Origin of the sequence: Flavobacterium sp. 140616W15 (genome assembly GCF_003668995.1) — a bacterium.
Classification (GTDB): Bacteria; Bacteroidota; Bacteroidia; order Flavobacteriales; family Flavobacteriaceae; genus Flavobacterium.
Genome location: NZ_CP033068.1, coordinates 4,671,377 through 4,729,047, shown reverse-complemented (window position 1 = coordinate 4,729,047; position 57,671 = coordinate 4,671,377). Strand labels below are relative to the sequence as shown.

General features: G+C 34.3%; 31 protein-coding genes and 1 pseudogene (2 of these 32 running past the window's edge). 1 reads left to right on the top strand and 31 read right to left on the bottom strand.

The features are described from left to right. The 3 genes in view from EAG11_RS20655 to EAG11_RS20645 are tightly spaced (at most 2 nt apart) and all read right to left on the bottom strand, a layout consistent with a single transcriptional unit that may run on beyond the window. On the bottom strand, window positions 1-742 hold the 5' portion of the coding sequence (locus tag EAG11_RS20655) for an ABC transporter permease (RefSeq protein ID WP_129540844.1). 530 nt of this gene lie to the left of the window's left edge; the window shows 742 of its 1,272 coding nt (coding positions 1-742); its start codon is at window positions 740-742; its stop codon lies beyond the left edge, outside the window. Between the two features lie 2 nt (window positions 743-744). Beyond that, a complete protein-coding gene (locus tag EAG11_RS20650) occupies window positions 745-1,989 on the bottom strand; it encodes an ABC transporter permease (protein WP_129540843.1) in 1,245 nt (414 codons plus the stop codon). Next, window positions 1,982-2,683 carry an ABC transporter ATP-binding protein gene (locus tag EAG11_RS20645; RefSeq protein WP_129540842.1) on the bottom strand — a complete coding sequence of 234 codons (702 nt, stop codon included), beginning with the start codon at window positions 2,681-2,683 and terminating at the stop codon, window positions 1,982-1,984. Before EAG11_RS20645 ends, EAG11_RS20650 begins: the two co-directional genes overlap by 8 nt. Window positions 2,684-2,851: 168 nt before the next feature. Between EAG11_RS20645 and EAG11_RS20640 the strand changes: the two are divergent. Beyond that, window positions 2,852-4,260, top strand: a pseudogene (locus EAG11_RS20640) (DUF4403 family protein). A gap of 7 nt (window positions 4,261-4,267) precedes the next feature. Here EAG11_RS20640 and EAG11_RS20635 read toward each other — a convergent pair. The 28 genes from EAG11_RS20635 to EAG11_RS20500 form a co-directional block, all read right to left on the bottom strand. Then, the gene (locus EAG11_RS20635) at window positions 4,268-4,528 is read right to left on the bottom strand and encodes a hypothetical protein (RefSeq protein ID WP_129540841.1); all 261 of its coding nucleotides are present in this window, start codon (window positions 4,526-4,528) and stop codon (window positions 4,268-4,270) included. Next, window positions 4,521-5,060, bottom strand: a complete 540-nt coding sequence (locus EAG11_RS20630) for a DUF420 domain-containing protein (RefSeq protein WP_129540840.1) — start codon at window positions 5,058-5,060, stop codon at window positions 4,521-4,523. The genes EAG11_RS20635 and EAG11_RS20630 overlap by 8 nt, the downstream gene beginning before the upstream one ends. A gap of 2 nt (window positions 5,061-5,062) precedes the next feature. After that, a complete protein-coding gene (locus EAG11_RS20625) occupies window positions 5,063-5,752 on the bottom strand; it encodes an SCO family protein (protein ID WP_129540839.1) in 690 nt (229 codons plus the stop codon). A 12-nt stretch (window positions 5,753-5,764) separates the two neighbouring features. Beyond that, entirely contained in the window at window positions 5,765-6,406 is a 642-nt protein-coding gene (locus EAG11_RS20620) for a hypothetical protein (protein ID WP_129540838.1), read from the bottom strand. Between the two features lie 77 nt (window positions 6,407-6,483). Further along, a complete protein-coding gene (locus EAG11_RS20615; protein ID WP_129540837.1) occupies window positions 6,484-6,834 on the bottom strand; it encodes a cytochrome C oxidase subunit IV family protein in 351 nt (116 codons plus the stop codon). An 18-nt stretch (window positions 6,835-6,852) separates the two neighbouring features. After that, a complete protein-coding gene (locus EAG11_RS20610; protein WP_129540836.1) occupies window positions 6,853-7,833 on the bottom strand; it encodes a cytochrome c oxidase subunit 3 in 981 nt (326 codons plus the stop codon). A 42-nt stretch (window positions 7,834-7,875) separates the two neighbouring features. Further along, window positions 7,876-8,463 (bottom strand): cytochrome c oxidase subunit 3, encoded by a 588-nt coding sequence (locus EAG11_RS20605; protein ID WP_129540835.1) that lies wholly within the window; start codon window positions 8,461-8,463, stop codon window positions 7,876-7,878. A 2-nt stretch (window positions 8,464-8,465) separates the two neighbouring features. Then, complete coding sequence (cyoE, locus tag EAG11_RS20600; RefSeq protein WP_129540834.1) at window positions 8,466-9,368, bottom strand: heme o synthase; 903 nt, start codon at window positions 9,366-9,368, stop codon at window positions 8,466-8,468. Between the two features lie 157 nt (window positions 9,369-9,525). Beyond that, entirely contained in the window at window positions 9,526-11,649 is a 2,124-nt protein-coding gene (locus EAG11_RS20595; protein ID WP_129540833.1) for an energy transducer TonB, read from the bottom strand. A gap of 19 nt (window positions 11,650-11,668) precedes the next feature. Continuing rightward, window positions 11,669-12,412: a deoxyribose-phosphate aldolase gene (deoC, locus tag EAG11_RS20590; protein WP_129540832.1), complete on the bottom strand. Its 744-nt coding sequence runs from the start codon at window positions 12,410-12,412 to the stop codon at window positions 11,669-11,671. A 170-nt stretch (window positions 12,413-12,582) separates the two neighbouring features. Further along, entirely contained in the window at window positions 12,583-12,942 is a 360-nt protein-coding gene (locus EAG11_RS20585) for a VanZ family protein (protein WP_230604257.1), read from the bottom strand. A gap of 19 nt (window positions 12,943-12,961) precedes the next feature. Continuing rightward, the gene (gene gcvH / locus EAG11_RS20580; RefSeq protein WP_129540831.1) at window positions 12,962-13,342 is read right to left on the bottom strand and encodes a glycine cleavage system protein GcvH; all 381 of its coding nucleotides are present in this window, start codon (window positions 13,340-13,342) and stop codon (window positions 12,962-12,964) included. An 87-nt stretch (window positions 13,343-13,429) separates the two neighbouring features. Then, complete coding sequence (sprA, locus tag EAG11_RS20575) at window positions 13,430-20,656, bottom strand: cell surface protein SprA (RefSeq protein ID WP_129540830.1); 7,227 nt, start codon at window positions 20,654-20,656, stop codon at window positions 13,430-13,432. A 27-nt stretch (window positions 20,657-20,683) separates the two neighbouring features. Then, entirely contained in the window at window positions 20,684-21,265 is a 582-nt protein-coding gene (ruvA, locus tag EAG11_RS20570; RefSeq protein WP_129540829.1) for a Holliday junction branch migration protein RuvA, read from the bottom strand. An 82-nt stretch (window positions 21,266-21,347) separates the two neighbouring features. After that, window positions 21,348-23,639, bottom strand: coding sequence for an NADP-dependent malic enzyme (locus EAG11_RS20565; protein WP_129540828.1), 2,292 nt, complete (start codon window positions 23,637-23,639; stop codon window positions 21,348-21,350). A gap of 159 nt (window positions 23,640-23,798) precedes the next feature. Continuing rightward, a complete protein-coding gene (locus tag EAG11_RS20560; protein ID WP_129540827.1) occupies window positions 23,799-24,224 on the bottom strand; it encodes a CBS domain-containing protein in 426 nt (141 codons plus the stop codon). Between the two features lie 251 nt (window positions 24,225-24,475). Next, window positions 24,476-26,416: an OmpA family protein gene (locus tag EAG11_RS20555; RefSeq protein WP_129540826.1), complete on the bottom strand. Its 1,941-nt coding sequence runs from the start codon at window positions 26,414-26,416 to the stop codon at window positions 24,476-24,478. An 11-nt stretch (window positions 26,417-26,427) separates the two neighbouring features. After that, on the bottom strand, window positions 26,428-27,339 hold the full coding sequence (locus tag EAG11_RS20550) for a type IX secretion system membrane protein PorP/SprF (RefSeq protein ID WP_129540825.1): 912 nt from the start codon (window positions 27,337-27,339) through the stop codon (window positions 26,428-26,430). A 64-nt stretch (window positions 27,340-27,403) separates the two neighbouring features. Further along, a complete protein-coding gene (locus EAG11_RS20545) occupies window positions 27,404-45,649 on the bottom strand; it encodes a gliding motility-associated C-terminal domain-containing protein (protein ID WP_129540824.1) in 18,246 nt (6,081 codons plus the stop codon). 578 nt (window positions 45,650-46,227) lie between these two features. Continuing rightward, window positions 46,228-47,151, bottom strand: a complete 924-nt coding sequence (gene queG / locus EAG11_RS20540; RefSeq protein ID WP_129540823.1) for a tRNA epoxyqueuosine(34) reductase QueG — start codon at window positions 47,149-47,151, stop codon at window positions 46,228-46,230. Between the two features lie 147 nt (window positions 47,152-47,298). Further along, entirely contained in the window at window positions 47,299-48,321 is a 1,023-nt protein-coding gene (ruvB, locus tag EAG11_RS20535; RefSeq protein WP_129540822.1) for a Holliday junction branch migration DNA helicase RuvB, read from the bottom strand. Window positions 48,322-48,392: 71 nt separating this feature from the next. Continuing rightward, window positions 48,393-50,189, bottom strand: coding sequence for a cbb3-type cytochrome c oxidase subunit I (locus tag EAG11_RS20530; RefSeq protein WP_129540821.1), 1,797 nt, complete (start codon window positions 50,187-50,189; stop codon window positions 48,393-48,395). A 31-nt stretch (window positions 50,190-50,220) separates the two neighbouring features. Further along, on the bottom strand, window positions 50,221-51,384 hold the full coding sequence (locus EAG11_RS20525) for a cytochrome c oxidase subunit II (protein ID WP_129540820.1): 1,164 nt from the start codon (window positions 51,382-51,384) through the stop codon (window positions 50,221-50,223). Between the two features lie 19 nt (window positions 51,385-51,403). Continuing rightward, entirely contained in the window at window positions 51,404-52,810 is a 1,407-nt protein-coding gene (locus EAG11_RS20520) for a quinol:cytochrome C oxidoreductase (protein ID WP_129540819.1), read from the bottom strand. A gap of 30 nt (window positions 52,811-52,840) precedes the next feature. After that, window positions 52,841-53,386: a cytochrome c gene (locus tag EAG11_RS20515; RefSeq protein ID WP_129540818.1), complete on the bottom strand. Its 546-nt coding sequence runs from the start codon at window positions 53,384-53,386 to the stop codon at window positions 52,841-52,843. A gap of 8 nt (window positions 53,387-53,394) precedes the next feature. Further along, window positions 53,395-53,919: a DUF3341 domain-containing protein gene (locus EAG11_RS20510; protein ID WP_129540817.1), complete on the bottom strand. Its 525-nt coding sequence runs from the start codon at window positions 53,917-53,919 to the stop codon at window positions 53,395-53,397. After that, a complete protein-coding gene (nrfD, locus tag EAG11_RS20505; protein ID WP_035623581.1) occupies window positions 53,912-55,312 on the bottom strand; it encodes an NrfD/PsrC family molybdoenzyme membrane anchor subunit in 1,401 nt (466 codons plus the stop codon). Before nrfD ends, EAG11_RS20510 begins: the two co-directional genes overlap by 8 nt. 38 nt (window positions 55,313-55,350) lie before the next feature. Next, a protein-coding gene (locus tag EAG11_RS20500; protein WP_129540816.1) for a TAT-variant-translocated molybdopterin oxidoreductase crosses the window boundary here: on the bottom strand, window positions 55,351-57,671 show its 3' portion. Its footprint extends 736 nt past the window's final position; only the last 2,321 of its 3,057 coding nucleotides appear in the window; its start codon lies off the right edge, out of view; its stop codon occupies window positions 55,351-55,353.

Sequence of the window (57,671 nt, the reverse complement as noted above, 5' to 3'; positions counted from 1 at the left end):
GTTTTAAATCTGTTATAGAAGTTTTATCATTTGCTGTAATTGCCATCCAACCCACCTTGTCTCCATAATTAAACACTTGCTGAAATGTTGTAAAAGGAACAAATATGTTCTTTTGCTCTGCTTCTGCCCCTCCATTATTTTGATTCTTGGAATAATACACCCCAACAACCATAAAATTTATCCCGTTTACTTTAATGTAAGTTCCAATAGGATCTTCATTTTTATCATAAAGTCCACTTATAACTCCTTTTCCGATAACAGCAACCTTTCTATTATGCTTAATATCTTGTTGGTTTACGAAACGCCCTTTTATGATATCCATTGGTTGTTGCTTAATAAGCTCTGGATAATCTCCATATACAGTAAAAGCAGATGTTTTGGTACCACGAACCACATTATTAGTCCCATTATTAGAATCTCCTAATTGATTTCGAGGTGAAACATATAGCAAATCAGGCAAAGCTTCTTTTAAAGCCATTACATCACTATTCTTAAAATCATAACGACGGGTTTTAGGCAATCCTTTATATGCTTTTGATGTGGTTTGACTCCACATAAACATTGTATTCGTTGCGATTCCATCAAATCCTTTTTTAACTCCATTCTCCAAACCATTTCCTGCTGCGAGCAATATTACTAAAATAAATATCCCCCAAAACACACCAAAGGCTGTAAGTACTGTTCTAAATACATTAGCAGTTAAAGCTTCTAAAATTTCTTCCCAATTATCTCTATCAAACATAATTATTCGTCTCTAAGTGCTACAATAGGTTTTATTTTTGCTGCTCTGTATGCTGGAAAAAAACCAGCCATTGCTCCCGCAAAAACAAGTAAAACAAGAGTGGTCAATGCCACACTAAAATCAACTTCAGGATTTAAAAAGAATTCACTTTTTATCATTGGACCTACTACCTCTAGCAATAACAAACTTGCTAGCAAGCCAATAAAACCTGCAATTGTAGTAATAAAAATAGATTCATGTAATATCATTCCAATAATAGAAATTGGAGAAGCTCCAAGTGCTTTTCTTATACCAATTTCTTTAGTTCTTTCTTTTACAATAATTAGCATAATATTACTAACTCCTACAACACCTGCTATAATCGTACAAATTCCTACCCACCAAAAAAACAATCTGATGTAAAGATTTAAATCATATACCTGTTTTGCATCTTTAACTGAATTGTACAAACCAATACCACTATCATCATCTGGAGCTACAATATTTTTACTCTTCAAAAGCGCTTTTAAGTCTGCACTAAATTTTTCAGATTCGGCCAAAGCTTCTTCATAAGTAGCTTTTTTATTTAAAGTAAAAAACAAATTACTCACTTTATCTCCAACTCCATATGCTCTTTGTGTTGTTGTCATTGGTAAATAAACTCTTGTCTCTTCTCTTTCGCCAGCTGGATCTGTAAAAACACCAACAACTTTAAAATTGATATTATTAATTGCTATTTGTTCACCAAGCGGATCTTTATCTTTAAACAAGTCCGTTTTTACTTTCATTCCGATAACGGCTACTTTTTCATAATTAGCTAAATCTTTGTTATTTATGAATCTCCCCATAACAACTGTACCATTTTCAATCCCTAAATAGTCAGGATCTACTCCTCTAAATTGATACGTTGAAGATTCTTTTCCATAACTCACTGAAGCTCCCCAAAAGTTATAAGTTGATGCACGTTTATCTAATTTATCCTCAAATTTTTGAATTGATTGTGAGTAATCACTATTTCTAAACTGAATTTGTCTCCCAGGATTTAGTCCTTTATATTGTTTTGTAGTAGTACCAGACCAAACCTCTATAATACCTTCGGCATCACGCTCGAATTGTTTTTCGATTCCGTTTTGAAGGCCTTTACCTGCTCCAAGAAGAATGACTAATATAAATATCCCCGATGCCACAGAGATACCTGTAAGAAAGGTTCTTAATTTATTTTTAGCAATTGCCTCAAATATTTCTTGCCAACGCTCAATATTAAACATAAGCTGATGCTCTAACTTGTTCTACGTATTTATCATCGATAATTAGTCCGTCTTTTAAGACTACATTTCTCTTACACATTGCTGCAATATCTGGTTCGTGGGTTACGATCAAGATTGTTTTTCCTTCGTCGTTAATTCCTTGAATCAATTCCATTACTTCATAAGAAGTCTTTGTATCTAAGGCCCCCGTAGGCTCATCTGCTAATAAAACTTTTGGATTAGATGCTAATGCTCTAGCAATCGCTACACGTTGTTTTTGCCCACCAGAAAGCTCACTTGGCAAATGGTGAGAATGCGAATCTAAACCTACTTTTTTTAAATAATTCAATGCAATCTCGTAACGTTCTTTCCTTTTTACTCCTTGATAATATAAAGGCATAGCGACGTTATCTAAAGCCGTTTTATAATTAATCAAATTAAAAGATTGAAATACAAAACCTAAAAACTTATTTCGATATCTAGACGCTATAGTTTCATTCAAATTTTTAATCGGTACATTATCTAATATATATTCTCCAGAATCTGCTTCATCCAATATTCCTAAAATATTAAGTAATGTTGATTTTCCAGAACCAGAAGACCCCATAATAGCAACCAATTCTCCCTCTTTTATATTGAAATTAATCCCTTTTAAAACATGCAATTCAGATTTTCCCATTTTATAGGATTTATGTAAGTCTTTAATTTCAATCATGGTTTGTTAATTTTAAAACAATAATACCTATTTCGCCTAGCAATTTACTACAATAAAATGTTAATAGCTTTAACCTATTATATCAATAAGACTAAATTCTCATCAAAATGTTACACTTTAATCTTAAAATATATTTGTTTTCTTAATTTTGTATCTTAAAAAAAAATAATGAAGAAATTATTCTCGTTTCTAGCACTTTCAATGGTTACGTTATTCATAACAAGCTGCTCTTCTTCTCAAAAATTAGCAACACTAAAACCTGAACCCGATGATGCCAGTCCATTACTATATGACAATGCTCCATCATTTATTAATTTACCTATTACTATAAAACTAAAGGATATTGAAAACCAAACTAATACTATTCTTAATGGCTTAATTTACGAAGACAATAACATTGAAGATGACGATATCGAAATCAAAATATGGAAGTTGGCTCCTATAAAAATCGAGACTGATCCTAGTAATCCTGGAAAAAAAATAAAAACCATTTTACCACTAAAAGCGCTCGTAAAGTACCGAATAGGAACTAAACGTCTAGGTGTTGAATTATACGACACAAGAGAATTTAATTTAAATGGAGTAATTACATTAAACAGTTCAGTAGGATTAACCAACTGGAAACTTAACACTAAAACGGAATTAAAATCATTAGATTGGAATGAGAGCCCAACAATGAGTGTTTTTGGAAAAAACATGCCTGTAACTTATCTTATAAATCCAGCTGTTTCAATTTTCAAATCAAAAATAGAAAAAAGTATCGATGCAGCAATCGAAAAATCAATGGATTTCAAACCTAATGTTTTAGCTGCTTTAGAAAAAATATGTACTCCTTTTCAAATGAATGAAGAATATGAAAGCTGGCTTAGAATTGTCCCTATAGAAATATACTCTACCGATGCGGTACTTAAAAACGATTCTTTTTATTAGAAATGGGCATGAAATGCAACATGGAAACAATAGTTGGTAAACAACCTGAGAGTAAATTCAATGCTTCCAAAATTGTTTTAAAACCAGTTACAAAAATCCCTAAACAAATCACAGCTAATATCGCTGCCATTTCGAGCTATAAAGATGCTTCTAAAATCATGACTAAAAATTTTGCTGGACAAGAATTTGGTTCTGGAAGTAAAAAAATCACCGTAAAAAACGTTGAAATCTGGCACAAAGAAGGGAAAATGATTATTGCTTTAGATGTTTTAGGAGCAGTAAACGGAACATTATATTTAAACGGTTTCCCGAAATATAATCAACAAACTAAAGAACTTTATTTTGACAAACTTGACTATGTTCTTGACACAAAAAGTAAACTAACCCGCACTGCGAACTGGCTTATGCAAGGTTACATCTTAAAGAAAATGGAAGAAAGTTGCCGTTACTCGATACAACCAAACTTAGAAGAAGGTAAGAAAAGCATGCTAACTTATCTTAAAAACTACTCTCCTATGCCTGGTGTTTTTGTAAATGGAAAAATGGAAGATATCGAATTTCAAAAGATAGAATTAACAAATCAGGCCATTATTGCTTTTATAAAAGTTAATGGAACTGTAAATGTCTCCGTAAACGGATTGAAATAAATCTAGCTTACGCGCTTTTCTTTTTAGATTGATACATTCTATAAATCAAGTAACCAATAACAGCAACTAGCAAATAAGGAACTACCATTAGATAAACAATTCCATCGTTTACTGCTTCGGCCTGCTTAGTATTTTCATCACCACCTAAGGCAGCTCGACACATAGCACATTGTGCACTAGCAGATAAATTAAAGAAAAAAATAACCAATAAGAAACTAATCTTTGTCAGCCTAGAAACAGAACGTTTCTTGTTGTTTGTATTAAGCATAATAAGGGGAAATCATTAAATAAACAATCACTCCAGTTATAGCAACGTATAACCAAAGCGGAAATGTAATTCTTGCAATTTTTTTATGATTTTCAAAATTTTTCGCAATTGCACGAACATAAGTTATCAAAACCAAAGGAACGATTGCAATTGACAATAAAATATGCGAGATTAAAATAAAAAAATAAACATATCGAATTGCTCCTTCTCCACCAAATTTAGTGGAATCTGACGTCATGTGATACGCAATATACATTACAAGAAAAGCCAACGAAAGAGCTATTGCTGTAGTCATCAAACGCTCGTGTAGCTTTCGATTCCCTTTTTTAATAGCCATTACTGCAATAATCAAAACCAAAGCAGTAATTCCATTTATTGTAGCATAAATAGGTGGCAAAAAATTAAGTGGTTCTACATTATACCCAAAATCTTTTAATTTAACCCCAAACAAAATAGCTACTACAACTGGAATTACAATTGAAACAAGCACAATATACTTGTTGTATTTTTTTTCTAATGAATTATCCTCCATTTTTATTCTTCTAATAATATATTTATATCTTGTTGTATGTCTCTAACTCCTTTTTTATCCAATCCATCATAGTAAAGTATTGGGTTTCCAAATTCATCTTTTCGACAACGAATGTCTCCATTTTTATCTATTAAAGCAAATAAACCAGAATGCTCAAAACCACCACTTACCTTACTATTTGCACCTGCGTACAAATTAAATCCTTTATTAGATAAATCTAAAATAACATTTTTATCACCAGTCAAAAAGTTCCAGTTAGATGACTTAACTCCTAACATTTTAGCATGATCTTTTAAAACCTGAGGCGTATCGTGAGCAGGATCAATTGTTATTGAGACAATCCCAAAATTTGGATTCCCAAAAAACTTCTTTTCTATTTCTAACATACTTAAATTCATCTTAGGACAAATAGAAGGACAGGTTGTAAAGAAAAATTCTAAAACATAAACTTTTCCTTTATAAGTTTCATTTGATATTGTAACATTATCCTGATTGGTTAATTCAAATTTAGGAGCTGGGCCAATTTTTACTAATTTCCCATCGTCCTTAACGTTTTTCCCATTAACACTATCTAAACGGCTTCCTTTTACGACTGAATCATTTTTAACCCTGTCTATAATTTTAGGTATCGCATAAATACCAAAAATCAATACTATAAATGAAATACCGATATATGATTTGTTCTTAAACATGATAATATAATTTTAAAGTTGTTTTGTTGCATTATGATTTTTCTTAAGAGCAGCACGATATTCGTATAGGATAATCTTAAAATCATCCAACATTTCATTGCTTAACTCAGAAGGATGAAAAGTATTATATCCTTCTTTATAATTGTCTTTGTCTTTTCGCCCTCTTAAATTACGTTCTTTATCAACGATAAATACATTAGGTGTTCCTAGATGCTGATCTAATTTTCCAACCAAATGCAATTGATCATAATAAGCAGTTATTTCTGATGGTGAAGCAAAAACAAAATGCCATTGTGACACATCAGTAAAATCTGCTAAAGCATCTATAACTTTACGCGTATCTTCTTCTGTTCCTAATGGACAAATTACAACAAATTGTAAATCTTTGAAACCATGATAACGTTGATAAACTTTTTCATTTAGATTAAAATAATTACCACGATTTTTTAAAATTTCTGATCCTGAAAAACCGAGTATTGTAATTTTATTATCCAAACCAACTTTTTCACCTCTTAAAGATTTCCAATCTCCTAAGTTGGCAATTTTAGGTGTTACAACAGGCAGTTTAGTAAAGCCATTCACGCCAGATGCAAAAAAAAGATAAGCAACTATAGGCAAAACGAAGAGAACAAAAAGAACTATATTTTTTTTCATTATACAAGGGAAAAAATTAAAGTACAAAAATAAAAAAAGGTACGCAATGCGTACCCTCTTTTTGAATTAATATCATGTTAAAAATTCCATTTAATGGTAGAATCTTTAAAAACCCCAAAAATATAATGTCCTTCTGTCAAAAGAATAAACAATAAATACAAAACTAGGAAAATAACCGTTGAAACAACTGACCATCTTAGGCCACTTGATTCACCTTCCATATGCATAAATGCCCAAACTATATAATAAGCTTTATATATTGTTAGAATATAAAATATCCAATTTAATAAGTTCAAACCAATAAAATGATTAAACTCTAATACTCCCGGCTTGTAAATACCAAGGATAACCTCCACTGTTGTTACAATTGATAAAAGTGCAAAAACAAACCAGATTCTTTTTGTATGTGATACATATTCGTGTGACATAATAATATAAATCTAAAATTAAACTAAGTAGAAAACCGTAAATACAAATACCCAAACTAAATCGACAAAGTGCCAGTATAAACCAACTTTCTCTACCATTTCATAGCTTTTTCTTTTTTCATAAGTACCTAACAATACATTAAAAAAGATAATGATATTGATAATAATTCCTGAGATCACGTGAAAACCGTGAAAACCTGTAATAAAGAAGAAGAAATCTGCAAATAATTTATTTCCGTATTCGTTTCTTGTCAAATTAGCACCTTCTACAACATAATGCGCTTGGCTTAATCTTGACTCTGACTCTTCTCTAGTTAGAATAGTTTTTTGCTTTTTCTCTGTAAGCTTTTCCGTTCTTATTAACAATTCAGGATGTGCTTTGAAACCTGCTTGTACTTCGGCTACTGAATATGAAGGCAATGTTTCAGCATCGCTCATAAACCATTTACCTTTGTCTCTAGTCAATGCTTCTCTTCCTTCTGGTAATTTTACTGCAAAATCTGCAAGGGCAACTCGTTTTCCGTCTTTATCTACAAACTGAAGTAAACTTCCTCCTTTTGTTTCAATAGCTCCGTATTCTCCTTTGATAAAGTTTTTCCACTCCCATGCTTGTGATCCAACGAAAATCAAACCTCCAATAATAGTTAAAAACATATATACTGCAACTTTGTTTTTCTTCATTTGATGTCCAGCATCAACAGCCAAAACCATTGTTACAGATGAAAAAATCAAAATAAATGTCATTAATGCGACATAGTACATAGGTGCAGATACACCATGCATAAAAGGGAAGTGATTAAACACTTCATCAGCCAGTGGCCAAGTTTCAATAAATTTAAATCTAGAAAAACCGTAAGCTGCTAGAAATCCAGAGAACGTTAAGGCATCCGATACGATAAAATACCACATCATCATTTTACCATAACTTGCCCCTAATGGCTCATTGCCGCCTCCCCAAGTTTTTTCTTCGTTATTTGCAGTAGTAACTGTCGCTTCCATAAAAGATATTCGTTAAAAAGTTCCCAAATTTACGTTTTTTTCTTATTTAAAGAAATATAAAAATAAAAATAAATAGACCCACAAGAAATCAAGAAAGTGCCAGTACATTGCACCTAGTTCTATTCCAAGAGTTTGAGTCGAATTGTATTTCTGTTTAAAATGATTATAAATAATAACTAAGAGAGAAATGATCCCTCCAGCTAAGTGAAATAAGTGTGTAACCGTTACAACATACAAGAAAGTTGTAGTTATTGTACTCTCAGCTCCTGTAAAATAATAGCCATTTGCTACTATTTGTCCAAAACCTACAAATTGTAAAACCACAAATAAGATTCCTAATGCTAAAGTAGTCAAAAGTAAATTAGTTGTTGCTTTTCTATTATCCTTTTGCATTGCATTTTTGGCTAAGTGAAAAGTAACACTACACCCAATAATTACCAAAGTACTATAAAAAAATGCTGGTGGCAATTGAAAATCCTTCAACCAATCGGTTCTTGACTTACTAACCACAAAAGCACTTGTAAGTCCTGCAAACATCATGGTCATACTAACCATTGCGAACAATAAAATTAATTTAGATGACTTAGCGCTCCTTGCTCTATATTCATCTGCTGTCATTGTCATTTCCATAATTATCTCAAAAATTTATCAAATATATAAATCAACTGTAACAAGGTGATATAAGAAACACTTACCAACATCAATGTCCTTGCTGCCTTGGCTGTTCTTAACTTATACAAACGAACTGCATAAATCAACATCCAAATCCCCAACAGAAACACTAAAACCGCCGCTATTGGTGTAATAAACAATTTACCTGTATATCCTAAAGCTGGTAAAAGTGAAGCCACTATAAGCCATACTGTGTATAAAATAACCTGTAATGCAGTTCCTTTATCTTTTTTCCCTGTAGGAAGCATAAAAAACCCTGCTTTTTCATAATCCTCATATAAAAACCAGCCAATAGCCCAAAAATGAGGAAACTGCCAGAAAAACTGAATTAAAAAAAGTGTCCCTGCTTCTATACCAAATTCTCCTGTAGCAGCAACCCATCCTAACATAAATGGTATTGCGCCAGGAAAAGCCCCAACAAAAACCGACAATGATGTTACCGTTTTTAAAGGTGTATAAACACTGGTATATAAAAATATAGAAATCGCACCAAACATTGCTGTTTTAGGATTGATTGTATAAAGTAAAGTTAACCCTATAATTGTTAGTAAACTTGCTACAATCAAAGCTACTCTTGAAGACATTCTCCCAGAAGGAACTGGTCGATTCTTTGTTCTATCCATTAAGGCATCCAAATCTTTCTCAATAACTTGATTAAAAGCGTTTGAAGCTCCTACCATACAATATCCTCCAATTGCTAAAACTAGAAGTACGGTCCATTGAAAAGGATGTTTATCATCAAAACCAAGTAAATAACCTGCTATTGAAGAAAACAAAACACTAACAGCGAGTCCTGCTTTTGTGATTTCTTTGAAATCATTAAATATAGATTTGAGTGAAAGTGAATTTTGTGTTGCGTCCAATGCGTTGTTATTTTTGTTTTTCCAAAACTGGTGCAAATGTACAAATTAGATTGCAGAATTTAGGATGATAAAATTACATTTTTTTAAATAGAGCAATCAAATACACCTCAAATTCACCATAAAAGCGAATCATTTGCAAAAAATCTTACTAAATATTTCAATAATCAAAATACCAATTAAAGACATCTGCTCTTAATCCGAAAGTAAACCAAGTTGTACTTTGCTTAAAAGTAACCTCAGTGTCTTTAGTAGGATCGAAACTTCTATAAATCAAACTTCCGAATAATTTCAAATTAGTTGCTGGATTTACCAAATACCCAGCCTGTATATCAGTAATAAAAACTGCTGTTTTATTTCCTTGTCCAACTTTCACACCAGTATTATAAGGCCTTTTACTATCATAGCTTTTATAGATATTCGCCCCATAGTTAAATGAATCCTCTGTTGTATCAAAATCCAAACCTCTCTTACCTGTAGTAATTTTTGCATCTGCAAAATACCTTCCTTTATGATATCGTGCTATTGCAATAAGCTCACTGAAATTACCACCCCACTGATGTCCAACACTTTGATTATTATGCCCATAATTTGTAATAACTGCACTATGCGAATATACATATGGACGCACATGATTATACTCTAACTGCACTAATAAATTTGGAATTTGAAAAGCATTATAATATTTAGCTCCTAACTGATATCCAAATTTATTCTTCCAGCTTTTTTCTCCACTTTTCATATCGCTAACTGAGAATTCATCTAAAAGAAATTGTCCATAGAAATTTATTTGATCATTCCATTTGTATTTTGCCGTTAAACCAAGTAAAGCATTACCACTTTTAGCCGAGGAAGCAAATTCTACTGATCTATAAAAAATAATTGGATTAGCGAAAGCCACATCAAATCCCCTATCGTTACTATTGGTCCAAACTACAGATTCGAAAAAGCCTAAGTTTAGTCTATTTGTAACATTCAAACTTAAATAATGATTCGCCATGAATTTACTGGCATATGTTTTATCAACTGTTGCTTCTTCTCGGATATCTTTAAGAAACATATACGTATTTGTATATTTTATCTTCCAAAAGGTTGTATTCATTTTAAAATACGGATATGGACTTGCCCCATCACTTTCTAATAAAGAACGATATCCGTCTCCTATAAAATTTCTTCCATAGCCCAATTGAAAATTAAAAAACTTACTTGGTGTATAAGTCAAATTTGCTTCGGCTGAAGGAAAATCAAAACCATTTGTTTTAAACTCCTTACCTATTCCAATTCCCGGAACAACCCCAGGATTTCCCCCTGAAGGCTTTATAGATTGCGCATAACTATTATAATAATCTGCAAATCTTCCTTGACTTTCAAAAACAGTTGTAGTAAAATTAAGTTGTTTACCCAATCCTCCTCTAAAATTTAATGCTCGGGTATTTACATAAGTGTGAGAAATATCACTTTTTGTATCTTTACCTAATTGCAAGTCCATTATAGCATTTAATGTAAACCAATACCCTTCTCCCTCGACTTCAACTAAACTTTCATTCCAAAGTTTACGTCCAAACCAAGTTGAAACATTCTTTTTAAGCGATTCATTTACTGCTTTGAGATTATAATACTTAGATACTTCAGCATAAGTATATGGTTTTGAACCTGTATGATTATTACTCCCTACTTTATTCAAGGCGCCATCAAATTGAGCATAATAACTATGAGAAAATGGAATATTTAACTGACTTTCAAACTCAGGATTCGTATACTTTTTATAAACAATGCTATCTAACTCTGTCAATGGTTTAGCTGCAGGTTTAATAATTTTAGCATTAGCGAGGGCCTCTTCCAAAATTTGACCAGTAGATTTTAATGGTATATTAATTACGATTGTATATTTTGAATACGTAGCTCTCCCATTATAAGTAGCAGGCTTGATTTTAGGGAGTGTAGCAAATAAACGCTTGGTTTCCTTAACTAATTCATCATTATTTGCATTAACATAAATTACTTTGAACTCACCATTTTTATCAACTTCAAAAAGCACCTTAACATCTCCAGAATAATTATTCTGTCTTAAAGTTGGTGGAACTTGAAAATTATTAAATACTAGATCCTGAACTTGATCATAAAAACATTTTTCTAAGGCTTTCGCCTTTGAACTTTCACAAGTTGGAAAAATCGGAAACTCCTCCGAAGGAAAATTAGAGTTTACCTTTATACTATTTGTTACCTGAGAAAAACCTAATAGAGAGAATAATGCTATAAAAAAAGTTAAGGATCCTTTATTCATATAGTTTTACGTTGTGAAATTAGTACTCATTTTTCGAAATTTCTCTGTCAGCTATTGCTTTAGCATTTGATGTTCCTATACGTTTTACACCAAGCTTAATCATTTCTACAGCTTCTTCATATGTTCTTACCCCGCCTGCGGCTTTTACAGGCAACGGTGAAGCATTTTCAAGCATCATAAGAATTGACGGAATAGTTGCGCCATTTGGCATGTTGTTTTCTGTTTTATAAAAACCTGTCGACGATTTTACAAAAACAGAAGAATATTCATTCTCTTCAAAATTCTGAATGACTATATTTTTAATGAGTGCTGATAATTGTATAATTTCTTTATCATTGAGTGCAGCAACTTCGATAATCCATTTTACAACTTTATTATTAGTTAGTCCTAATAATGTACACTGCAAAATTTCGTTTTTAACCAAATCAATTTCTCCATTTTTGAATGCCTCATAATTACACACAAAATCCAATTCATTTGCTCCGTCTTGTATTGCTTTACTTGCTTCTGCAAGCTTTTCTTCTAGACTTGATTTTCCTTCAGGAAAATCAATTACAGTACCTATTAAAAGATTCGATTTAGCCTCAGAAATTATTTGTTTAGCTAAACTTACTTTGTCAGGACGAATCATTATTAATTTAAATTGTTCTGCTATTGCTTCTATAATTATATTCTTAACTATTTGTGTGTTTTCGGCTTCGCTCAAATTTGCTTGAGTAGCAGTTTTTAAATATGTTGAGTCTAAGTATTGTCTAATATTCATAGTAATAATAAATTAATTGCATTAAATCTTGATTAACAAAAATACGCTTTATATTGAGACAAGTCTCCAATTAAAAACTACTTTTAATCGTGTTTATACACAACAAAATCTTTATAACGAACAATCAATAAAGCCTAAAAACAAAAAATCCCACTGAAGTGGGATTTTATTTAATTTACTATTTTAGTGACTATTTTATTAAACAGTAGCACTGCTATTATTGCGGATGTTGCTCCTAATGAATTTGCTAAAAAATCCATCATATCTGCACTTCTTGTTAAAGTATATTCACTTTGTAAAATCTCAATTGTAATTCCAAAAAAAGTTGAAAAAACAAAAGCGAGTAATAATGGTCTGAAATCATCTACATTCTTAAATTCTTTTTTAAAATACAAAAACCAAAGAAAATTAAAACCAAAATAAAAACAAAAATGAACTAATTTATCTATGTGAGGAATACTTACAACCGGTATATTACTTGATTCGGTTAAACAGAGAAAAATGATAACTCCTGTCCAGAATAAAGCCAAACATAAAAAAATTATTTTTTTAAGCACCTATTAATTCTTTATAAGCCTCATCAGATAATAAAGAATCTAATTCTGATGTATTTGAAATTTTAATTTTAATCATCCATCCATCTCCGTAAGGATCAGAATTTACTGTTTCTGGAGCACTTTCTAAGTTTTCATTAAAAGCAATAATCTCTCCAGACAAAGGCAAGAACAAATCTGAAACAGTTTTTACAGCTTCAACTGTTCCAAAAACTTCATCTTTATCAAGTGTTTGATCTAAAGTTTCTACTTCAACATAAACGATGTCTCCTAATTCTTTTTGTGCAAAGTGAGTAATTCCTACTGTTGCAACATCACCTTCAATGCTAACCCATTCGTGATCCTTTGTGTACTTTAAATTTGTTGGTATATTCATAATAAATACTTATTGATAATTGATAATTGAATTCTAATAGGGCAAATGTAATAATCTTCTAATCAAATTCTCTTCTGAATCTGAAATTTAATTTCCAAAATTATATCGAATGGTAAACCCTGATCGGATATTCGTTAAAGGATATAAAGTCGAAATAACTGCTTTAGAGAAAGAATGATCGTAATAAAAAATAGCTGTTAAGTTCTTACTAAATGAATAATCTGCCGTGATCTTTACTGACCAAATATTTTGTCCTGCAGCTAGTTGATTGTTATCATAATCTAAGTAACGAACCATTGTTTGGTTATTTCTATACGACAAATCTCCTTTTATATTGATATCACTTTTTATTATTCCTGTAGGACTATCTGCCAATGTCGACGAAAAAATCACATCTTTAATACGATATCCAAGACCTATTATATATTCCATCCCTTTAACTTCTGTCAATAAATTATTATCAAAACTCATTGACAATGCTCTATCTTTTTTAATTTCTGTAAGCACTTTCAAAGAACTTTTTAACTCAAAATCCATCCTGATTAATGGACTAAATTGTTCCACTAAGTTCACATTAGACATGATTGTTGCATTATAAAAATTATCGTTATCTGGGTCTTGTTTCCCTACATTTTGGTCATATTTAAAATTAGAACGATACTGATTAATTGTATAAGATGCTCTATAATTATGTTGTAATGAAAAACGTTTAAAGTTTTCTTTAAAGTATCGGTAACGCATCAACCCATTATACTTTATACTCCAGTTTGGAAGTGGGAAATTCCTAAAAATACCTGTTGGACTACTTGATGCACTACTTCCTGAATAGGCAGCTAAGAATGAAGGAAGTAAAACTGCCTGATTACTTTTTGTATACCCTATAGGATAACCCTCGTTTGACACATAAATATCTCTCTTAGCATAATTAGGATCAGTCGGGAGTACAGGAATCGGATTATTTACGTCTCCATATCTCGGAATCTCAGCTCCAGAACCATAATGACTTTCGGCCAAACGATTTGCAATTTCTAAACGGTTAGATCTAAAATCATCAAATGCAGATGAAGAAATTTCATTGCTAGTAGAAAATGCAGTCTTTATTAAAATTGTCGAAATAGAAAACATTCCATAATTGTATGGCGATCTTGCATGATACTGTCCTGTAGCATCAACATCATATTGCTCTGAAAAATTAGCTGAATAAGAACGATCAAAATTCAAATCAATTTTTAAATCTGGTAATAAATCAATATTGGCCGTAGCTTTTAGCATCTTATTTGTTACCTGTGAAAAGTTCTGATTAAAATCCTGATAATTGGTTAACCATCCGTTTTTAGCTGCCTCGTAACGCACATCATCCTGACTTCCAAAAATAAATCCTAATGATGGTCGAGACGAACCTAAGAATCCAACACTTGGTGTATATCCTGGTAAAACAGTTCCGCTATTAACCGTATAATTAACCTGAATGTTTTTTATACTTGTTACGATCCCCATTAAACCATCTTGAAACATACTATTTTTTGCTAATGCTTGATTTGTATTTACTACTTTTTCTCCTGGCTTTGGCACAGTTGGTTTTACTTTAGTCATTTTGGCCCCTCCTTTTGTAAGTCCCAAATACTTATAAAGCGTATTCATATTCATCGCTGCAGTAAATGTATTCGAATTTGCGTTTTGAACTGTATTTCCTAAATCATACACCCCTCCTTTATCATCTTCAAAAGTTGATAATGCCTCTGATGTGCGTTGCCAAGAATAATCTCCAGTATAAGAATAACTCGCTTTTAAAAATCCTAATACTGGTATTTTATATAACGGAATTTCATAGTTTAAAACCAATTGTTGCATATGCTGATTTGGCGTACCAATATCCCAGTAACTATCCCAAATACTAAAGCTATCGATAGGCTCATTATCAGCATTCAAATAATTTTTAACAATATTATTTGATGATGCTGTATAATTTATCTTTAATGATTTTGTAAGGTTAAAATTAAATCCATACTGGTAGTTAAAAGCAAAATTCCTTCTATACATAGGATCCAATCCAAGACCCTCAACATTCTCAACTTGTCTAAACTCCTGACGGTTGTATTGTCTTATAATATTAGTATTGAACGTGATGTTTGATGGTAAATAATTAAAATTGAAATCACTCAACATTTTCCAATAATCACTTTTCTTAAAATATTTAGTTTTCTTGAATGGCTCAACTGTTTTTGGCTGAAAACTGTATGCATAATTTACAGTTGTACTCGATTGTTTATCTTCATAACTTTTTATCTCATAATCGTGACGCTCTACCTCATTGTACGATTGTGAAAACGTAAAGTTTTCGGGATCGTAAATATGTTGTTTTTGCTCTGGCGCTCTGTCTTTTCTAACTCCTATAAAATTGATACTTCTACGCTTTGTATAATCTATAGCGCGATTTTTTATATTTTCTCTTTCGACTGAATTACTAGTTACATCCAACAATTGTTTTAGCTTAATATCTTCATTAAACGGATCGTACTCTGGCGTAATTGTTTCTTCACCTACTGCATAATTAAAAGGTAGGTTAATTCCCCACTTTGGTGGCAATAATTTCCCTAAATTTAAATTAGTTACAATATTATATTGTTGTATATCTTCTCTGCTTCTTTCATTTGGTCCTTGTTCTAGAGAGCCAAATCCTATAGTGCTTTTTCGACCTGTTGCAGAAACAGTTGCAAAATCAGCAAAATTAGTATCAATATTTAATATTGCTGCCATACCTCCTTTATTATCCATTCCGGCAAGGCGCAACTCATTAAACCACACTTCTCCTTTAACATTTTGGTGCAGCTCGGCATTTTTAACACCTACCATTAAATTCCTAACTAATCCAAAATTAGGATTTCCTTTTATACCCAATCGCATATTATTGTCTCCATCTCCACCTGAATTTAATATATCATCATCTGGATAATAAATTCCGTCTAACGGAAGCGTATTAGGATCAATTTTCATTGCCGCAATTTTCATCTTCGTTAATAGCGACAGGTCTAAATCAATATTATTTTCTGCTGGCCAAACAACTTCAGGGCTTAAAGGGGAACAATCTGAACCTGAACCTGACAAAGAAGTTGGAATTGTTACTTTTAAAGGAATCTCAATTTGGTAAAAATTTTGTGTAAAGTCATTTCCAAAACGGATAAAACCTACCATTTGTCCATCTCTTAATACTATTTCATCTGGCAATGACTCCGCATGCAAAAACATTTTTAATCTGTTGTATTGACGCATATCAACACTTACATTTTTAAATACAGCTCTAGCATCTTTTGGTTGCAATCCACCTCCTGAAACTCGCAATGCTAATGCCTGCTCATTTTGATTGATGATAGTATTATTATTATACAATTGTTCACGTGCTACTCCTGGAGGCGAAACATAGTTCACTGGACATCTAGCACCATTCTCTTCAATATTTACTGCCGCAACATCAAAAGTAGTATTGTCATCATCTACATTAACATCTGTTGGATCTAATGTATTTGTATATCTTCTCCACTCACCTCTTACTAAATCTAATGCTCCAAAACGAACTGTAACATCGCTTTCAAATCCAGTCATAAACATTCTCATGAAACGAATTGATCTAAAATCTGATATAGTACCTATTGTATTTTGAGGCTGTGATACTGGGATTTTAAACTGTATCCATCTGGCTTCAGTAACTGATCCGTTTGCCATTGTTACTTGCGTATTTCTTATATCTGTAACAAAATTTTGCCCTTCTTTCATATTTGGCTTAACATCTATGCTATACTCATAATAGGCATTAATCGTATTCATAGTGTTATCCCTATTGATATCTTCTACATCCGGAAGTGTCGTCGAAGCTCTATTGGCATCATTTATATCTACTGCTGAGTTTCCTTCTAATCCATTATAATTTTTATAACGATCTAGAACGCCTCCCGTGGTATTTAAATAATATCTATAATCATCTGCTGCGGGATCTGCTTCTGAAGCAAAATTATTATAAATAGTTCCTTCTTTAGCATTTGGTAAACCATCTAACCCCACATCTTGATTCGCTCTGTTAGAAGAGTTATTATCAAATGCATAAATTAAAGATTGCGATGCTGGAACATCTCCCCATATAGGTTGTGGCTTTGCTAATATCTGATTTGGCCCTAAACCGTTTTCATATTGTTTTCTACCATCTTTTAAGATGTCTTCAGAAATTTCACCTAAGTTAAAATAAACCTTACCTGTATTACTTTGATCTGTCTTACCTGCACCCACAAATGGGTCTAATACCCAGAATTGGATATACTCGACATTTCCTTGTTCAAAATCTGTTGAACTCAAAGCACGCATTATCCCCCCAAAATTATCTTTTGGATTTAATGCATAATTTAGATCATTATTATATGGCCCTCTTTCTGATGGATAATAGGTTAAATCTAACGTATTCACTACTTGAGATTGTCCTTGTGCTATATCTGTTAATGGATACAACTCTTCACTATAAATTCTACGAGTAGTATTTAATGATAAATCATCATTAGAAATTCCAGAAGGTTTTGATGCATAAAAAATTGGATCAATAGTATACCATGACAGTTTTGCTCTTTTAAAACCGTAACTTAAATCATTATTTTTTGCATTAAAATTATACGTACTTAAGCTATTCTCTTCTGGTGTTGATGCCAAGCTCCACGCATAAGCCGAACGCATGTCGATAGTAGATTGCGACCCTTCGAAGTCATCTACATAAATCGTTGATTCTCCTTCAAAATTATCTGCTTTTGGAGTTCCTGGTTTTAAGAAAGCTACCTCTCCTCTTATCGAAAGATTAGAAGGTACATCAGTATCCATAAATGGCAATTTATTTACCAATCGGGTAAAGAAAGGAACTTCTGTAGAGAAATTTGTATTGAAACCATAAATCATGTTATTTACAGATTCTTGTCCGTAACTTGATTTTTGTGTAAACGGTTTCTCTGTCATTTGCAAGAAAGTACCTCCAACAGTAAAATTTTCAGAAATTTTATGTTGTATATCTACTCCCATAAATCTTCGGGTTTGTTGTCCGAAAATAGAATTATTCTCTAATGAAATTTCAATTGGTGTATTTGATGCTTGGAGTGAAGGATCCAAAATTTGAACTCTTCCTAACTGATAATTTACACTATAATCAATTCCTTCAACCAAAACACGACCTGCGGCAGTAACAACAACTGATCCTTGAGGAACATTAAAAGCTCCAATAGGAATCCCGTCACCTCCAGTAGATTTATATTTACCTCTTAATAAGAATTTATTTTTATCGCTATCTTGTAAAGCCCCCGATTGTGTATTGGAATACATATTACGGAATACATATTTACTCTGATTTGGATTATATGTACTTGTATTACGATAATCTTCACCTGCGTTATTTGATAATTTAGTAAATAGTCGTTCTCCAAAAGGTTCCTTAGTCGTAAATATAATTCTACCATTTTGGGCGTCTATTGTTATTCCTGGTATGAAATCAAAAAAACCATCACCCCCTACTTGAGGATCATTATTATAATTTAATTTATCCAAATCAAATACCTTAAGCAAAGGCGTATCGGTTACTCTCATATCTGGAGTAGGATTTGGAGGAAATGGCGTTGAACTATTTACTGGTGTAATATAATTTATAGGAGATGGATCTGTATATAGTATATTAAATCTAAAATCTTCCTGTTTTATTTGGTATGCCCCAGGAATTTGATAGATGTTTTTCATCATCAAGTTCCAAACTGGATTTTTAACATTAGTCAAGTTACTCTTCAGCATCTTCAATATCAAACTTTGTGTTATGATTGCTTGATTTGAAGGATTATTTCCTGTTACTAATGTAGCGTCTACACCATCGTTTCCAAATTCTCCAACCTGATACACTTGATCTCCCATTGTGTACTCATAAGCTACCGCCAGAACTTCATCATTTGCCAATCGTTGTTGCAACGATACATATCCTAATTGTGCATTAAAAGTATATTCATTAGAATTTAACTTTCTTGCATTTTCTAATTTTGAATAATCCTGCCCTTCATTTACTGTAGTATTAAACCCTGAATTTGAAGTAACAATTTCTCGTATTTTATCATTCAATAAACCTGATCCTACAGAAATTAATTTAGGATCATATTTATTGTTCCCATTGTCTGATGGTGAACCTATTTGTTTAAGAAAAATTCCTGCTGAAGGGTTTAAAACTACAACTTCATTATCTGGAATTCCTGCTAATTGTGCTTCTCCCAAATCCTGCAGTGCAATAATATTTCTTAAATTATTATTGGTTGTACTAACTCGATTTTGTTTATTAGTTACCCAAACCTCTAATCGTGTTATTTGAACACGACTATCGATAAAAGGGTATTTTCTTAATGCTGAATCGTACTTATTTCTAAAATATTGAGATAAGAAAAAGTGTCTGTCATTATCATAGTTTAAGGCGTACAAATCAAAATTCTGAACAGTTCCTCCTCCTTCGGCTACAACACTTTTAGCTTGAGATTTTTGTTCTGAGAAAACACCTGTAATCGTGGTTTTTCCAAATTGTAATTGGGCTTTTACTCCAAATAAACTTTGTGCACCCCTAATTAAAGTACTATTAAGTGGCATACTTACATTACCAACTTCAATTTTCTGAATGATATCGTCTTCGGATGGAGTGTATTCTAACTTTATTAAATTTTGAAAAGCAAATGTAGACTGCGTATCGTAATTAGCATTTACATTTAATCGCGTACCTACTTTTCCTTGTAAACTCATACTAATACGCTGATCAAAATCGAAAGAAAGATTTGACCTATTTCTAGGAGAAAAAGATGGATTGTCTTGTTTGGTATAGCGAGCTCCTAAATCTATTTCAACAGAACCAGTTGGTTTTACATCAATAGTGTTACTTCCAAAAATAGATTCGAAAAGTCCAGACTTAATATAATATCTAGGAAGTAAATCTTTTTTAGCATCTTCGGCCCCATCTTTTTTACCATCAATAGCATCTACTTTTTTCTTAAAATATTCTCTACGAGATTCTTTTAAGATTAATCTTTCATACTCTTCTGGCGTTAAAATAATAGGGTAATTAATCGAAAATCCATCTACTGTATTAGTATAAATGTAACGATCTGTTATAGGGTCATAGGTATATGCCGAAAGAATGCTTTGCGGATCTTTTATTTGTATTTTACCAACAGAATACCCTGTTTTCGTTGTATCTTGAGTCTCTTCTTTTACCTGAGCATTCGATACAAACCCACAAAATAAAACCAGTAAAGAAATACAAATTTTATGCATATATCCTGAATGTTTTTATGTACGTTTTTATAAACTTTTTAAAGCCTTCTTAATTAATGACTCGACAGTTGCCTCAGGATCTTCTTTAATGATTTTCTCAATCACTTTTTCAGATGTTTTTCTAACAAATCCTAAAACTTCTAAAGCAGATAACGCTTCATCTCTGTTTGTATTGTTTTGAAGCATCGAAACTTCATCTAAATCGTACAATTTAACAATTTTTTCTTTCAAATCAAGGATTACTCGTTGGGCTGTTTTGTTCCCAATACCTTTTATTGATTGAATTACACCGACATCTCCGGATGCTATTGCATTAATTATTTGTTTCGGATCTAATGAAGACAGCATTGTTCTGGCAATATTTGCTCCAATTCCTGAAACGGATAGTAACATTCTGAAAATTTCTCTTTCAGATTTCTCTACAAAACCAAATAATGTATGCGCATCTTCTTTGATTTGAAGATGCGTATACAATTTTATAAGATCATTATTTGGAATTAAAGAATAGGTATGCAAGGATATATTTACGTGATACCCAACTCCCCCGCAATCAATAACAACTTCGGTAGGGGTTTTTTCTACCAATTTTCCTTGCAAATGTGTAATCATAATATAATGTTAATAATTGCCAAATATAACAAAATTTGAAGTAAAAATACGACAACTAAAAACAATACTTATTTACATCATGTTATTTTGTTAAATTATTCTTTTTAATCTGCTTTTCTTGAGCATCTATAACTGCAATAGCAGACATATTTACCATCTCTTCTACACTTGCTCCTAATTGGAAAATATGAACTGGCTTGCCCATTCCTAACATTATTGGCCCTATTGAATCTACTTTATTCAACTCTTTCAATAATTTATAAGTAATGTTTGCCGATTCTAAATTAGGAAAAATAAGTGTATTTACTTTTTTTCCAGCTAATTTAGAGAAAGGGAATTTTTCTTGAAGTAATTCTGGATTCAAAGCAAAATCTGCTTGAATTTCTCCATCGATAACTAATTCAGGGTGATTTTTATGCAAATAAGCTACTGCTTCTCTCACTTTTGATGCTCCTGGATTTGTTGAAGATCCGAAATTAGAATATGAAACCATTGCGATTACTGGTTCTACACCAAACATTTTTGCAGTTTTTGCAGTCATAACAGCAATTTTAGCCAAATCATCTGCTGATGGATTGATATTAATTGCAGTATCTGATAAGAACATTGGTCCTCTGCTTGTCATCATCATATTTGCAGTTGCAACAAGTGAAGCTCCTGGCGCTTTTTCTATAATTTGCAACATTGGTTTTACAACCGACGGATAACTTCTTGAGTGTCCTGTTACTAATGCATCCGCTTCTCCTTCATTAACCATCATTGCAGCAAAATAGTTTCTTTCGCGCATTAATTTCTGAGCATCTAGTAAAGATATCCCACGTCTCTCTCTTGTTGACCAATAAGATGCTGCAAATTGATTTCTTCTTTCTTCTTGATCTTTTGTTTTTGGATCAATAATTTCTACATCTGCATCAAAACCAAGTTCTTCTTTAAGCTCTAGAATGATTTCTTTATTTCCTAATAATATAGGAAAACCGATGCCTTCTTCGTGTACAATTTGAGCAGCTTTTAATACATTTAAATGGTCTGCTTCTGCAAAAACGATTCTTTTTGGATCCATTTTTGCTCTATTTGTAATCAAACGAACCATTTTATTATCATTCCCTAAACGCGCCAAAAGTTCTTCTTCATATTTTTCCCAATCTGTTATTGGGTTTAAAGCTACTCCTGACTCCATTGCTGCTTTGGCTACTGCTGGTGCAACTATAGTAATTAATCTTGGATCAAATGGTTTCGGGATTATATACTCTCTTCCAAATCCTAATTTGGTTGCTCCATAAGCAACATTTACTTGCTCTGGAACTGATTCTTTTGCCAATGAAGCTAGTGCTCTAACGGCTGCCATTTTCATTGCTTCGTTAATTTTAGTAGCTCTTACATCCAAAGCTCCTCTAAAAATATAAGGAAACCCTAATACATTATTTACTTGATTAGGATAATCTGAACGACCCGTAGCCATAATAACATCCTTACGAGTTGCAACAGCTAGGTTATAATCAATTTCTGGATTAGGATTTGCCATTGCAAAAACAATAGGATTTTCAGCCATTCCTAACAACATATCTGCTGTCATAATATCTCCTGACGATAATCCAAGGAAAATATCTGCTCCTTTTAAAGCTTCTTCTAAACCAATTGGCTCTATATCTTTAGCATACTTTAATTGTAAAGCAGACAATGAAGGGTTGTTTTTTGTTAAAAGCCCTTTACTGTTGTACATTAAAATATTCTCTATTTTTACTCCTAATAGAACATATAAATCAGCACAAGCCAAAGCTGCTGATCCCGCTCCTGAAACTACCATTTTTACATCTTCGGCTTTTTTATCAGCCAACTCTAACGCGTTTATTAAAGCTGCAGAAGATATAATTGCAGTTCCGTGCTGATCATCATGCATTACAGGAATATTAAGTTCTTCAACCAATCTTCTTTCTATTTCGAAAGATTCTGGTGCCTTAATATCTTCTAGATTAATTCCTCCAAATGTTGGAGCAATATTCTTTACTGTCTGAATGAATTCTTCAATATCTTTTGTTCCAATCTCAATGTCGAAAACATCGATATCTGAAAATATTTTAAATAACAATCCTTTCCCCTCCATTACTGGTTTTGATGCTTCAGGACCTATATCTCCTAAACCTAAAACCGCGGTTCCATTTGTTATTACAGCAACAAGATTTCCTTTTGCAGTGTATTTATATACTTCGTTTACATCTCTTGCAATTTCTAAACATGGTTCAGCAACACCTGGTGAATATGCCAAAGACAAATCTCTTTGAGTTGCATATTTTTTGGTTGGAACTACTTGAATTTTACCTGGAGTAGGCTTTGAATGATACAACAACGCCTCGCTTCTTTTACTATCTTTATTCATCGTTTTTAGATTTTATTCTAGCTTACAAAGATATAAGACTTGGTTTAAAAAGGAAGCTTTTTACTGTTCTTTTATTTAATAATGATATTTGATCATAACCAACAAAAAAATAACCCGAAATTAATCGGGTTATTTTTTTGTTACATTTAGTTTGTTTTTTTACTGTGATATATAAGAATTTAGATGATTAATGGTGTCTTTTTGTATTTCTATTATTGATTTCACAACGTCACTTATAGATATAATTCCGACCACAACACCATTATCTACTACTGGTAGATGTCTAATTCTTTTACTACTCATTAATTCCATACACGAATCTAAACTATCGGATAGGCTTATTGTAATGACATTACTTTCCATAATTTCATGAACAAAAGTCTCTTTCGAAGATTTGTCTTTCAACACAATTTTTCGTGCATAATCTCTCTCCGATAATATCCCTTTTAACTCTGTTCCATCTATAACTAAGATGGCACCAATGTTTTTCTCACCCATTACTTTCAATGCTTCGTAAACGGTGGTCGATGAAAGTACTGAATAAACTTCTTTTCCTTTCGTGCTTAGTATTTGATTTACAGTCATATCTGATAATTTTAAGAACTATAAATTTAAAGAAAAACAACTTACAAATAACATTAATTTTAAATTTGACTCAAAAATCCATTCAATTTATCATAAAAACCAGCAAAACAAAGCGTTTATCTTATTTTTATATCACATTTGTTAAATATTTCTTTATTGAAAATGGATTAATCTAAAACAAATAATACCTTTTCTTGATTAAGAAAAGGTATTATTTATAAATGTGGTATTCAATTAGATGTACTACAATATTATTCCATTGAAACGATAATAAATTCGCTTCGTCTGTTTAACTGATGTTCAGCTTCTGTACATGGAACTCCATCTGAACAGTGATTTACTAACTGACTCTCTCCATATCCTTTACCTGTTACACGATTCTGAGCAATACCGTTTTTGACTAGCCATTGTATAGTAGATTTTGCCCTTCTGTCTGATAAAGCAATATTATATTTTGCTGTTTGTCGGCTATCTGTATGTGAACGAACATCAATTTTCATCTTTGGATATTGCTTCATTACTGCTAAGATTTTCTCTAATTCAAAAGCTGCATCTTTACGAATAAATGATTTATCTAGATCAAAATAAATAATTGGAATATCAAGTGTTTTAGCTAGATCTGTTCCTACTCCTATCGGCTTAATTCGTTTCTCTAAAGGAAGCATTAAACTAGTTACTCCTGTTTCATTTTTGATTGTAACTGAAAGTTCTTTGGTTTCATAATCTTGTTTGCTCGCTCTTACATGATAGGTTTTACCACAATCAATATTAAATTTATAACTACCATCTGTTGCAGTTATAACTTCTCCAATAGTTTTAAATTGTTCGTCTAACAATAGTACTTTAGAATTTTCTATTATCTTATTAGTTTCTAAATCGACAACTGTACCTTTTAATAATTGTTCGCAAAGTATTTTTTTGATTTCAGTAAATCGGTAGATATCATCGTTTCCAATTCCTCCTTCTCTATTAGACGAGAAAAATCCATTTCTTTTTTCGCTGTTAATTATGAATGCAAAGTCGTCTTGTTGGCTATTTATTGGTGCTCCTAGATTTTGAACAGCTGAGAAGGTTCCGTCACTATTTATTTTAGACACAAACACATCAAGTCCTCCCAAGCCTGGACGTCCATCGCTAGCAAAATACAATTCGTTGTCTGAGGATACAAACGGAAAAGTTTCTCTTCCTTCTGTATTAATTGCTGCTCCTAAATTTTGTGGTTTACCAAAACTTCCGTCAGGATTAATAACTACACTATATAAATCAGATTGACCAAGGGTTCCTGGCATATCTGATGCAAAATATAATGTTTTTTCATCTTTACTTAATGCTGGATGTGCTGTACTATATTGATTACTATTGAATGGTAATTCTGTTACATTTGTCCATTTACCATTAGTAAAATCAGCTTTATAGAGTTTTAAAAGCGTAATCTTTTGTTCATCTCTCCCTCTTTTACCATCTAGAAAATTGTTTCTTGTAAAGTACATTGTTTTTCCATCTTTTGTAAAAACTGGTGTAGATTCATTGAATTTAGAATTTATTTTCTTTTCAAATCGTTCTGGTTTTCCAACTGTTCCATCTGCTTTTAATTCTGCCGAATAAAGGTTTGTAAAGGTTTTATTAGTCCATTTAAATGTATTTCTAACTACACCTCCAGTATCTCTTGCCGATGCAAATACGATTTTATTATCATAATAAGCACTTCCGTAATCTGTTTGTGTTGAATTAATTCCAGCATCAGCTATTTCAAAGCGTCCTGAATTAGCTTTTATTTGTTCGAGATAGTTCTTGTTTTTTTCAAACAATATCCCTCTTTTATCTGTATCCGTTTTTTTATTGAAAGCTTCTAAAATTTTATCTGCTTTAGCATAATCTCCCGTAGCTTTTAAAGTTTGCGCATAACGATAGTAATATTCTGGTTCCTGCTCTTCATTCATGGCAAAGAGCGCATCATACCATTTCGCTGCTTTTATTAGCTCGCCATTAAAATAGTAGGCGTTCCCTAATTTTTGGAACATTTTCTCGTCTTTATATCCTTTTTCTGCTACTCTTTCATAAGTTGCAATTGCATCGACATATGCATATTGAGCATAGTCTTTATCTGCTTTCTTCTCTACTCCAGCTTGTGCATTTGCTCTTAATGCAATCAGAACTAAAAAAATAGTATAAATTGTATATTTAATTTTCATCTTTAGGAGATTTAGAAGAATCTTGGTGAAGTTATTCGGCTGTAATTATTAAAGAATTCAAATCGTAAGAATATCTCGTGAGATCCTGAATTATAATTATTCAATCTAGTCGTTTCACGGTCATATGCGTATCCTATATATAATCCATCGCTAACCTGAAATCCTACCATAGCACTCAATGCAGCACTCCATCTATAGGCTGCTCCTACAACAAATTTATCATTAAACATAAAGTTTGCAGAAAGGTCTACTTGTAATGGAGATCCTTCGACCATTTTCGTAAGTATCGCCGGTTTAAACTTGATGTAAGGATCTAAATCGAATACGTACCCAGCTATTAAATAGTAATTTATTTTATCTTTAAAAATTGCTACTTCTTTATCCTTTTCACTATATCGGTTCGTTTCGATAAAGTTTGGCACTGATAATCCTATATATGCTTTATCAGAATGCCAATATACACCAGCTCCCACATTGGGTGTGAATTTACTATTTAAGTTTTGAAATTGTGGGTCGCCTTGAATTTCTGGATTTAATTTATTGATATCTAAATTGAATAAATTAGCGGTTGCTTTTATCCCAAAAGACAGCTTAAAAGTTTCAGAAGTTGGTACTGTATAAGATAAATCAGCCGATAGAGTATTCTCGTTTGTTGGGCCTATTTTATCATTTACAAGCGAAACTCCTAATCCTAAATTACTGTTATTTAGTGGCGTATTTAATGAAAAACTACTCGTTTCAGGTGCTCCATCTAGTCCAACCCATTGTGTACGATAAAGTCCGAAGATACTCATTGCGCCTCTTGAACCTGCATAAGCTGGATTTATATTGATGGTATTGTACATATATTGCGTGAACTGTGCATCTTGTTGCGCATATCCCACAGCTGAAAAAAACATAAAAACTAAAACTAATTTTCTCATTTACTTTTTTTTAAAAGAATGGCTTAGCTCTGTAGAGCTAAGCCATTTCTATTTGTTTTTACTATTATTTATTGATGTATAAATATCCTGCTTTTTGATGCGCATTAGATTCATTATCCTTATATTTTAGAATATAATAATATGTTCCTACTGGCAATCCAACTGATTTTTGAACTGTTGTACGTCCTTCTGAGAATCCTCTAAAAGCTCTATCCTCATTATTATATCCATCGCGCTCAAAAACTAATACTCCCCAACGGTTGTATATCTCTACAGTATTATCTGGGTAACACTCTAGACCTTGGATATAGAAACGATCGTTTTCAGAATCTCCATTTGGTGATAGTGCATTAAATACTTTAATTACACATCCTTCTACTGGAGAAACTGTTGGATTATCATCTACTTCACTTAGATTATCTGATTTATCCTCAACTGTAATTCCATTTGCACTTGTTCCAAATACTGTTGCTTGGTTAATTATTTTACCAGCATTGATATCTGATTGTTTAACAACATAAGTACCGATAAAAGAATGTTCGTCTATTTCATTTACCGCTAATGATATCGGCATTCCTAACATAATAAGTCCTGGAAGTTGATCATCAATAATAACATTGAAAAGAGGTGTATTTCCTGTATTTGTAATTTTGAATTTATACGTTATTGTTTCTCCTGCATTAGCATAACCACTTTTGTTTTCATCGTTAAACACTGCTGTTTTAACAACTGCAATTGATGGTACTTCTACAAAGATTGTAACTTTAGCCGTAACACAACTTAATCTATTTATAGCGTCACAAATTTGATATGTAAGTACATAAACTCCTCCTGCTGTGTTTGGTGCTACATCTATAGTTCCGTCTTCATTTAATGTAATTCCTGGTATATTTGTTAAATCTTTCAAAGTAACAATCGCTGGGTTAGTAATTTTAATACCATTCAACATATCATTATCTAATACATTGATTACCTCTAATGATCCATTAATACCATCCGCAAAAATTACATTATCATCTGTTGCGTCAATTACTGCTGCACCTACTACAACTACTGAAGTTACAGTGCTACAGTTTGATGGATTCGTTACTTCACATATTCTGTACTCAACATTATAATTCCCTGCTGGTGTGTTTGGAGCAACTGTTACTGTCCCGTCAGGATTCAATGTCAATCCTGTTGGTACTTTCACTACTGTTAAAATTACGTCTCCTGAGTTTGTTCCGATTACAACAAAAGCTCCATTTAATGTATCGTTAAATGTCAATGATCGTGTAATTCCTCCAGTATTTCCATTAATTGATGGAGTAGTTTCTGTTACTGCATCTATTACTGGTTTACCAACTACTACTATTGAAATAACTTTATCACAGTTTGTCGGATTAGTTACTTCACATATTTCATATTCTACATCGTAATCATCCGCTGGGGTGTTTGGAGCAACTGTTACTGTTCCATCAGGATTCAATGTAAGTCCTGCTGGTACGCTTACCCCAGTTAAAGTTACTTCTCCTGGGTTGCTTCCAATTACAACGTTATTACCATTTAACGTATCATTCGATACTAATGTCACTGTAGTTCCTCCGGTATTTCCATTGATCAATGCTGTAGTTTCTGTTACTGCATCTATTACTGGTTTACCAACTACTACTATTGAAATAACTTTATCACAGTTTGTCGGATTAGTTACTTCACATATTTCATATTCTACATCGTAATCATCCGCTGGGGTGTTTGGAGCAACTGTTACTGTTCCATCAGGATTCAATGTAAGTCCTGCTGGTACGCTTACACCAGTTAAAGTTACTTCTCCTGGGTTGCTTCCAATTACAACGTTATTCCCATTTAACGTATCATTCGATACTAATGTCGCTGTAGTTCCTCCGGTATTTCCATTGATCAATGCTGTAGTTTCTGTTACTGCATCTATTACTGGTTTACCAACTACTACTATTGAAATAACTTTATCACAGTTTGTCGGATTAGTTACTTCACATATTTCATATTCTACATCGTAATCATCCGCTGGGGTGTTTGGAGCAACTGTTACTGTTCCATCAGGATTCAATGTAAGTCCTGCTGGTACGCTTACCCCAGTTAAAGTTACTTCTCCTGGGTTGCTTCCAATTACAACGTTATTCCCATTTAACGTATCATTCGATACTAATGTCGCTGTAGTTCCTCCGGTATTTCCATTGATCAATGCTGTAGTTTCTGTTACTGCATCTATTACTGGTTTACCAACTACTACTATTGAAATAACTTTATCACAGTTTGTCGGATTAGTTACTTCACATATTTCATATTCTACATCGTAATCATCCGCTGGGGTGTTTGGAGCAACTGTTACTGTTCCATCAGGATTCAATGTAAGTCCTGTTGGTACGCTTACCCCAGTTAAAGTTACTTCTCCTGGATTGCTTCCAATTACAACTTGATTCCCATTTAACGTATCATTCGATACTAATGTCACTGTAGTTCCTCCGGTATTTCCATTGATCAATGCTGTAGTTTCTGTTACTGCATCTATTACTGGTTTACCAACTACTACTATTGAAATAACTTTATCACAGTTTGTCGGATTAGTTACTTCACATATTTCATATTCTACATCGTAATCATCCGCTGGGGTGTTTAGAGCAACTGTTACTGTTCCATCAGGATTCAATGTAAGTCCTGTTGGTACGCTTACCCCAGTTAAAGTTACTTCTCCTGGATTGCTTCCAATTACAACTTGATTCCCATTTAACGTATCATTCGATACTAATGTCATTGTAGTTCCTCCGGTATTTCCATTGATCAATGCTGTAGTTTCTGTTACTGCATCTATTACTGGTTTACCAACTACTACTATTGAAATAACTTTATCACAGTTTGTCGGATTAGTTACTTCACATATTTCATATTCTACATCGTAATCATCCGCTGGGGTGTTTGGAGCAACTGTTACTGTTCCATCAGGATTCAATGTAAGTCCTGTTGGTACGCTTACCCCAGTTAAAGTTACTTCTCCTGGATTGCTTCCAATTACAACGTTATTCCCATTTAACGTATCATTCGATACTAATGTCGCTGTAGTTCCTCCGGTATTTCCATTGATCAATGCTGTAGTTTCTGTTACTGCATCTATTACTGGTTTACCAACTACTACTATTGAAATAACTTTATCACAGTTTGTTGGATTAGTTACTTCACATATTTCATATTCTACATCGTAATCATCCGCTGGGGTGTTTGGAGCAACTGTTACTGTTCCATCAGGATTCAATGTAAGTCCTGTTGGTACGCTTACCCCAGTTAAAGTTACTTCTCCTGGATTGCTTCCAATTACAACTTGATTCCCATTTAACGTATCATTCGATACTAATGTCACTGTAGTTCCTCCGGTATTTCCATTGATCAATGCTGTAGTTTCTGTTACTGCATCTATTACTGGTTTACCAACTACTACTATTGAAATAACTTTATCACAGTTTGTCGGATTAGTTACTTCACATATTTCATATTCTACATCGTAATCATCCGCTGGGGTGTTTGGAGCAACTGTTACTGTTCCATCAGGATTCAATGTAAGTCCTGCTGGTACGCTTACCCCAGTTAAAGTTACTTCTCCTGGATTGCTTCCAATTACAACTTGATTCCCATTTAACGTATCATTCGATACTAATGTCACTGTAGTTCCTCCGGTATTTCCATTGATCAATGCTGTAGTTTCTGTTACTGCATCTATTACTGGTTTACCAACTACTACTATTGAAATAACTTTATCACAGTTTGTTGGATTAGTTACTTCACATATTTCATATTCTACATCGTAATCATCCGCTGGGGTGTTTGGAGCAACTGTTACTGTTCCATCAGGATTCAATGTAAGTCCTGTTGGTACGCTTACACCAGTTAAAGTTACTTCTCCTGGGTTGCTTCCAATTACAACGTTATTCCCATTTAACGTATCATTCGATACTAATGTCGCTGTAGTTCCTCCGGTATTTCCATTGATCAATGCTGTAGTTTCTGTTACTGCATCTATTACTGGTTTACCAACTACTACTATTGAAATAACTTTATCACAGTTTGTTGGATTAGTTACTTCACATATTTCATATTCTACATCGTAATCATCCGCTGGGGTGTTTGGAGCAACTGTTACTGTTCCATCAGGATTCAATGTAAGTCCTGTTGGTACGCTTACCCCAGTTAAAGTTACTTCTCCTGGATTGCTTCCAATTACAACGTTATTACCATTTAACGTATCATTCGATACTAATGTCACTGTAGTTCCTCCGGTATTTCCATTGATCAATGCTGTAGTTTCTGTTACTGCATCTATTACTGGTTTACCAACTACTACTATTGAAATAACTTTATCACAGTTTGTCGGATTAGTTACTTCACATATTTCATATTCTACATCGTAATCATCCGCTGGGGTGTTTGGAGCAACTGTTACTGTTCCATCAGGATTCAATGTAAGTCCTGCTGGTACGCTTACACCAGTTAAAGTTACTTCTCCTGGGTTGCTTCCAATTACAACGTTATTCCCATTTAACGTATCATTCGATACTAATGTCGCTGTAGTTCCTCCGGTATTTCCATTGATCAATGCTGTAGTTTCTGTTACTGCATCTATTACTGGTTTACCAACTACTACTATTGAAATAACTTTATCACAGTTTGTCGGATTAGTTACTTCACATATTTCATATTCTACATCGTAATCATCCGCTGGGGTGTTTGGAGCAACTGTTACTGTTCCATCAGGATTCAATGTAAGTCCTGTTGGTACGCTTACCCCAGTTAAAGTTACTTCTCCTGGATTGCTTCCAATTACAACTTGATTCCCATTTAACGTATCATTCGATACTAATGTCACTGTAGTTCCTCCGGTATTTCCATTGATCAATGCTGTAGTTTCTGTTACTGCATCTATTACTGGTTTACCAACTACTACTATTGAAATAACTTTATCACAGTTTGTCGGATTAGTTACTTCACATATTTCATATTCTACATCGTAATCATCCGCTGGGGTGTTTAGAGCAACTGTTACTGTTCCATCAGGATTCAATGTAAGTCCTGTTGGTACGCTTACCCCAGTTAAAGTTACTTCTCCTGGATTGCTTCCAATTACAACTTGATTCCCATTTAACGTATCATTCGATACTAATGTCATTGTAGTTCCTCCGGTATTTCCATTGATCAATGCTGTAGTTTCTGTTACTGCATCTATTACTGGTTTACCAACTACTACTATTGAAATAACTTTATCACAGTTTGTCGGATTAGTTACTTCACATATTTCATATTCTACATCGTAATCATCCGCTGGGGTGTTTGGAGCAACTGTTACTGTTCCATCAGGATTCAATGTAAGTCCTGTTGGTACGCTTACACCAGTTAAAGTTACTTCTCCTGGGTTGCTTCCAATTACAACGTTATTCCCATTTAACGTATCATTCGATACTAATGTCGCTGTAGTTCCTCCGGTATTTCCATTGATCAATGCTGTAGTTTCTGTTACTGCATCTATTACTGGTTTACCAACTACTACTATTGAAATAACTTTATCACAGTTTGTCGGATTAGTTACTTCACATATTTCATATTCTACATCGTAATCATCCGCTGGGGTGTTTGGAGCAACTGTTACTGTTCCATCAGGATTCAATGTAAGTCCTGTTGGTACGCTTACCCCAGTTAAAGTTACTTCTCCTGGATTGCTTCCAATTACAACGTTATTCCCATTTAACGTATCATTCGATACTAATGTCGCTGTAGTTCCTCCGGTATTTCCATTGATCAATGCTGTAGTTTCTGTTACTGCATCTATTACTGGTTTACCAACTACTACTATTGAAATAACTTTATCACAGTTTGTTGGATTAGTTACTTCACATATTTCATATTCTACATCGTAATCATCCGCTGGGGTGTTTGGAGCAACTGTTACTGTTCCATCAGGATTCAATGTAAGTCCTGTTGGTACGCTTACCCCAGTTAAAGTTACTTCTCCTGGATTGCTTCCAATTACAACTTGATTCCCATTTAACGTATCATTCGATACTAATGTCACTGTAGTTCCTCCGGTATTTCCATTGATCAATGCTGTAGTTTCTGTTACTGCATCTATTACTGGTTTACCAACTACTACTATTGAAATAACTTTATCACAGTTTGTTGGATTAGTTACTTCACATATTTCATATTCTACATCGTAATCATCCGCTGGGGTGTTTGGAGCAACTGTTACTGTTCCATCAGGATTCAATGTAAGTCCTGTTGGTACGCTTACACCAGTTAAAGTTACTTCTCCTGGGTTGCTTCCAATTACAACGTTATTCCCATTTAACGTATCATTCGATACTAATGTCGCTGTAGTTCCTCCGGTATTTCCATTGATCAATGCTGTAGTTTCTGTTACTGCATCTATTACTGGTTTACCAACTACTACTATTGAAATAACTTTATCACAGTTTGTTGGATTAGTTACTTCACATATTTCATATTCTACATCGTAATCATCCGCTGGGGTGTTTGGAGCAACTGTTACTGTTCCATCAGGATTCAATGTAAGTCCTGTTGGTACGCTTACCCCAGTTAAAGTTACTTCTCCTGGATTGCTTCCAATTACAACGTTATTACCATTTAACGTATCATTCGATACTAATGTCACTGTAGTTCCTCCGGTATTTCCATTGATCAATGCTGTAGTTTCTGTTACTGCATCTATTACTGGTTTACCAACTACTACTATTGAAATAACTTTATCACAGTTTGTCGGATTAGTTACTTCACATATTTCATATTCTACATCGTAATCATCCGCTGGGGTGTTTGGAGCAACTGTTACTGTTCCATCAGGATTCAATGTAAGTCCTGCTGGTACGCTTACCCCAGTTAAAGTTACTTCTCCTGGGTTGCTTCCAATTACAACGTTATTCCCATTTAACGTATCATTCGATACTAATGTCGCTGTAGTTCCTCCGGTATTTCCATTGATCAATGCTGTAGTTTCTGTTACTGCATCTATTACTGGTTTACCAACTACTACTATTGAAATAACTTTATCACAGTTTGTCGAATTAGTTACTTCACATATTTCATATTCTACATCGTAATCATCCGCTGGGGTGTTTGGAGCAACTGTTACTGTTCCATCAGGATTCAATGTAAGTCCTGTTGGTACGCTTACCCCAGTTAAAGTTACTTCTCCTGGATTGCTTCCAATTACAACTTGATTCCCATTTAACGTATCATTCGATACTAATGTCACTGTAGTTCCTCCGGTATTTCCATTGATCAATGCTGTAGTTTCTGTTACTGCATCTATTACTGGTTTACCAACTACTACTATTGAAATAACTTTATCACAGTTTGTCGGATTAGTTACTTCACATATTTCATATTCTACATCGTAATCATCCGCTGGGGTGTTTGGAGCAACTGTTACTGTTCCATCAGGATTCAATGTAAGTCCTGTTGGTACGCTTACACCAGTTAAAGTTACTTCTCCTGGGTTGCTTCCAATTACAACGTTATTCCCATTTAACGTATCATTCGATACTAATGTCGCTGTAGTTCCTCCGGTATTTCCATTGATCAATGCTGTAGTTTCTGTTACTGCATCTATTACTGGTTTACCAACTACTACTATTGAAATAACTTTATCACAGTTTGTTGGATTAGTTACTTCACATATTTCATATTCTACATCGTAATCATCCGCTGGGGTGTTTGGAGCAACTGTTACTGTTCCATCAGGATTCAATGTAAGTCCTGTTGGTACGCTTACCCCAGTTAAAGTTACTTCTCCTGGATTGCTTCCAATTACAACGTTATTCCCATTTAACGTATCATTCGATACTAATGTCGCTGTAGTTCCTCCGGTATTTCCATTGATCAATGCTGTAGTTTCTGTTACTGCATCTATTACTGGTTTACCAACTACTACTATTGAAATAACTTTATCACAGTTTGTTGGATTAGTTACTTCACATATTTCATATTCTACATCGTAATCATCCGCTGGGGTGTTTGGAGCAACTGTTACTGTTCCATCAGGATTCAATGTAAGTCCTGTTGGTACGCTTACCCCAGTTAAAGTTACTTCTCCTGGATTGCTTCCAATTACAACTTGATTCCCATTTAACGTATCATTCGATACTAATGTCACTGTAGTTCCTCCGGTATTTCCATTGATCAATGCTGTAGTTTCTGTTACTGCATCTATTACTGGTTTACCAACTACTACTATTGAAATAACTTTATCACAGTTTGTCGGATTAGTTACTTCACATATTTCATATTCTACATCGTAATCATCCGCTGGGGTGTTTGGAGCAACTGTTACTGTTCCATCAGGATTCAATGTAAGTCCTGCTGGTACGCTTACCCCAGTTAAAGTTACTTCTCCTGGATTGCTTCCAATTACAACTTGATTCCCATTTAACGTATCATTCGATACTAATGTCACTGTAGTTCCTCCGGTATTTCCATTGATCAATGCTGTAGTTTCTGTTACTGCATCTATTACTGGTTTACCAACTACTACTATTGAAATAACTTTATCACAGTTTGTTGGATTAGTTACTTCACATATTTCATATTCTACATCGTAATCATCCGCTGGGGTGTTTGGAGCAACTGTTACTGTTCCATCAGGATTCAATGTAAGTCCTGTTGGTACGCTTACACCAGTTAAAGTTACTTCTCCTGGGTTGCTTCCAATTACAACGTTATTCCCATTTAACGTATCATTCGATACTAATGTCGCTGTAGTTCCTCCGGTATTTCCATTGATCAATGCTGTAGTTTCTGTTACTGCATCTATTACTGGTTTACCAACTACTACTATTGAAATAACTTTATCACAGTTTGTTGGATTAGTTACTTCACATATTTCATATTCTACATCGTAATCATCCGCTGGGGTGTTTGGAGCAACTGTTACTGTTCCATCAGGATTCAATGTAAGTCCTGTTGGTACGCTTACCCCAGTTAAAGTTACTTCTCCTGGATTGCTTCCAATTACAACTTGATTCCCATTTAACGTATCATTCGATACTAATGTCACTGTAGTTCCTCCGGTATTTCCATTGATCAATGCTGTAGTTTCTGTTACTGCATCTATTACTGGTTTACCAACTACTACTATTGAAATAACTTTATCACAGTTTGTCGGATTAGTTACTTCACATATTTCATATTCTACATCGTAATCATCCGCTGGGGTGTTTGGAGCAACTGTTACTGTTCCATCAGGATTCAATGTAAGTCCTGCTGGTACGCTTACCCCAGTTAAAGTTACTTCTCCTGGGTTGCTTCCAATTACAACGTTATTACCATTTAACGTATCATTCGATACTAATGTCATTGTAGTTCCTCCGGTATTTCCATTGATCAATGCTGTAGTTTCTGTTACTGCATCTATTACTGGTTTACCAACTACTACTATTGAAATAACTTTATCACAGTTTGTCGGATTAGTTACTTCACATATTTCATATTCTACATCGTAATCATCCGCTGGGGTGTTTGGAGCAACTGTTACTGTTCCATCAGGATTCAATGTAAGTCCTGTTGGTACGCTTACCCCAGTTAAAGTTACTTCTCCTGGATTGCTTCCAATTACAACTTGATTCCCATTTAACGTATCATTCGATACTAATGTCACTGTAGTTCCTCCGGTATTTCCATTGATCAATGCTGTAGTTTCTGTTACTGCATCTATTACTGGTTTACCAACTACTACTATTGAAATAACTTTATCACAGTTTGTCGGATTAGTTACTTCACATATTTCATATTCTACATCGTAATCATCCGCTGGGGTGTTTAGAGCAACTGTTACTGTTCCATCAGGATTCAATGTAAGTCCTGTTGGTACGCTTACCCCAGTTAAAGTTACTTCTCCTGGATTGCTTCCAATTACAACTTGATTCCCATTTAACGTATCATTCGATACTAATGTCATTGTAGTTCCTCCGGTATTTCCATTGATCAATGCTGTAGTTTCTGTTACTGCATCTATTACTGGTTTACCAACTACTACTATTGAAATAACTTTATCACAGTTTGTCGGATTAGTTACTTCACATATTTCATATTCTACATCGTAATCATCCGCTGGGGTGTTTAGAGCAACTGTTACTGTTCCATCAGGATTCAATGTAAGTCCTGTTGGTACGCTTACCCCAGTTAAAGTTACTTCTCCTGGATTGCTTCCAATTACAACTTGATTCCCATTTAACGTATCATTCGATACTAATGTCATTGTAGTTCCTCCGGTATTTCCATTGATCAATGCTGTAGTTTCTGTTACTGCATCTATTACTGGTTTACCAACTACTACTATTGAAATAACTTTATCACAGTTTGTCGGATTAGTTACTTCACATATTTCATATTCTACATCGTAATCATCCGCTGGGGTGTTTGGAGCAACTGTTACTGTTCCATCAGGATTCAATGTAAGTCCTGCTGGTACGCTTACCCCAGTTAAAGTTACTTCTCCTGGGTTGCTTCCAATTACAACGTTATTACCATTTAACGTATCATTCGATACTAATGTCGCTGTAGTTCCTCCGGTATTTCCATTGATTGATGGGGCTGTTTCTGTATTTGCACAAATAACATTAGTCATAACAATATCACTCGAACTTCCCGATGAACAACTTCCCAAGGTAGCTATAACCGTATAACTCCCTGACGGTGCGGTTACTATACCTCCGTTTTGAGTTACACCTATTAATGGAGTTACTGTATAGGTATAATTAGCATCATAATTATCAATACTAAAACTTCCTAAAACATTTGCACAAGTAGGAGCTGTCATTACTCTTAATAAAGGTGCTATTGGTGTAGCTAATTGAGCGGCATTACTAAATGATGCTGATGCTAATGATGTACAATTTAAATCTCCTGAGGTAACCGTATAACCTGTTCCAATTATCATTCCACTAATAAGACCTAAGGTATCAACTGTTGGTCCTACTGGATCAAAAGTGTATGTATTACCTCCAACATAATTATCAATCTTACTACTTGATGCTGCTGAACACGTAGCTGCCGTAGTTGTAATTATTGGTTTTACTGGTGTAGCTAATTGAGCGGCATTACTAAATGATGCTGATGCTACTGATGTACAATTTAAATCTCCTGAGGTAACCGTATAACCTGTTCCAATTATCATTCCACTAATAAGACCTAAGGTATCAACTGTTGGTCCTACTGGATCAAAAGTGTATGTATTACCTCCAACATAATTATCTATCTTACTACTTGATGCTGCTGAACACGTAGCTGCCGTAGTTGTAATTAATGGTTTTACTGGTGTAGCTAATTGAGCGGCATTACTAAATGATGCTGATGCTACTGATGTACAATTTAAATCTCCTGAGGTAACTGTATAACCTGTTCCAATTATCATTCCATTGATAAGACCTAAGGTATCAACTGTTGGTCCTACTGGATCAAAAGTGTATGTATTACCTCCAACATAATTATCTATCTTACTACTTGATGCTGCTGAACACGTAGCTGCCGTAGTTGTAATTATTGGTTTTACTGGTGTAGCTAATTGAGCGGCATTACTAAATGATGCTGATGCTACTGATGTACAATTTAAATCTCCTGAGGTAACTGTATAACCTGTTCCAATTATCATTCCATTGATAAGACCTAAGGTATCAACTGTTGGTCCTACTGGATCAAAAGTGTATGTATTACCTCCAACATAATTATCAATCTTACTACTTGATGCTGCTGAACACGTAGCTGCCGTAGTTGTAATTATTGGTTTTACTGGTGTAGCTAATTGAGCGGCATTACTAAATGATGCTGATGCTACTGATGTACAATTTAAATCTCCTGAGGTAACCGTATAACCTGTTCCAATTATCATTCCACTAATAAGACCTAAGGTATCAACTGTTGGTCCTACTGGATCAAAAGTGTATGTATTACCTCCAACATAATTATCTATCTTACTACTTGATGCTGCTGAACACGTAGCTGCCGTAGTTGTAATTATTGGTTTTACTGGTGTAGCTAATTGAGCGGCATTACTAAATGATGCTGATGCTACTGATGTACAATTTAAATCTCCTGAGGTAACTGTATAACCTGTTCCAATTATCATTCCATTGATAAGACCTAAGGTATCAACTGTTGGTCCTACTGGATCAAAAGTGTATGTATTACCTCCAACATAATTATCTATCTTACTACTTGATGCTGCTGAACACGTAGCTGCCGTAGTTGTAATTATTGGTTTTACTGGTGTAGCTAATTGAGCGGCATTACTAAATGATGCTGATGCTACTGATGTACAATTTAAATCTCCTGAGGTAACCGTATAACCTGTTCCAATTATCATTCCACTAATAAGACCTAAGGTATCAACTGTTGGTCCTACTGGATCAAAAGTGTATGTATTACCTCCAACATAATTATCTATCTTACTACTTGATGCTGCTGAACACGTAGCTGCCGTAGTTGTAATTATTGGTTTTACTGGTGTAGCTAATTGAGCGGCATTACTAAATGATGCTGATGCTAATGATGTACAATTTAAATCTCCTGAGGTAACCGTATAACCTGTTCCAATTATCATTCCACTAATAAGACCTAAGGTATCAACTGTTGGTCCTACTGGATCAAAAGTGTATGTATTACCTCCAACATAATTATCTATCTTACTACTTGATGCTGCTGAACACGTAGCTGCCGTAGTTGTAATTATTGGTTTTACTGGTGTAGCTAATTGAGCGGCATTACTAAATGATGCTGATGCTACTGATGTACAATTTAAATCTCCTGAGGTAACTGTATAACCTGTTCCAATTATCATTCCATTGATAAGACCTAAGGTATCAACTGTTGGTCCTACTGGATCAAAAGTGTATGTATTACCTCCAACATAATTATCAATCTTACTACTTGATGCTGCTGAACACGTAGCTGCCGTAGTTGTAATTATTGGTTTTACTGGTGTAGCTAATTGAGCGGCATTACTAAATGATGCTGATGCTACTGATGTACAATTTAAATCTCCTGAGGTAACCGTATAACCTGTTCCAATTATCATTCCACTAATAAGACCTAAGGTATCAACTGTTGGTCCTACTGGATCAAAAGTGTATGTATTACCTCCAACATAATTATCTATCTTACTACTTGATGCTGCTGAACACGTAGCTGCCGTAGTTGTAATTAATGGTTTTACTGGTGTAGCTAATTGAGCGGCATTACTAAATGATGCTGATGCTACTGATGTACAATTTAAATCTCCTGAGGTAACTGTATAACCTGTTCCAATTATCATTCCATTGATAAGACCTAAGGTATCAACTGTTGGTCCTACTGGATCAAAAGTGTATGTATTACCTCCAACATAATTATCAATCTTACTACTTGATGCTGCTGAACACGTAGCTGCCGTAGTTGTAATTATTGGTTTTACTGGTGTAGCTAATTGAGCGGCATTACTAAATGATGCTGATGCTAATGATGTACAATTTAAATCTCCTGAGGTAACCGTATAACCTGTTCCAATTATCATTCCACTAATAAGACCTAAGGTATCAACTGTTGGTCCTACTGGATCAAAAGTGTATGTATTACCTCCAACATAATTATCTATCTTACTACTTGATGCTGCTGAACACGTAGCTGCCGTAGTTGTAATTATTGGTTTTACTGGTGTAGCTAATTGAGCGGCATTACTAAATGATGCTGATGCTACTGATGTACAATTTAAATCTCCTGAGGTAACCGTATAACCTGTTCCAATTATCATTCCACTAATAAGACCTAAGGTATCAACTGTTGGTCCTACTGGATCAAAAGTGTATGTATTACCTCCAACATAATTATCTATCTTACTACTTGATGCTGCTGAACACGTAGCTGCCGTAGTTGTAATTATTGGTTTTACTGGTGTAGCTAATTGAGCGGCATTACTAAATGATGCTGATGCTAATGATGTACAATTTAAATCTCCTGAGGTAACCGTATAACCTGTTCCAATTATCATTCCACTAATAAGACCTAAGGTATCAACTGTTGGTCCTACTGGATCAAAAGTGTATGTATTACCTCCAACATAATTATCTATCTTACTACTTGATGCTGCTGAACACGTAGCTGCCGTAGTTGTAATTATTGGTTTTACTGGTGTAGCTAATTGAGCGGCATTACTAAATGATGCTGATGCTAATGAAGTACATTTTCCATTTCCTGAGCTAACCGTGTAGTTTTTTCCAATTGTCATATTACTTATTAATCCACTATTAGAAACCGCTGGTCCTGTTGGATTAAAAATATAGGTATTACCTGTAACATAATTATCTATTTTACTACTCGATGCTATTGAACACGTAGCTGCCGTAGTTGTAATTATTGGTTGATCTGGTATTGCTGGTTGCGCATTTACAACAATATTTGCTGATGCCAACGACGTACAACCTACGGCATTTGTTTCTTTAAATGTATATGTTGTTCCTGCCACAGCTGTTACTAATCCAGTGCTCGAAATGTTAGAAGCAGCTATTGCTGGTGTAAAAGTATAAGTGCTTGTACTAACGAATCCTGTAATCTGGAAACTTCCTGTTGCTTCAGCACATGTTGGATGTGTTACCACACCTGCAACTGGTCGATCTGGTGTAGCTGGTTGTGCATTAATAACAACATCTGCTGATGCTACTGATGTACAACTTCCAGATTTTGCTGTTACTTTATATCTCCCTGCTGGTGCTGTTATTGTGCTACCCCCTTGAGATATTCCTGTTGATGGGGCTATTGTATAAGTATAAGATGAGTTATAATTGTTGATTGTAAAACTTCCTGTAGCTGTTGCGCAAGTTGGTTGTGTTACTATGTTTGCTGTTGGTTGTGGAATCGACGCACTCACCGTTACCTTTCCTTCTATAGTAACTTCTGTACAAGGTGCTGTATGTCCAACAGTAGTTATTGTATAAGTACCTCCTGTTGTTGGGGTTCCTGAAATAGTTACTGTTTTTGCATTTGGATCTACATCCCATCTTAGTCCTGCTGGTATGTTTGTGACTATAGCATTTGTAGCACTGCCACCAAAAGTATAAACAGTTGTTGGAATCGCTGTTACTGTACAAACTGCAGGATTTTGTGCCCCACTAGTAAATACAATTGTAGAAGCTGTATTTACAACTGCAGCAACTGCAATTCTTGATGCCGTAGTACAACCAGCGGCTGTAGTAGCTCCAACATAATAAGTTGTACTTGTTGATAAATTTGGTATAGTAAAACTCGTTCCTGTTCCTAATGGTGTAACATCTGTCAGATTCGCATACCAATTGATTGTTGCGCCTGATGATGCCGTAGCTTCTAGTGTTACGCTTCCAGCTCCACATATAGAACCTTGTTTAGTAGAATTAATTGTTGGGGAAGCATTTACAGTTGCTACAACAGCAGTTCTATTTGAAGTACAGCCATTATCAGTTACACCAACATAATACGTAGTTGTTGTGGATAAATTTGGTGTGCTAAAACTCGTTCCCGTAGCCAATACTGTAGTGCTTGTTTGATCAGCATACCAATTAATTGTTCCTGCTGATGCCGTAGCCTCCAAAATTACTGTTCCTGCATCGCATCGTGAAGCTGGGGTTATTCTAGTAATAATAGGTACTGCATTAATAACAAAATTAGCTGCAGTTCTACAACTTGTATCATCACAAGCTGCATAATACGTTTTCGTTTGTGGAGCACTAGCCGATGTTAAACCAGAATCTGAAATTTCAAAAGGATTAAATGAAGTCCCGTTAGCACCAACTATTGGTGTCCCACCTGTAGCATTAAGATACCACTTTATATTACCACTTGAACATGATGTAGACGTAGCTGTTAATGAAGCTCCAACGGTATTCCCTTTACAAACGGAAGCACCAGTAGTTCTTGGTGCGTTTGCAACTGCGTTGATAATTATACCATTAGTCGGGAGAGAAATACACCCATCTGCATTTGTTGTAGTAACCACATAAGTATTTGGTGCCAATCCAGAAAAAATACCTGAAGTATTACTTATTGGTGTCGTTACTGGATTTGTCCCTTTAATTGTATAAATGATTCCAGAGCCATTAACAGGAGTATCTACCTTTATTGTTCCTGTTGGTACAGTACAACTTGTTGGTGTAACCGTAGTTGTTGGTGTTGCCGGTAAGGCTAAAATTGTTATATCATCTAGATTAGTACTTGTACCATTAAAATTTGAACCTGGAACATCCCCCTGACCACCTTGATACGTTGTATTTGTTCCGCCAGAATTATTTCTAAATGCTGTTATTTTTCTAGTATCACTACCCGATAAACGTGTTGGATCCAAATACAAGGCCTGTGCATTAGAACTATATACTCCTGCAGCAATAGTCCCTGTTACTTTCCCCACTAAGGTTATTGTAACCACTCCATTTTGTGCAATATTAAATCCTCCAAATAAAGGTCTATTACTTGTAGCTGTATTTACCAAAGCTCCAGAAGGTCCTGATGCTGTACCAACTGAATATGTAGCTGTAGCAGAATCGAATCCTATATTTGCAGGAAAACTAAAATCTAAAAAGACTCCAGCTGCATTTCCAACACCAGTATTTTTTATTTGAATTTCGTAAGAAACCTTTTCATCAATCGAGTTACAAGCTGATGCTGTTGGCAAAGCTTTTACTGTAGTAGTAAGAATAGGAAAACAATCGGAATTGACTTGCAAATATGGAGGTAGCGCATTATTAGCAAAAGCGGCTACAATACCTTTTTCCCCTGCCACAGCACCATGATTAGTACCCCCTGTCCCATTTGTTAAACCTGATGCTCCTCCTAGTACAGAAGTTGTAACATTTGCTACCGCAATGTTATGTCTAATAATTCCACCACCACCACCACCACCAGGTCCGTGTTCATTTTTAGTATCATTTGCTGTATGTCCTCCTCTTCCTCCGTTCGCATTAATTGTAATTATATCTGTAGTAGCTCCAGAGATATTCAAAAGCACTGTCCCTCCTGCACCTGCTCCACCTGCTCCATCGGATGAACTTTGGAAAACACCAGCAGCACCATTACTTCCATTTACTTCAATCGTACCAGGTCCTTTTACAGTCCCTGCATTAATAAGCACAATAGCTCCTCCTACACCACCTTTAACTCCATCTGTGGCATTATTAGCATCTCCGGCACCACCACCTCCACCCATGATAAGTCTAGTTAGCTCCGGATTGGTTGTTGTAAAAGATTTAAAACCAGGCCTTCCTCCTCCAGTATTCTGAATATTCGTTTGCGACCATTGTACTCCACCACCACCTTGCCATCCATAGCCACCTAAACCACCATAACCTCCGTTACCACCACCACCACCACCGGCATTGTGATCATTTCCACCTCCACCTGCATTGGCAGGGGCTCCTCTACCAGCTGATCCTCCTGGCATACCTTCTACTAAATTATCTACTGCATTATATCCATCCCACATATACCTTGGTGTACCTGCAATTCCTTCTCCTTTTCCAGAAATAGTAGTCAGTGAAGCATCACCTACATAAGTAGTTGAATTATTTATACCTGAGTTAGCTATAGGACTATACCCACCTCTAAAACCTCTTGCTGTTCCATCTATAGTGAATCTATTAAAATCGAAAGCCCCAGAAACATTAAAAGCAATAATACCTCCTGCAACACCATTAAAAGGTGGGGTTGTTATAGCTTTTGTTAAAGTTAAATTAGAATATTGAGGCACTCTAACTATTTGAAAAGTTCGCTTTCCTCTATCCGTGGTTGCTGTAGCATTAAAATAACTATTAGAAGTACCTCCATTAGCTGCAGTACCTTTAAACGTTAAATTCCCACCAGTAAGTGGGACATTATTTGTAGCAATAACATATTCAAAAATACCAGTATTCCCAATAGCTGTAAATCCGGTGGCTCCTAAGCCACCAGGCCCAATATTGGAAATTCCAGAACCATACAAATTACTATTAGCATAATTTATTGAAGCATCCTGCATTTGGATAATCAAGACTAAATCTCCTACAGAAATTGGAATTGTACCAAAATTATTTCCATGCCTATCTGTATCAGGTACTTTAGCCAACATTACAGATTGGCCACTTGCATTCAATGTAATATCGCCCGCAATAGGATAATATGTATTTACAGAGCTATTTACTGTAACAGGTCCATCCCCTCCAGGAGTTCCGCAAATTTGTGAGAATAAGTTGGTTGAGAATAAAAAAAATACAATAAAAAATAAGTACTTAAAGAAATTAAGCATTTTAAGAGTACAATTTTGCATAGACAGTTTTCTTAGGGGTAATACTATAGGAATTCGAAAACCAAATAAAGGAATTCGAAAAATTTAAATTAAAAAAAAGGAACCATTGACCTGAAAATCTAAGAACAAGATTTTCTGAAACTTTAAAAAAGTAATATAAAATAAGCGCCATAAATAAATTAGGTTCGACTCAAATTCGTCTTAAAGTTTATATATTAGGTAGTTTGGTGGGGCGAAAGTATATAAACAACAAAAAAATTACTAGATTAGTCGTCAAACTACCTATTTTGTCGATGAAATACCCTTTTTGCGGAAGATTTTCTGTTTTAATAGATAAAAAAATAACTTTTGGATAACAATACGTTTTAATTATAACAACATAAGACATATTTATCAAAAAAATCGAACAATAAAACTCGTAACTAACTTAAATTCAAACACTAAAACAAACAAAAAAGACATAGTTAAAAATTGCATCTTTGGCATATTTCAATACTATTTTGCATCATTATTGGAGTACATTTTAATAAAAAAACAAATTTTATTAACATTAATAACACAGAATACATAATATTTATCAAAAAAAATTAATAAAAAGTTTATTTCAAAAAATCTACATTTCTTTTAAGTCCATCGAATTTCGTTCTTTTAATTGGTGAATTTTTAAACACTACACGAAATGTTTCTTCGGTAATCTCGATCCACTCTTTTCTTGACATTGCCATAACATCTGGATTGGGATTAAATAATGGTTCAGAGTGTGCTTTCGAAAATCTATTCCATGGACAAACGTCTTGACAAGTATCACACCCAAAAGCCCAATCATCAAACTTTCCTTTCATTTCTTGCGGGATGCTCTCTTTTAATTCAATTGTAAAATAGGAAATACATTTGCTTCCATCAACAACATAAGGAGCGACAATTGCTTCTGTTGGGCATGCATCAATACACGCAGTACAGGAACCACAGTGATCTGTTGCAGCATAGTCATATTCTAAGTCCAAATCTAAAATTAGTTCTGCTATAAAGTAAAAAGAACCTACTTTTTGAGTAATTAAATTACTGTTTTTACCAATCCAGCCTAGGCCACTTTTTGCTGCCCAAGCTTTATCTAAAACTGGTGCAGAATCTACAAATACGCGTCCAGTAACGTCTCCTATTTGCTCCTGAATTGAATGAAGTAATTCTTTAAGCTTTTCTTTAATTACAAAATGGTAATCTTGTCCATAGGCATATTTTGATATCTTAAAACTATCTTTTTCTTGAGTTTCTGATGGATAATAATTAAGTAAAAGCGACACAACACTTTTGGAATCATCGACTAATAAAGTAGGATCTAATCGCTTATCGAAGTGGTTTTCCATATAAGCCATTTGACCATTATGGTTTTTATTCAACCAATTTTCTAAACGTGGTGCTTCTTTCTCTAAAAAACCAGCCTTAGATATACCACAAGACAAAAATCCGAGTCTTTTGGCTTCGGATTTAATAAATTGTGAATATGTACTTTTAGAATTTATCAACGTGAAATTATCTAGAAACGGTTTTAGCACTGATGAGAACGACATCCTTTTTCTTGAAATCCTTCCTTTGCAAGGATTTTAAGAAAAAAATATAGTAAACAGCAGGGCAAGAGCGGAGCGAACTGCCAAAGTAAATAGCTTAAAAAATTAAAATAATCCGCCTTGAATGTTCGTGTTTATCTTGCCTAAATGTTTATATGCTTTATCAGTAACTTCTCGCCCTCTTGGAGTTCTCATAATAAATCCTTCTTGAATTAAGAATGGTTCATATACCTCTTCGATGGTTTCGCTACTTTCAGAAACTGCCGTTGCAAGTGTAGACAATCCAACTGGCCCTCCTTTGAACTTGCTAATTATAGTAAGAAGAATTTTATTATCCATCTCATCTAAACCATGTGCATCGACATTTAATGCTTTTAAAGCATATTGAGCAATACTCAAATCGATTGTTCCGTTTCCTTTAATTTGTGCAAAATCTCGAACACGTCGCAACAAAGCATTTGCAATACGAGGAGTTCCACGACTACGTCCTGCAATCTCGATTGCAGCATCTAATGAAATTGGCATTTTTAATATAGAAGCACTTCTTTCTACAATTGTAGTTAAAAGTTCTGTAGTATAATATTGTAATCGTGATGAAATACCAAAACGAGCTCGCATTGGGGCTGTAAGTAAACCTGAACGCGTTGTCGCTCCAATTAAAGTAAAAGGATTTAAGTTAATTTGTACTGTTCTTGCATTTGGCCCGGATTCTATCATGATGTCTATTTTAAAATCTTCCATTGCTGAGTACAAATACTCTTCAACGATTGGGCTCAATCGGTGGATTTCATCTATGAACAAAACATCTCTTTCATCAAGATTAGTTAGCAAACCAGCTAAATCTCCTGGTTTATCTAAAACTGGCCCTGATGTAATCTTAATTCCAACCTCTAACTCATTGGCAAGTATATTGGCCAAAGTTGTTTTCCCTAGTCCCGGAGGCCCATGAAAAAGTGTATGATCTAATGCTTCATTACGTTGGTTGGCTGCTGCTACAAAGACTTTCAGATTTTCTAAAACCTGGTCCTGACCTGCAAAATCATCAAATGATAGTGGCCTTAATCTTTTCTCAAGATCAAATTCTTCTGGATTATAGCTATTCGTAGTTGGATCTAAATTCTCATTCATTGAGCAAAGATAGATAAAGAAAAAATAAGACAAAAAAAAACCTCTACTAAGAGTAGAGGTTTTAAATATTTTTAGTGATGAAGAACTTCTTCTCCTTCTTTCATTGGTACGTTTTGAGGTACAAAATCAACGTCATAGTTTGGATTACTGTAGTCATATGGCCAACGGTAAACGTGAGGAATTTCTCCTGGCCAGTTTCCGTGAATATGCTCCACTGGTGTAGTCCACTCTAAAGTTGTAGATTTCCATGGGTTTTGTACTGCTTTCTTACCGTAGAAAATACTACTAAAGAAGTTATACAAGAATACCAATTGGAAAACTCCTCCTACTAAAGCAAATACAGTTATTAAAACATTTACATTTTGTAAATCGTCAAATAAAGGAAAGCTTGTATTTGTATAATAACGTCTTGGTAAACCTGCTAATCCGATAAAGTGCATTGGGAAAAATACTCCGTAAGCACAAACTGCAGTTACCCAAAAGTGAATATAACCTAAGTTTTTATTTAACATTCTTCCATACATTTTAGGGAACCAGTGGTAAATACCAGCAAACATTCCATAAAGTGCAGAGATACCCATTACTAAGTGAAAGTGAGCAATTACAAAGTAAGTATCGTGAACGTTAATATCTAAAGTACTATCTCCTAAAATGATCCCTGTTAAACCTCCAGTGATGAAAGTAGAAACCATTCCGATAGAGAATAACATTGCAGGATTAAATTGTAAGTTACCTTTCCATAAAGTTGTAATCCAGTTGAACGCTTTTACAGCAGAAGGAATTGCAATCAATAAAGTTGTAAATGTAAATACAGATCCTAAAAATGGATTCATCCCTGAAACGAACATGTGGTGACCCCAAACGATTGTTGAAAGGAAAGCAATTGCCAAAACTGACATAATCATCGCTCTGTATCCAAAAATTGGTTTACGAGAATTCGTAGCCATAATTTCAGAAACAAGTCCCATTGCAGGTAAGATAACAATATATACCTCAGGGTGTCCTAAGAACCAAAATAAGTGTTCGAACAAAACTGGTGAACCACCTTGGTAATGTAAAACTTCTCCAGCGATATAAATATCAGATAAGAAGAATGAAGTACCAAAACTTCTATCAAAAATCAACAATAATGCTGCTGATAATAATACTGGGAATGAAATAACTCCAATAATTGCAGTTACAAAAAATGTCCATATGGTTAAAGGTAATCTAGTCATAGACATCCCTTTTGTTCTTAAATTTATAACAGTAACGATATAATTTAGAGATCCCATTAATGATGAAGCAATAAATATTGCCATAGAAATCAACCATAAAGTCATACCAGTTCCTGAACCAGGAATCGCTTGTGGTAAAGCACTTAGTGGAGGATAAATCGTCCATCCAGAAGAAGCAGGTCCAGCTTCAACAAATAAAGAAGACAACATTATTACTGCTGATAAGAAGAACAACCAGTAAGATACCATGTTCATAAATCCAGAAGCCATATCTCGTGCTCCAATTTGAAGTGGAATCAATAAGTTACTAAACGTACCACTCAAACCGGCAGTTAAAACGAAGAATACCATGATGGTACCATGAATGGTTACCAACGCAAGATAAACGTCATTAGTCATAACCCCGTCTGGTGCAAACTTATCTCCTAATAAAACATTGAAAATTTTGAAAGACTCTTCAGGCCATGCTAATTGCATTCTAAAAAGCAAGGACATTGCAATACCAATTACCCCCATAATAATACCCGTAATAAGGTATTGCTTGGCAATCATTTTGTGATCAATACTAAAGATATATTTAGTAATGAATGTGTCTTTATGGTGGTGTTCGTGTTCGTGATCTTGTCCGTGATCGTGACCTTCTGCTGACATATATGTATACTTTAAATTTCTTAAATAAATATTATTTCATAGCTACTTTAGGAGCTTCTACTTTAGCAGTAGTATCTACTTTAGTAGTATCAGTACTTCCTGCCGCACCTTCTGTTGGAGCTGGAGCTACTGCCGCTTTAATATCCTGAGCTAATGTTGCTTTATCGCTTAACCATTTTTTATAATCTTCTGGAGTATCAACTACAATTTTCATTTGCATGTTATAGTGTGATGTACCACAAATTTTATTACAAAGTAACAAATAATCAAAAGTATAAGGATCTAAAGCTGTTTCACCTTTTGCTACTAAATCAACACTTTTCTTAGAACGAATAGAATTAATATGAGCAACTTTTTCTACCATGTATGGTAACTCTCTATATTCTGAAGTAGTGTAAACTGGCGTAAAAGCAAATTCAGTAACCATTCCAGGAACACAGTTCATTTGCGCTCTAAAGTGAGGCATGTAAGCTGAGTGTAATACATCTTGAGAACGCATTTTGAAGTGCACTTTCTTTCCTTTTGGGATATGCAATTCTGAAACAACAATATCATCTTGTGAATATGGATCAGACATATCAACACCTAATGTGTTAACACCTTCAATTAATCTTACGTTAGCTTTTCCTAAAACATTATCTGGTCCAGCATATCTTGCAGTCCATTTAAACTGTTGAGCGTATAATTCGATAACGATTGTATCTTCATCTTCATCAACAAACATAATATTATTCCAAGCATACAATCCATAAAGAATTAATCCTGCCAACACAACTGCTGGGATAACACTCCAAAGTGCCTCTAATCTATTATTATCTGCAAAATATAATGCTTTTTTATCTTTATCTCCTTTATATTTAAAAGAAAAATAATAAAGTAAACCTTGAGTAATAAATTGAACTACGAAAATTAAAACCCAAGTAATGTTCATAAGACTATCAACCAAGCTACCGTGCTCAGAAGCTGGTGTATGTAATACTAATGGCCCCCATTTTATCAATCCATATATAGTAAATATATATATGAATGCTAAAAACCCGAACATCAAATATCCTTGAACATTATTATCGTTATCAGATGCAACCTGAGAATCGTCCGAATTTGCACCTACCTGAGTAAGATCAAATATCTTGGTCAATTGCCATAATGCTACAGCTAATAAAACTAAAACTATAATTACCAACAAACTTGTCATCTGTTTATTTCTTTAAATATTAATAATGAAAATGTTTACTTTCTTCTATAAATGGATTTCTTTTTGGTAACAAAGGAGCTTTAGTTAATGCAGTGAAAACTACAAAAATAAACAATCCTAAGAAGAAAAGTACTGATGCAATTTCTGGAACACCAATAAACCATCTATCCCCTACCGTACCAGGCATAATCATATTAAAGAAATCAAGATAATGTCCTAATAAAATTATAACTCCTGCCATAACGATAACCCAACTGATTCTCTTGAAATCTGTATTGATTAAAATCAATAATGGGAAAAGGAAATTCATAACAACCGCTCCAAAGAAAGGAAGATTATAAAGTTGTATTCTAGTTACAAAATAAGTTACCTCTTCAGGTATATTAGCATACCATATTAACATGAATTGTGAGAACCATAAATAAGTCCAAAAAACACTAATACCAAACATGAATTTAGCAAGGTCATGAATATGACTTGTATTCACGAACTCTAAATACCCTTTAGATTTTAAGTATACAGTTACTAATGCAATTGTAGTGATACCACTTACAAAGAAACTAGCAAATACATACCATCCAAACAAAGTACTGTACCAGTGTGGATCAATAGACATAATCCAATCCCAAGACATAATAGACTCAGAAACGATAAAGAATACTAAGAATCCCGCAGTCATTTTGAAATTCTTCTTATAGTTCAAATCATCATTAGCTTCATCTTGAGCCAAACATCTTTGTCTTGTATAATAATTATACAAATTCCACCCAATTAAAAATATAGCTGCTCTAATAATCCAGAAAGGAAAATTTAAATAACCTGCTTTATTAGCAATAATAGCATCATAATTAGGACTAGTAGGATCTGTTACTCCATCTGCCATCCATACAAATATATGGTTAAAGTGAAGTCCACAAAGTACTAAAATTACAAAAAATATAGCAGAACCAACAGGTAAATAAGCAGTTATACCTTGCATAACTCTAAATAGTACCGGTGACCATCCTGCTTGTGCAACGTGTTGAATAGCATAAAATGCAAGAACCCCCATAGAAAGTAGCAAAAAGAAGATACTCGCAACATATAATGCTGACCATGGTTTGTTTTGCAATTGGTGCAAAACATGATTTAAATGCTTATTATGCTCATCAGCAGCACTAACTTGAGCGTGTTCTTTTTTTCCTTCAGCATGTGCTTCATGAGCTGGCTCAGCAGCATCATGAGCTACGACAGCATGTGCACCATGAGCAGACTCAGCAGTAGCATGAGTAGCTTCACCGTGACCTCCATGAGATTCAGCAGCTAGAATTTTTTCAACTTCTTGAATATCTTTAGGTGCATTTAAAAAACCATACCCAATACCCAAAAGACCTAAGGCCATTAAGATGAAAGAAAAAGTTTTTAATTTACTTGAAAATGTATACATATCTAATACGATCAGTTTGTTCAACAATTATTATAATTGGCTTTTTAGTTTTAGAACATAGTCAGCAACTAACCAACGTTCGTGAGTACTTAATTGATTTGCATGAGAACCCATTGCATTTAATCCGTAAGTCTCAACATGAAAAATACTTCCCTCAGTGATTTCTCTATCTTTATAGCTAGGAACTCCAAGAAATTTTTCTCTTTCTACCAATTTACCTTTTCCATTTCCAGTTGCACCATGACAACTCATACAATAGATATCAAAAAGTTCTTTTCCTTTTTCTGAATTTCTATCTAAAGAATCTAAAGGTGATTTTAAATTAGCTTTTGCTAATTCATAACCTGCTGTAGAATTCTCATATTCATAAGGTTCAAAACCTCTATTTATAGTTCCGTTTGCAGGAAGTTGAGCTTCCTTTCCTCCTTTAAATACATTAGCTTCTGCATATGGTTCATACGCTAAAGACTCATACATATTAGGGAAGTACTGATAGTTTGGTGCCGAAATATTGTGGCATGATGAAACTAAAATAGTTATACCAACTAAAAGTGTTATTTTATATATACCTTTCATAGCTACAATTAATTCTTTTCTATTACTTTAACTTCTACAGCTCCCGTGTTTTGGAAAAAAGAAACTAATTCTTCTTCGTTATTGTTAACAGCAACTTCCATTAAGAAATGGTCATCTGTTGTTCTTACATCCGGGTTTTCTGCTTCTTTAAATGGCCATAATCTACTTCTCATATAGAAAGTAATTACCATTAAGTGGGCTGCGAAAAACACAGTCATTTCAAACATAATTGGCACGAATGCTGGCATATTCTGAATGAAACTGAAACTTGGTTTTCCACCAATATCCTGAGGCCAGTCATGAATCATAATGTAACTCATCATCACAGTCGCTACAGTGATACCAACACATCCATATAAGAAAGAACATATTGCTAATCTTGTAGGCGCTAAGCCCATTGCTTTATCCAATCCGTGTACCGGAAATGGAGTAAATACCTCTTCAATATGATGATGTGCAGCTCTAGTTTTCTTTACAGCATCCATCAAAATATCATCGTCATTATAAATGGCGTATATAACTTTATTACTCATGATGTGAATCTTTATTTGCTCTTTCTCTTATGTAATTATCTCCTGTTCCTTTCAAAATAGTTTTCACCTCTGCCTGAGCAATAACTGGGAATGTTCTAGAGTAAAGTAAAAACAATACGAAGAAGAAACCAATTGTTCCGATGAAAATTCCAATATCAACAAATGTTGGTGAAAACATTGTCCAAGAAGATGGAAGATAATCTCTATGTAAAGAAGTAACAATAATTACGAATCTTTCAAACCACATTCCGATGTTTACAACAATCGAAATTATAAATGAGAACATGATACTTGTTCTTAGTTTTTTGAACCACATGAATTGTGGAGAGAAAACATTACAAGTCATCATTGACCAATATGCCCACCAGTAAGGTCCAGTAGCTCTATTTAAGAATGCATATTGCTCGTATTCTACTCCTGAATACCAAGCTACGAATAACTCAGTGATATAAGCAACCCCTACGATAGATCCCGTAATCATAATTACGATATTCATTAATTCGATATGTTGGATTGTAATATAAGCTTCAAGATTAGAAACTTTTCTCATAATGATCAACAATGTATTTACCATTGCAAATCCAGAGAAAACCGCTCCTGCAACGAAGTAAGGAGGGAAAATTGTTGTATGCCATCCTGGAATTACAGATGTTGCAAAGTCCATAGATACAATTGTGTGTACAGAAAGTACAAGTGGAGTCGCTAAACCTGCAAGTACTAAAGATACTTCTTCAAAACGTTGCCAGTCTTTTGCTCTACCGCTCCATCCAAAACTTAGGATAGAATAAACTCTTTTATTAAAAGGTGTTATTGCTCTATCACGTAGCATTGCAAAATCAGGTAACAAACCAGTCCACCAGAAAACTAATGATACTGAAAGATACGTAGAGATGGCAAAAACGTCCCAAAGTAATGGTGAGTTAAAGTTTACCCATAATGAACCAAATTGGTTTGGTATAGGCAATACCCAGTATGCTAACCATGGACGTCCCATGTGAATAATTGGAAATAAACCTGCTTGTACAACAGAGAAAATTGTCATTGCTTCGGCAGAACGGTTAATCGCCATTCTCCATCGTTGACGGAAAAGTAATAATACTGCTGAAATCAAAGTTCCGGCGTGACCAATACCTACCCACCAAACAAAGTTTGTGATATCCCAAGCCCAACCAACTGTTTTATTTAATCCCCATGTTCCGATACCTGTAGATACGGTGTAAATTATACAGCCTAATCCCCAAAGGAAAGCTGTTAATGCGATTGTAAATACAATCCACCAATGTTTATTTGCTTTACCTTCAACAGGCGCAGCTACATCTACAGTTACATCGTGATAAGATTTATCACCTATAACTAAAGGTTTTCTAATGGGTGCTTCGTAGTGAGACGACATAATCCTTTATATTGTTTCTTAATTAATAATTTTTTGTACTAAGTATTTCTAACTTTAACGTGATAAATCACATTAGGTTTTGTTCCAACATGCTCTAATAAATGATACATTCTATCATCAGCGGCTAATTTAGTCACTTGGCTTTCTTTATCATTTACATCTCCAAATATCATAGCTCCTGAAGAACAAGCATTAGAACAAGCTGTCTGGAATTCACCATCAACTACTGATCTACCTTCATTCTTAGCTTTTAATATTGTAGCTTGTGTCATTTGAATACACATAGAACATTTCTCCATAACTCCACGAGAACGAACGTTTACGTCTGGGTTTAACACCATACGACCTAAATCATCATTCATGTGATAATCAAATTCACTGTTTTTGTTATACAAGAACCAGTTGAAACGACGTACTTTATACGGACAGTTATTAGCACAGTAACGAGTACCAACACATCTGTTATAAGCCATTTGGTTTTGTCCTTGACGACCGTGTGAAGTTGCAGCAACTGGGCATACAGTTTCACAAGGAGCGTGGTTACAATGCTGACACATTACTGGTTGGAAAGAAACTTGTGGATTATCTCCAGCTTTTTCCATTTCATTAAATGTAGACAATGAACTTGACAATCCCGCAATATTATCTTTTCTTTCGTTATCTCCAGCAAAAGTACTTTCAGAAGAATAATATCTATCGATACGCAACCAGTGCATATCACGACTTCTTCTTACTTCCGATTTACCTACTACTGGTACGTTGTTTTCAGCGTGACAAGCTATAACACAAGCCCCACATCCAGTACAAGCATTTAAATCAATTGAAAGATTAAAGTGATGACCAGTTGAACGATCAAACGAATCCCATAAATCTACAGATGTAGCATTTACTTCATTGTGATCCAAAGATACTTTTGGTTGTTCGTTCCAAAATTCAGCATCTTTAGTATTAAATATCTCAAGAGAGGTTTCTTTAATAATATCTCCTCTTCCCATTAAAGTTTTTTGACCTTGGACACAAGCAAACTCATGTTCTCCGCTAGCTTTTGCAAGTTTTACAGATTGAATGTCATTAAAACCTTTATATAAAGAGTAAGCATTTAAACCTACAATCATTTCTTCTTTTAGAGCCGCTTTACGTCCGTAACCTAAAGCCAATCCAATAGTTCCTACTGCTTGTCCTGGCTGAACAATTACTGGTACATTTTCAAGTTTAACTCCATCTGCTGTTGTAATAGTAGCATAACTTCCGTTTAACCCACCATTTGCAACAATCTCATTAGTCATATTCAATGACTTAGCATCAGCGTTAGAAACTGTCACATAGTTATCCCAAGAAACTCTTGTGATTGGATCTGGAAACTCTTGCAACCAAGGGTTGTTAGCTTGTTGTCCATCTCCCATTCCTGTTTTAGTATACAATACTAATTCGAAATCACCTAAAGCTTTTGATTGTGATACTGCATTTGCAGCAGCAGTATAATCAACAGATCCTGCAGAAAGTGCCGTAGAGCTTCCTACAAAAATACCATCATGTAATACTTTATTCCAGCTAGAACCTGCAATTATTCCAGAAGCGTTAGCTTTGATATAATCATAAAAAGTTCCAGAAGCTCCTGTTAGAGATAATAAAACATCTTGAAATTGTTTTGTATCAAATATAGGACGGATAGTCGGTTGAGTAAGACCATAAGTTCCTTTTGTAATAGACACATCATTCCAAGACTCTAAGTAATGAGGAACTGGAGCAGCAATTGTAGAAAGCAAAGCAGTTTCATCCTCTTTTAAAGAAAAAGCAACTGATGTTTTAACTTTTTTCAATCCTGTAGCAAAAGATTCGCTATCTGCTAATGTATAAACTGGATTAACACCACTCATAAGTAAAGTATGAACGCTTCCTGCTTTCATATCATTAATTAACTGAGCAACTTTAGCGTCAGATCCTTTTCTTATTTGTCTTGTTTCAGAAGTAGTAAAAGCTTCACTTGCCAACGCTTGGTTGATAGCCAAAACTAATAACTGAGCATTTTTATCTTGAATACCAGATACCAATACTCCTTTTGAACCAGCAGCTTTTAATTGTTGAGCTGCTTTTGTAACTTCAGCTTTGAACTGGCTGTCTAAACTAACAGCAACAGAAGAACCTGTTACAATATTGTATATAAGTACTAATGCTTGTTTTTGATTTGCAGTTGACATAGGCAAACGCTTATCAGCAGCAGCACCAGACAAAGTCATGTTTGCTTCTAATTGGAAGTGACGAGACATTTTTCCATTTCTTGGAATACGTCCTTGTGCGTAAGCAGCGTCATACCCTCCTCCTTGCCAATCTCCTAAAAAGTCAGCTCCTACCGAAACGA

Excerpts from the sequence above, each read along its gene's own strand:
- EAG11_RS20650 (WP_129540843.1), bottom strand. The coding sequence starts at position 1,989 with ATGTTTAATATTGAGCGTTGGCAAGAAATATTTGAGGCAATTGCTAAA.
- EAG11_RS20645 (WP_129540842.1), bottom strand. The coding sequence starts at position 2,683 with ATGATTGAAATTAAAGACTTACATAAATCCTATAAAATGGGAAAATCT.
- EAG11_RS20635 (WP_129540841.1), bottom strand. The coding sequence starts at position 4,528 with ATGCTTAATACAAACAACAAGAAACGTTCTGTTTCTAGGCTGACAAAG.
- EAG11_RS20630 (WP_129540840.1), bottom strand. The coding sequence starts at position 5,060 with ATGGAGGATAATTCATTAGAAAAAAAATACAACAAGTATATTGTGCTT.
- EAG11_RS20625 (WP_129540839.1), bottom strand. The coding sequence starts at position 5,752 with ATGTTTAAGAACAAATCATATATCGGTATTTCATTTATAGTATTGATT.
- EAG11_RS20620 (WP_129540838.1), bottom strand. The coding sequence starts at position 6,406 with ATGAAAAAAAATATAGTTCTTTTTGTTCTCTTCGTTTTGCCTATAGTT.
- EAG11_RS20615 (WP_129540837.1), bottom strand. The coding sequence starts at position 6,834 with ATGTCACACGAATATGTATCACATACAAAAAGAATCTGGTTTGTTTTT.
- EAG11_RS20610 (WP_129540836.1), bottom strand. The coding sequence starts at position 7,833 with ATGGAAGCGACAGTTACTACTGCAAATAACGAAGAAAAAACTTGGGGA.
- EAG11_RS20605 (WP_129540835.1), bottom strand. The coding sequence starts at position 8,463 with ATGGAAATGACAATGACAGCAGATGAATATAGAGCAAGGAGCGCTAAG.
- EAG11_RS20595 (WP_129540833.1), bottom strand. The coding sequence starts at position 11,649 with ATGAATAAAGGATCCTTAACTTTTTTTATAGCATTATTCTCTCTATTA.
- deoC (WP_129540832.1), bottom strand. The coding sequence starts at position 12,412 with ATGAATATTAGACAATACTTAGACTCAACATATTTAAAAACTGCTACT.
- gcvH (WP_129540831.1), bottom strand. The coding sequence starts at position 13,342 with ATGAATATACCAACAAATTTAAAGTACACAAAGGATCACGAATGGGTT.
- sprA (WP_129540830.1), bottom strand. The coding sequence starts at position 20,656 with ATGCATAAAATTTGTATTTCTTTACTGGTTTTATTTTGTGGGTTTGTA.
- ruvA (WP_129540829.1), bottom strand. The coding sequence starts at position 21,265 with ATGATTACACATTTGCAAGGAAAATTGGTAGAAAAAACCCCTACCGAA.
- EAG11_RS20565 (WP_129540828.1), bottom strand. The coding sequence starts at position 23,639 with ATGAATAAAGATAGTAAAAGAAGCGAGGCGTTGTTGTATCATTCAAAG.
- EAG11_RS20560 (WP_129540827.1), bottom strand. The coding sequence starts at position 24,224 with ATGACTGTAAATCAAATACTAAGCACGAAAGGAAAAGAAGTTTATTCA.
- EAG11_RS20555 (WP_129540826.1), bottom strand. The coding sequence starts at position 26,416 with ATGAAAATTAAATATACAATTTATACTATTTTTTTAGTTCTGATTGCA.
- EAG11_RS20550 (WP_129540825.1), bottom strand. The coding sequence starts at position 27,339 with ATGAGAAAATTAGTTTTAGTTTTTATGTTTTTTTCAGCTGTGGGATAT.
- EAG11_RS20545 (WP_129540824.1), bottom strand. The coding sequence starts at position 45,649 with ATGCAAAATTGTACTCTTAAAATGCTTAATTTCTTTAAGTACTTATTT.
- ruvB (WP_129540822.1), bottom strand. The coding sequence starts at position 48,321 with ATGAATGAGAATTTAGATCCAACTACGAATAGCTATAATCCAGAAGAA.
- EAG11_RS20530 (WP_129540821.1), bottom strand. The coding sequence starts at position 50,189 with ATGTCAGCAGAAGGTCACGATCACGGACAAGATCACGAACACGAACAC.
- EAG11_RS20525 (WP_129540820.1), bottom strand. The coding sequence starts at position 51,384 with ATGACAAGTTTGTTGGTAATTATAGTTTTAGTTTTATTAGCTGTAGCA.
- EAG11_RS20520 (WP_129540819.1), bottom strand. The coding sequence starts at position 52,810 with ATGTATACATTTTCAAGTAAATTAAAAACTTTTTCTTTCATCTTAATG.
- EAG11_RS20515 (WP_129540818.1), bottom strand. The coding sequence starts at position 53,386 with ATGAAAGGTATATATAAAATAACACTTTTAGTTGGTATAACTATTTTA.
- EAG11_RS20510 (WP_129540817.1), bottom strand. The coding sequence starts at position 53,919 with ATGAGTAATAAAGTTATATACGCCATTTATAATGACGATGATATTTTG.
- nrfD (WP_035623581.1), bottom strand. The coding sequence starts at position 55,312 with ATGTCGTCTCACTACGAAGCACCCATTAGAAAACCTTTAGTTATAGGT.